Origin of the sequence: Mucilaginibacter flavidus, assembly GCF_024055575.1 — a bacterium.
GTDB classification, from domain to species: domain Bacteria; phylum Bacteroidota; class Bacteroidia; order Sphingobacteriales; family Sphingobacteriaceae; genus Mucilaginibacter; species Mucilaginibacter flavidus.
The window spans coordinates 1-56,955 of the sequence record NZ_JAMXOE010000029.1 but is presented as its reverse complement, the minus strand read 5'-3'; the positions used below and the strand labels follow the sequence as shown (position 1 = coordinate 56,955).

Genomic DNA, 56,955 nt, shown 5'->3' with positions numbered 1-56,955 from the left:
CTGCCACATTTTCAAGGTTTTCATCTTGGACAATTCATAAGCTTTCCTTCTCAACGGATGCGTAAAATGGAAATTAGCGATCTCGTAAGAAAAGCAAAATTTCCGGTGGCACTGCCGTAAAGTGGATAGCTTCGATATGTTCCAGTCCTGACTCATTAATTCATCTCATTGTATAACTCAGACAACCGGTTAGTATATTTTTCCAACGCTTCCTTATTCTGATATAAATAGCTTTCGTCCGCTTTTAAATGCAAAAGCTCCGTTCCCAGATCACCCCTTTTTACCCCTTTCCTGAAATACGGCTGTGCACTGACCGGCATGGCCAGGAACATTTTATTTTCTGAAATTAGCTTCTCAAATGTTTGGTCGATGGCTTTTTTCACTTCGGCCAGTGGAATGCTCAGGTACTTCAGCAGCTTCACTAGGGATTTAACCGGAATACTGTTGGTAAAGGCCAGGTCATCCTTGATCGCGTCCAGAACAGAGGTGGTCAATCCTGTTAGTTTATAGATTTCTTCAGGAGAAGTTTGTGCTTTCCCTAAAGAGGTGGTCACCAGGGCTCCCAAAGTTTCTTTTGATAAAGATTTCTGCAACGATGCTAAAAGACGGTCCACTTTATGATCGGACAGCGAAACAGTAACCGGGACTGAAAAAATATAACCCGATTCCTGCTCAATCGTTACATCCATTGACTGGCTATGATCATTGGTGATATAGGCACTCAAAAGATTTTCGAACGGTAGTATCTTTTCGTTAGTTTTCATTGCTTGATTCTTTTAAAATTTCTAAAGTTTTTTTCTGGACTTTAGCTTTGGCCCTGATGAATTTCACTTTAAGCTGTTTGTTCTGTATAGCCAGCATTTCAGCGATCTCATCATAACTATAATTGTTCATTCTTAGCAGTAGCAGTTCCTTTTCAGATTCACTGATACAGGCTAAGGCCTTTTGCATCGCAAAAAACAGTTGACTGTTCTGACCTTCATCATCGTGGGGGTTCTCTCCCTTAATCGTTTCGATAAATGGTTCATAGCCGCTGATGTCAAATGCCTCGTCATCATAGGTTTTAATTTCATTCACCCAGTCATTGAATTCGAACACCAACAATTCTTTTCCCTTCCTTGATCTGACGGACTGGAGAATATTGTTCTTATGAATTTTAAAAAGCCAGTTCTTGAAATGGCTCTCCGAGGAAAATTCATAACGCTCGATCACTTTTCCCACCGATTCCAGTGTCTTATATAGAATATCATAGCATTCATCTTCATCTAACCCCCAATTAGTTGCCGAAAACTGGTATAAAGGTTTTCCGTAGTTCTCATAAAGGATCGTCAATCCTTCCTTAAGCCCAGCTTTAAATCTTTCTATAACTTCTATATAAGTTCCTTTCATGTTTTTCTTACCACTATATATGCTTTGAGGTTACCATTATCCCGGCGATTATGAGAAAGTATAAAAATAATGAAATCGTTTGGGAATAAATTCCTCTTCAAAGACAAAGATGTCATAAAGATTTTCACACCGGTGTTAAACTGAAAATAAGGAATAATATATTTAAATTTACTATTCTCCTTATCGATCTAATATTTATGAACATAACCTTGTACTTTGAGGCGGCGAAATTATCGCCGGACAGATTTGAAATAAGAGTCAACGGAAACGCCCATCCGGAATTTCCTGCATTTGCGAATTATAACGGCGAGACGATGCGGCAACTCGTTTTCAATGATTACCAGGACGCAATACTGAGTATTCAGGTCGATCAAAAGGATAACCAACAATTAACGATATATCTTTTGGCTTCCGATGTTCAGGCAGGCAAGTCTATCGTGAGGACACCGTTCCAGGGATCTGGAGAGAGTGTTCAGGTCAGCATTGATACCGCCTCGCTCATGCAAGAAATAAGCTTCCGGCAACAGGAGATTAGCATTGACTTCAGAAAAGAAAGAAAAGGGCGATCTCCGTTCAAAAAGCCGGGACGGGGAATGAACACGTCCGCCGATTTCGAGTTAAGTGAGGATTTAGTATTTATCGACACGCCGGGCTTGGAAACGATAGATTACGATCATTATGACCAGACACCACCGGAGAAATTGGTGTCAAAAACCAATACCAAGCGGAAAAATACCGTGATTGATGTTTTCTATGCAACAGACCGAAAAAAAGATGCGTCTGCCACAGACAATTCTTATTCCGAGTTAAGAGGTACCATCAAATTAGGGATGTGTAAAGTGAATATTCCTAAAAGGAAAAAAATGGGGGAGGTTCCAAGGCCCCAATGGTATAAGCTGGAATTCCGGGAGAGCCCGGAAAAACACATGATGATTTTGGAAACGAAAGAATTGCGCCCTAATACATTTTTCAAGAACCTGTCAGGAAAAGTTCACTCCTCCCCGGAAGAGGATGCATTTGTTTTCGTACATGGGTATAATGTGAATTTTCAGGAAAGCATTCTTCGCGCTGCCCAGATTGCACAGGATATTAACTTTCTCGGAGCGCCGATTGTTTATAGCTGGCCGTCAAGAGCCGCAACATTGTTATATATGTCCGACGAAGATAATGTCCAAATGACCGTAAGCAATATCGTTCAGTTTCTGAAAGATGTACGGACAAGCACCAAAGCTAAAAGAATACATTTGATCGCGCACAGCATGGGAAATCGTGCCCTGACCAGGGCGCTGATCGAGCTGCAATACGATAATTTTTACGATGGATTTTTATTTAATCAGGTTATACTGGCTGCGCCGGATATAGATGCCCAGTATTTCATTAAGGAAATTGCGCCGAAGATCATACATTATTCAGGTCGGGTCACGCTATACACCTCCGGCAAAGACCAAGCACTTAAAGCCTCCAGAAAGATACATGGGGATATCTTACGTACAGGATTGTCCGCCGGAGAAATTGTGATTTGTGATGGTATCGATACGGTTGACGCGAGTAATGTCGACACGGATCGCCTGGGGCATGGTTATTTCGCAAGCACAGCTCCGTTGCTTAACGATATTTATCAAATCACAAGGAATGATCATTCGCCGGAAGAACGAAATTTACGTGCGGTATCGGTTGGGGAAAAGACCTACTGGGAGTTTGCCATCTCGTAAGTTCAATTCCTGGTGTGAATCCACGGGGAATAATTATAGAAGGTAACATCCGCATTGTGAACGTTCTACGTTCCCAATTCAAGGCTTCACATCGTTTGAACCATTGTCCTGAAGTAATTACGAACGCAGTGCGTTCGTAATTAAAATGAATTGTGCCCGCATCGCGGGCACAATTCGATTATCAATAAAAATCCGGAATTATTTTTTTACGGCTTCGTTATTTAATTGTTTCTGAACTGTGTACGCACAGCGTACACAGTTCAGAAACTCTGCCGATGCTTTAAGTTGTCAAGAAATCCTTGACAACTTATTTATCAAATATATAATACTCGGCGATGGTCGCCGTAAACAATCAATATGGTAAATTAGCATTGAACGCCATAACCGATAGCAATTGTGTCCGCAATGCGGACACAATTAAGATTCTGTTTGACATCACAGATTATGAAAACGATATGATCGAAATCAAGATTTGAATTGTGCACGCACTGCGTTCACAATTCAAACAATTTCGAGAAAGACCAATTGTGCCCACACTGTGGACACAATTCAAATCCAAGGAGCCAATAGACACCTTGGATTTATCTAAGTCAATCACCATACGACAAATTTGATCTTTCAAATTGGAAGATCAAGTGTCCTTATTATTTTGTTTTATCAGCTCGTTGGAAATTTCTTTAGAAAGCTGTTCGGCCGTAGGCAAGTACAATTGGTACTTTGATGCAAAAATATTACTCTTTTCAGGCAAGGTATATTTAACAACCGTATCATTTTTTTCCAGGCAAAGTAATATACCAACAGTCGGACTTTCATGCGAAAGTCTTTCAACCCGGTCATAATAATTAACGTACATCTGCAATTGGCCGAGGTCCCCATGCGTTATTTTGTGGGTTTTTAGTTCGATGATAACAAAACATTGCAGCAATCGGTTATAGAATACCAGGTCTACAAAAAAGTCATCACCGTCAAGATGAATTCTTTTTTGCCGCGCCACAAATGAAAAGCCGTTACCCAATTCCAGCATAAATTCCTGGAGATGGGTAATTAAGGCAGATTCCAGGTCCTTTTCAAAATAGGTGGCTTCTTGTTTTAAGCCTAAAAATTCCAGTACCATCGGGTCTTTAACGATGTCCCTCGGTTGATCCGGTTGTTGCTCGTTTCTCGCGACTGACAGAACCTTTTCTTTATCTGTACTCAGTAACAGCCTTTCATAAAGTTGACTTCCGATCTGTCGTTCCACTTGCCGAAAGGACCAATTATTTTTGATTGTTTCGATCTTATAAAATTCTCTTTTCTCTGCTTCCGGTATTGTTAGTAGTAAAGAATAATGAGACCAACTCAATTGTGCAGACACTGTCTGCACAATTGGAAAGCCTCTATAAAACTGACGAAAAAGGTTAAGATTCCGCGCAGAAAAACCTCGGCCAAATTGCGGCTGCAATTGCTCCGACAAATACGTTATCAGCCGTTCTCCGTAAACTGCTCGCTCTTTGCCATGTTGCTCCTCTTCAAAAATTCGTTTACCTATGTGCCAGTACATAACCACACGCGCATGATCTACAGCACGAACTGCCTTATCTCTTGCGTTATTTATAATTGATTGAATATCGGTTATAATTGATTCGTTTAAATTCATGCTAATTCCCTTCCATTTAATTCTGCTTCAACTAATTCTTCCTGTTCCCTTAACCTCGTTTTCAAGGCGTTCATATCCCGGTTAACTTTACGATCCTTTGTTTTGGCATAAAGTTGTGTTGTGGAGAACTTGGTGTGGCCCAACATTTTGCTGACTGTTTCCATCGGCACATCATTATCCAATGTTACAGTAGTAGCGAAAGTGTGGCGCGCAATGTGTGTGGTTAGGATTTTGGTAATACCGGCCAAATCACCGATCTCTTTGAGGTAAGCATTCATCTTTTGATTGCTTTTGACCGGCAACAATTTATTGAGCACGATCCCGCAATCGTGATTCCTGTATTTCTCAATGATCTCTTTGGCGCGGGGTATCAGCGGCACGTTGGATTCAATGCATGTTTTTGTCCTGGTAGTTTTCACCCAGGTTACTTTATCTATGCCGGTGACGATATGCTGAGGTGTCAGTTTTTCGACGTCTACAAAAGCATATCCCGTATAACAGCAAAAAAGAAAAATGTCCCGCACCTCTTCTAACCGTTTCACTTTGAAATGATGGTCAGCCAGGATATTGATCTCTTCCCATTCCAGCTCAGTCCGGTGTACTTTTTTATAGGTACACTTAAATAAATTAAAAGAATTGGTTTTCAGCCAACCGTTGTTAAATGCCAGGTTGATGACTTTTTTAAGGTTTTTAATATAGCGCATGGCTGTATTATGTTCTATGCCTTCATGGGTCTTCAGGTACATTTCGAGGCCTAACACAAATGCGTAGTCTATGGACTCCAGGTAGATATCCTGCTTTTTGTATTTATACAAAATATAGTCCGCTGTCTTGCTTCGTACCGTGTTGTATTTGGTCAGGGTAGCTTTTACATAATCTTTTCCGACAAGCGCTTCGAGATCCTTGTTGTGCTCGTCAAATACTTCCAGCAGCATCCGGTGAACAATTCCTTCTCCAGTGTACCGTTGCTTGATTACGTCCGCCGAAATGAACTCATCGGTCCTTTTAAGGTCGTCGTAGGCAAGCCGGATTTCGTTGGACGCTTCTGCAATAGCGGCGTTTACGTTCTTTACGTCCTGCCCCGGCCCCTTTAAGAACCCCGCCTGTGCATCCCATTTTTTAGGATCGATCTTTCTTTGTAAAGAAATCTCTACTCTTTTACCCAGGTAGGTGATCCTGGCGTATAAGGGCACATTACCATTTGCATCTGTTTTTCTTTTGTCAGCCCAGATGAGAACTGAGAACCTTTGTGTACTTTTCATACCACGTTTGATTTTAAATTGTTAACTGCATTAATTTTGAGTTTAAATGGCCTTTTTTGAGGTCATTTCATCATATTAAATGCTTTAAAATCAACTGTTTACCTTGTTATTCGGTGACTTAAATCCAAAGCTTCCAAAAAGGTCACCGATTAAGACACTTTTCGCCGAAAAATAAATCTCGTCCGAAAGGAACCCGAACCCGCGACACCATAACCATTGAGGTCAATTGAGGTGCTTTGATATCAACCGAAATTCAGGTGTTCAAAGAGCCAGAATTTTGGGTAGTTTTGAGCTGTTTTAAACCCAAATCATGCCGTACTAACTAATTGAATACCATTTAGTTAACGTTAATTTGTGGCTAAATTAGTGATTAGAAACAGGTCGCCGAATAGGTCACCTGGATGAGTCATAAAGCCTGAGTAGTTATGCGGTTTTTTGAGCAAAAAAAAACGCTTAAACCATTTTGATTTAAGCGTTTTAAGGTGTGTTTACTTCCTTTTAGCGGAATGGACGGGACTCGAACCCGCGACCCCATGCGTGACAGGCATGTATTCTAACCAGCTGAACTACCACTCCGGTTGTCCAAAGATAGCCTTTGGACGGGGTTGCAAATATACGCACCATTTTTTATTACACAAACAGTTTTTTAAAAAAGTTTATTTTATGTGGAAAAAGGGGCGCAGGGCGTTTTAAATGATGATTACCATATCGCGACACCCGCTGTTTTAAAGAAAGCCAAGGCGTTTCGGCAGGTATTTTACGTGCTGACCTGGCGGAACGGCGCGCGACGCCGTTTCGTTTTTGTGGGCAGCATGATGTTTTTAATTGAAAAAAGCGGATGGCATTAATCCGGAGGACGCTGGATTTAGACCTCGCGTTGCGGCTCAGGGCCTGTCATGGATGCTACCCAAAGCCTATTTTCATTTATTTTTCATTATTCGCGTTTCTATCGCCAATAATATTTGCTTTTTTGGGGTAAATAATTGTACATTTAGACCTTAGATTAAATAATCCTGGCTTCAGACTTTATAATTTGTTACCGGGGGATAATAAAATTTTAATTGTAGTTTTTTGGGGAAAGCTGTTCATGTAAAATGAACAGCTTTTTGCTTTTTACATGGTTTTTAACCATGGCACAACTGAGGTCGCAGAGGGTCAATATAATCGTTGGTCCATTAAGACGTCGGACTAACGACTTCAGACTCCCTTTAATGCGCATCCACCGGCAACTTCACTGCTTTTTTAAATGGCTGCAAGTAAAGCAGCGGTATCGAAAACAACATCACCAGGCCTGATATCCAGTAAGCATCGTCATAAGTTAATAACAACGTTTGCCTTGTAATAGCGCCCTCAATTGCCGCGTAAGCCATTTGAGTAGCATCGAGCACCGATTTGCCTTTTGCAATAAAGCTTTGGGTATAAAGGTTGAGTCGTTGTGTAAACGCGGGGTTATAAGGATTGACATGCTCAATAAGTACACTGCGGTGAAAGCCCGACCGTATATGAATAATGGTGGTTAATACTGCTATACCAAACGAACCGCCCAACTGACGCATCATGTTATTTAAACCGGTACCCTGGCCCAACTCAGGGCCCTTTAGGTCGGCAATGGCAAGGGTGGTAAGTGGTACAAACAATAGGGCCATACCAACACCACGTATCAGCAGTGGTACCAATACATCCGCCTGTCCGGTGGCAAGTGTTGAATTGCTGAGCATAGTGGTAAACACAAAGAACAAAAACATGCCCCCTGTGGCCATAAACTGCGCTGGTATACCCTTGTTAAGCATCTTACCGATAAAAGGCATCATCACAATGGTACACAAACCACCGGGGAAGAGCAGCTCACCGGTTTGCTGCGCGGTAAAGCCCAGCAAATTCTGACAAAACACCGGGAACACGAACACTGAGCCATAAAGCCCAAACCCCAGTATAAACGATGTAAACATCCCTACGGCGAAACTTCGATGTCTTAATATACCGAAATTCACTATCGGATATTCGATGCTCATTTCACGCCATATAAACAATATTACACCTAGTACGGCAGTAACTGTAAGCACCAGGATGTATGTCTTTGCAAACCAATCTTCCGATTCGCCTTTTTCAAGCACGGTTTGTAAGCTGCCCACCGCTATAGCCAGCAGGATAATTCCCCACCAGTCAACCGGCTTGCCCTTTGCATCTTTGGGTGTTTCCCTTATAAAAGTGAATGCACAAAATGCCGCAATAGCACCTACGGGTATGTTCACATAAAATATCCAGCGCCAGGTGGCATGGTCAGTAATGTAGCCACCTATGGTTGGCCCCACTGTTGGGCCTACCACAGCACCTAAACCAAACAGCGCTGTAGCGGTACCTATTTGCTCGCGCGGCCAGGTTTCAACCAGTATTGCCTGCGAGGTGGATATTAAACCACCACCAGCAACGCCTTGCAAAATCCTGAATATTACAAGCTCGTCAAGTCCGGTTGCATTACCACATAAAAACGAGGCAATGGTAAATACGATGATGGAGGTTATAAAATATTGTTTTCGCCCAAAGCGGCTGCCTAACCAGCCCGACATGGGGAGTACAATTACGTTTGCTACTGCATAGCCCGTTACTACCCAGGCAATATCCTCCAGGGTAGCGCCGAGGTTACCCTGTATTTGGGGCAAGGATACGTTTACTATCGTGGTATCTATCAGCTCCAGCAAGGAGGCAACGATAACCGTGATGGTAATGATCCACTTTTTAAAGCCGGTTTCAGCCATTTTTTCTAAGTCTTAAGTCTATAGTCGTTAGTCTTAAGTCAAACATCTCCACAGTCGGCCAACCGACTTCAGACTTCAGACTCAAGACTAATGACTTCCTAATTATTCCTTCACTCTCACAGACACATTTACGCTCATACCCGGGCGCAGTTTTGCAAGGTCTTCTTTGCTGCCGTTTATTTTAATTTTAACGGGCACACGCTGTACAACCTTTACATAGTTGCCAGTAGCATTGTCCGGAGGTAAAAGCGAGAATTTAGCGCCTGTTGCCGGAGAGAAATTGTAAACACTACCTTCAAATTTAATGTCTGGGTAGGCATCAACGTCAATCTCAACTTTTTGACCGTTCCGGATTTTATCAAGTTGGGTTTCCTTAAAGTTGGCGGTAATAAACAGGCTGTTATCGTTTACTACCGAAAACAGTGTTTGCCCGGCTTGCACCAATTGGCCAACCTGTACATTCTTTTTAGAAGTGATGCCGTCAGCCGGCGATTTTACCAGCGTGTATGACAATTGCAGCTTTGCATAATCAACGTCAACCTGCTTTTGGCTCACGCCGGTGTGGGTAACGTTTAACTGGCTTTTGGTGGTGCCAACTTGCTCCTGGGCAGCTTTGTATTTGTCCTGTGTGGCACGGTAAGTAGCTTGCGCAACCTCAAGGTCGGCTTTGGCCTGGTCAAATTGTTGCTGGGTTACCGAACCATCTTTTACAAGGTTTGCATAGCGGTCGTAGTCTTTTCTAACTTTTTCCAGCCTTGCTGCTGCGGATGCAACATCAGCCCTCGCGCTTGATGAATTCGCTGCTGTGGCGAAAATCTGGCTTTGGCCTACGTCAATGTTTGATTTTGCGCCGGTTTCGGCAGCTTGTGCCTGCTCCAGCTTCACTTTAAAGTCGCGGTCGTCAATTTTCACCAGTATCTGGTCTTTATTAACGTGCGTGTTTTCTTCAAAGTAAATACTGTCAACGTAGCCGCCAACGCGGGCTACAACGGGGCTTATATTACCGTCAACCTGTGCGTCGTCGGTATCAACGTGCTTGCCGTAGTATATATATTCTTTTATCCCGAAAATAATACCAATTACAAGTATGGTCCCCAATATTATCGGGAGCACCCTGTTCGGTTTTTTTTTCGGTTCGTTTTCCTGTGTTTCGTTTGCCTTTGCCATTGTATGTATTGTTTGGGTTTGTGTATTATTTATTAAGTTTTCCGGTCGATTTTAGTAGGGTATAGTATGCCAGCCCTGCATCGGCCTTGGCCAGCTCCAGGTTTATCTGTGCCTGGTAAAGTAAGGTTTCGGCATCTGCGCGGTCTGTGGCCGATGCGATATTGCTTTTATATTTCGATTCCAGTATTTTATTGTTTTCACCCGCCTGGTCGATCGAAGTTTGCAGCAGCTTAATTTTATCAAGTGCCTGTGTATATTGCTGGTAGCTCTGATTTACCTCTCGTTTTACATTATCAAGCTTAATATCTTTGTTGATGATCGTTTCTTCGCGCTGAATTTTAGCTTGCGATACCTTGTTTTTGTTGGTCCATAAAGCACCGAAGTTCCAGTTCAGGCTTAGGCCCAATGCTACGGGTGTAACGTATGAACCGCTTTTGGGTATCGGACTTGCAGCCACGTCAACATAATAAAGGCTGCCCGAAGCTGCCAATGTTGGTAATATATTGGCCTGTACGTTTTTAATTCCGGTTTCGGCATATTTGGTGCGCAAGTCAAGTTGTTTTAGCTCGATGCGGTTGCTCATGGCTGTATCAAGGTAGTTGGTCAGAGGGGCAACCTGCCTGTCTGCCTCGTTTATTTGAGCGATGGCCAATTGCGTTCCTTCCGGCAGGCCCAATAAAATATTTAAATTATAGTTTATGATTTTGCGGTTAGTTTCCAGGTCGATGCCGTTCAACTCGATGTTTGAACGCTGTAATTGAAAACGCAGCACGTCATTTTTGGTAACCAAACCCTGCTCAAAAAAACGCTGGGATTGTTTAATCTGCCGATCTATCGACGCCAGGTTTTGTTGTACCACTTTTTTGCTTTGCAAAACTTTATACAGCCCGTAATAAGAATTAATAATGTCGTAAGTTATCTCGTCCTTGTCGTTATCCGCATCCAAACGACTAACCTGGGTTAGTAAGTCTGTTGATTCCTTAGCGTACTTTAACTTATTACCACCGAAGATAACCTCTGATACTGAAACTGTGCCTAACCATGCGTCAGCACTTTTTGGTAGCGAGAGGCTCTGTGTGCCAAAAGCAAGCTTGTTGGCAGGTATTTCGGCACGGTTATAGCCAAAGCTGGCCTTGCCGGTCGGCTTGGCCTCATCGAGTGCCTGGTTGTAAACAGACACCGCCTCGTCAATTTTCGATTTCGACAACTTTAAAACCTTGCTGTTATCAAGGCCAAGCTTAATCGCTTCGTCGAGGGTAAGGGTACGGTCCTGCGCTTTTGCTGCAACGCCGAGCAGTAAGGTTAAGATAAGCGCAGGGATTAAAATACGCAGAAAGGTTTTCAGCGTATTTTTAAAAGGATCTGTTTGGTCGATGTTATTATTTTGTGTTGTCATTGTCGGTCATTAAGTAAGCTTTCAAAAGTCTCTTCATGTACGTTTTTATGCGGGGCTTAAGTTGTTCTTCCATGAATTTTTCGTCGCGGATATCATGTCCCAAAATCAGCGATGATAGGTGCGGGGTGTTGATGATATAATTTTTGGTGCCGAATATTGAGGCAATAACCAGTTGGATGTCTATATCCTTAAAAAAGCTGCCGTTTTTTATGCCCTCATCCAGTATTTTCCTTATTTCGATGACATTTACCATCAACATTTCGGTAATCTTATCGGTAAGGTCGCCGCGTTTATTCATGGTAATTTCGCGGTTAATCAACTTCTGGAAACAGTTGTTAACGATGATGCGGTCAACATATTTGTCTATACACTTGGCCAGCTTATCCCACGATGTCATGCTGTCATCGTTACCGATATTTTGTAGCAACGTTTGAAAGGATGATATCTTCCGCTCAAAAATTGCGAGGAACAAACCCTCTTTCGAGCCGAAATAATAATTAAGCATAGCCATATTTACCCCAGCTTCACCCGAAATCATGCGGGTTGAAGCGCCATCAAACCCGAAGTCTGAAAACACGCGTTCAGCAACATCAAGTATGTGGTCTTTCTTATCTATTTTCTCTTTTTCCATTGTTTTCCTCGAACAAAACTAATCAAACGATTGATTGATAAAATCATTTAATTGTCATGTTGTTTTAATGCACTGATTATCAGGCGTTAAAAATTAATCGATTGATTAACAAACAAAGAGTGTGGATTGTTTTTGAGGTGGATAAATATTATAATGAAATAAGATATTCTTAAATTGCACATACATGGAAACCGCGACCCTCCTAACTACCCTTAACAGCATTTCAATTTTATCCGAAGATTTGCAGGATAAAATAAAAGAATTTTTAATTGAGGAAGCGTTCCCACGCAAAAGCATCATTTTAAAGGCAGGGCAGGTATCCCAGCGTATCTACTTTGTAAAAAAGGGATTCATAAGAGCGTATTATAACAAAGGCAACAGCCAGTTTTCTACCTGGTTTATGGGCGATGGTGAGTTTATTATCTCTGTTTACAGTTTTTTCTCCCGCAGGCCATCATTTGAAAATATCGAGGTGCTCGAAGATTGCGTTTTGCAATCCATCAATTGGGACCAGTTGCAAACGCTATACAAACAGTTCCCCGAATTTAATCTCACAGGCAGGATTATTACCGAACAATACTATATCCGTAGTGAGGAACGCGCTATCAGCCTGCAAACGTTTACCGCCAAACAGCGTTATGAAAATCTGCTGGCTGCCTACCCGGGCATTCTTCAAAAAGCATCATTGGGTCAAATCGCCTCATTCTTAAGCATCAAACAGGAAACGTTAAGCAGGATAAGAGGCCGGAAGTAATGTTTCTTTTTTTGACTTTGGTCAAAACTTTCCTCCCCTGATGGCACCGAGATTTGATTAACTAAAAAAGAAAATTATGTTAATCATTATCTTATCATGCTTTGCCACCTGTTTTATTATAGAAAGGCTTTCCCCTGGCTGGAAACTACCACAAGTGCCTACCTGGACAATTCGAGTACTTGCCATAAATTTTGTCCAATTGCTGGTTGTCGTGGCTGCTGGCTATAGTTGGGAAAAATGGTTGTCGGCATGGTCTGTATTTCATGTATCGCAACATATTCCCAACTGGCTGGGGGGCATGTTTGCCTACTTTATTGCTACGTTTATATTTTACTGGTGGCACAGGTGGCGCCATACAAATGATTACCTATGGTGCCATTTTCATCAAATCCATCACAGCGCACAACGTATAGAAGTAATCACCTCGTTTTACAAGCATCCGCTGGAAATGACAGTAAATTCTATCATCGGTAGCTTGTTGGTCTACACATTGCTAGGCCTAAACCCCGAGGCCGGGGCCATTTACACTTTGTGTACTGCACTTGGCGAATTCTTTTATCATACCAATATAAAAACCCCGAAATGGATAGGCTACATTTTTCAGCGCCCCGAAATGCATCGGATACACCATGAATATGAAAAGCACGCGAGCAATTACGGTGATATTGTTTGGTGGGATATGCTTTTCGGCACCTACAGTAACCCCAAAGAGTTTACTACGTCATGCGGATTTGATATGGATAAGGAGCTTAAGCTCGCTGATATGCTGAAGTTTAAAGATGTGCACAAGGAATAGGCAATATCGGCAGTGAATTGAAGCGACGGTTATCTGCACATCCTGCTATAGGATTTCCCCGCCCCCTTCACTAACTTTAGGTCCGGCAAAATAATCAGCGAAATCAATGTAATCGTAAAAATCAGCGGGACAGGCGAAGGGATTGCGAATGATGAATATTTTGGGGTGCAGAAGAAGTTTAAGAAAATCTAAAGGGTTTTTGGTCTTCTCCTATTTGCTACCCTACCGGTATCTCAAAAAAGAATATCGACCCTTTGCCCGGCCCGCTTTCAACCCAAAGCCTGCCGTGGTGGCGGCTTATAATTTCTTTGCTGATAAAAAGACCAATGCCCAGGCCGGATATATGAGCCGCCATATCCTCAACCCGGTAAAAACGGGTAAAGATGCGTTCCTGCTGATCGCGCGTTATGCCTAAGCCAAAATCCTGCACAGCAACCAGCGCCTTGTTGTCGGCGACCGAAACTGTTACGTTAACCTGGTTAGCCCCCGGCGAATATTTAATAGCGTTTGACAGCAAGTTGATAATAACCTGCTCAATCCGCTGCCTGTCGGCAGTTACCAATAGCTTGTTAATGTTCGAATCGAACGTTAGCCGGTGTGTCTTGGTGGAATATTGCATCACCTCGATAACCTCTTTTGCGAGATGCAATAAATCAAACCCGGTGAATGAGAGGGGTAATTGCCCGGTTTCAATTTTTGAAACATCTAACAAATCAGATATCAGGCCCGAAAGTTTATTTATTTGTGCCAGGGCTTTTTCAATAAAAGGCTTGTTTCCGTCATCCGCCGGCAACCGGCGGTTTATTATTTGCAGATAACCGCTAAGACTGGTCACGGGCGTTTTTAACTCGTGACTGGCAAGTCCAATAAAATCATCCTTTTTTGAGTTTAGCTTTTGTATCTCTTCGTAAAGCCTCGCATTTTCAAGGGCTATAGCAGCCTGGGTGGCTACACTTTCAACCAGGCCCTCATGGTGTATGTTAAACCTGCCCGGTTCCGGGTGCCCGTAAAACAGTCCGCCTATTACCGCGCCCGATTTTGAAATTACCGGTACCGCCAAATAACTCACCACAGGTAAATGCCCCTTGGGCATGCCAAAGTGCGGGTGATTTTTTCCGTAACGGGGATCGTTGGTTATATCATCAACCCTTACGGTTCCTTCCCCACTAAATGTGGGATGAAAAACAGCGGTGTTGCGGGGCATCCCGAACTTTTCAAAGGCCTCGCGCGGCGCGCCTGACAGGGTAAACAATGTGTACGACTCGCCGTGCTCATCGAGCTTATTATAAAAAAAGGCGCCGAATGCGGCTCCGGTAACCTGGGTTGTAACATCCGTTACCTGTTGCAATATTTCCTGTACATCCAAACGCTCCGAAACCATTCTACCTACACTGTTAACTGTTTCCAGGTTATCAGCATAGCGTTGCAGGCTTTCTTCATTAGTTTTTTGTTTTGAAATATCACGCGCAATTTTTGATGCACCTATAACCTGTCCGGCTTGGTTTTTGATGGGTGATATAGTTAGTGAAACAGCTATTTCGGTGCCATCTTTTCTACGGCGGTATGTTTCATAATGTTCAACCTTTTTACCCTGGCGTATTTTCCCCAATATCAGGTCCTCTTCCTGCCTGCGGTTTTCCGGAATTACAATTATTATCGACTTTCCTACTATCTCGCCCTCACTATAGCCAAACATTTTAGCGGCCGATTTATTCCAGGAGGTTATTGTTCCATCGAGGGTTTTACTTACTATCGCATCTTCCGATGATTCGATAATTGCAGCGAGCATGGCTTGTTTGGTTTCGCCGCTACGCTGCTCGGTAACGTCAATTAAGGTGTTTACGGCGCCGACAAGTTCGCCTGCATCGTTAAAAGTGGGTACAGGGTATGGTTGTACATTAATTCTGGTGCCGTCCGGTCGTTCGATAATTATTTCTTCGCCCTCAATAGCAATACCTGCTTTCAGGGTACGGGCCATCGGACAGTTGTCCAGGTTTAAAGGCTCGCCGTTGGGATGGAATATTTTCCATGAACCACACCACAAATCTTTGCCAATTTCAGGTTTCCGGCCCCACAAATTTACAGCAGCCTGGTTAAATGATGTAATGTAGCCATTCCTGTCGCAAGCATAAACGGCAACGGGCAGGTTATCAAAAAGCTGCCCCGAAACTTGGCTATGCGTTATGGCCGGTTTTTTCGTTCGCAGCAGTTTATTTTCCTGAACACCCATTTTGTAATAATCTAATTATTAACCAAAAATATTCCGTAATGTTTTAAATGTTATCAAAGGGGGAGCTCAAATATCAACAGATAATTGGGTATTTGCAATAGAATAAAACGAGGGCGAACTAGCGGCGGCCGTTACCTGCAGCTATGTTTCTATAATGATTGTAAATGTATTGTCGATGCAGCAAGGCGAGGTGTTTGCAAAAAAGTGGCTGATGGAAATGTCAATCTAAAACACTTTTACACCCACATGGTAGTGAATAATGTAAAAGTGGGTTATAGTGTCGCGTTATAAGCCACGCAAAAAAGCCCCTCCGAATACCGGAAAGGCTTAAATATTTTATTGTTACCTCATGCCGGAGGCAGGAACAATTAAACTCTTTTTGATTTGATACGAGCTGCTTTACCGGTAAGGGCGCGCAGGTAGTACAATTTAGCACGGCGTACTTTACCGTGGCTGTTCACCTCGATTTTATCAATGTTTGGTGAGTTAATTGGGAATATACGCTCAACACCAATTCCGTTTGATACTTTACGTACGGTAAAGGTTTCGGTAGCGCCGGTACTGTTGCGTTGTATAACAACACCCTGGTAAACCTGGATACGTTCTTTATTACCTTCCCTGATTTTATAGTGAACACTTACCGTATCTCCTGATTTAAAAGACGGAAGTTGTCTTTTTTCTACTGATTGTTCTTCAACAAATTTTACTAAATCCATGATTTTTAGCTCTTAAAAGCGATTTTTAGCCCGTAAAAATCGGATTGCAATTATAGGGATTATTTTTTAATAAAAAAAGTCAATGTGAAAAATTTCCACAATTATTGTTTTGTTAACAAAATAGGGCGGTTTGCGGGAGTCCGAAAGTCAGTAAAGGCCGAAAAGACCGAAAAAAATACAGCTTCATGATAAAAAGGCGTTCTTAGGCAGCGCGTCATTAACCTTACAACTTTTAAACCTTACAACGTTCCAACAAAATTAATCAACCTTTTTAGCTGCTTCCGTAAAATAACCGACAATGGTATAAACCAAGCCGATCAGCAATAAATTGAAAACAAAATTAGTAAGCGTATCACTTATCGAGTGCGAGCGGCTGTCGATATCGATAAATGAGTATATGGCAAATGCGGTCGCTAAAACCAATATCGCCCAGCCCGCTATTGATGCAGGCCAATAAATAATCCCTTTGCGGGTAAACCAGTTCAGTTTCATGGTATTAATTTTTTATAACAATGTTTTCGGTAACTATATAAGCCAAAAATGTAAATACAATAGCCAGGCTAAGCAGTATTAATAAAATGTTCCATGGCTTTATTTTTATGGTGATGCCCAATTCACGTGCCCGGTCCTGGTCGGGGCCTGCTTTTTGGACACCTACGTGTACAATAGCAAGCGCGTTTATCACAATGCACACCATTGGCAGTATTACCAATAACACCGGCGATAGCAACCTGAGCCAGGGATTTTTATCAAGGCTTGCCATCAAATTAAACATCGATTCGAACCAGCTGAGCCTGAGGTGAAAAAAGTAATACATGCATACGCAAAACAGAAAATAGCATGGCGCAACAATAAGCCATACGCCGAGCGCCGCCGAGCGCTCCGTATTCATGATGGCCATTTTAACCATCTTCGGGTGCTCACCGGGGTTTATATCCGGTACCTGTAAGTTTTCCATTTTCTTTAAAAATTCGTCGTTATCTTTCATGTTGATTACCCTTATAATGCAGCGCCTGTATTTGGTTGCAGTGTTAAAGCATGTTTCTTAATTTTTCCAATCCGCGCGATAGCAGCGACTTGATTGTGCCTTCATTTTTATCTAATATGGCGCTTATCTCTGTGTTGGTTTTTTGTTCAAAATAGCGTAGCGCAATTACTTCCTGGTATTTAATGTCCAGCTTGAGCAGGTTGGTGCGGATCAGGTTAAAGTCGTTAAAACCTTGCATTTCTTTCTCCATCGCTTCGCGCTCGTCGGCATCCTGCTGGTGCAGCAGTTTTTCCATTTGCGGGTTCTCCAGTAGTTGCTGTAACGATTGGGGCTTGTATTTACTGCTACGGTAATATTGATTCAGTTCGTTAGTGGCAATGCGGTACAGCCACGCCGAAAGGCTGATTCCCCGCCATTGAAAAGTGTTTATCTTCAAAAAAGCTTTTAAAAAAGTTTCCGCAGCAATATCTTTCGACAGGTCATAATCGGCAGTACGGCGCAAAATGTAACCAAACACCGGCTTATACCAAATGTCAAACACCTGCCCAAACGCGGCCGGGCTGGCTCGACATTGTTGTATAAGTTCTTTTTCCTGTTCGGGGTTCATGGTTGCAACGCTATAATGCAAAGGGTGCATTTTGGTTGCAATCTAATTTACGATATAATATCAACCGTAGGTACATATTGAATACGCCCTAATGAATATGCGATGTACATTGGTTTATTAATAAGCAGACGAGGGCGTATGCGATACGTCCATACAAATTATTCATCCAGCAAATCCGGCCTTCTGGCCCTGGTGCGTTCTACGGCCTGCTCAAAGCGCCATTTTTCAATTTCGGGGGTATTGCCGCTTAATAATATATCGGGCACCTTGTGGCCGTTCCAGTCGGCTGGGCGGGTATATACAGGAGCATCCAGCAAGCCATCCTGGAAAGAATCAGAAAGAGCTGATGTTTCATCAGACAAAACACCGGGGATCAGCCTCACCACGGCATCAACCAAAACCGCTGCGGGCAATTCGCCGCCAGACAGCACGTAGTCGCCAATGGAGATCTCGCGGGTAACGTAAATATCGCGTATGCGCTGGTCAATGCCTTTGTAATGGCCGCAAAGTATAATAATGTTTTGTTTGCCGGATAGCTGGTTAGCTATGGCCTGGTTCAGTGTTTCACCATCGGGCGACATAAATATCACCTCATCATATTCCCGTTCGCTCTTCAGTTTTTCAATACATGCTGCAAAAGGAGGTATTGTCATCACCATGCCACTGCCGCCGCCATAAGGATAATCGTCAACGCTTTTTTGTTTACTGGTCGAATAATCGCGCAGGTTATGCACCACAATTTCGGCTATTCCCTTTTTTTGCGCACGCTGCAAAATAGAATGAGCAAAGGGGCTCTGCAGCAAATCGGGCAATACGGAAATAATATCAAAGCGCATAGGGCAAAGATAGGGTTTTGGAGAGAAGCAAGAAATCAAGAGCCAAGAATCAAGAAGTCAGGAATCAATATGAAAAAATCACTTCTGTTCAAGAAAACCGCCGGCAAAGCAATCGCTAACATTTTTCTTGACTCTTGCATCTTGACTTCTTGCCTCTCCTACAAAGGTCTGCAAATCTCCCAATGATGCCCGTAGGGGTCAATAATATGCCCTAAGCGGTAACCATAGTCCTGGTCGGCAACGGGATAAACTTCGGTTGCGCCTGCTGCAATGGCGCTGGCGGCGAAAGCATCGGGATTGGCCACTATCAATCCCATCCGGATGGGAATCGATGCAGCTTTCTCTGGCGTGGCATGCTCTGCCTCCGGCGAGCCATCGGCAACGAAAAAACGCGCACCATGAATAGATAGTTCAGCCACAATAGCGCCATCCGGGGCTTCAACCCGCATCAGTTCATCGGCGTTAAAGGCTTTTTTGTAAAACTCTACCGCAGCAATGCCATTGCTTACCGATAAGGTGGGCCTAATAGCCGTTTCGAAATCATTTGTAGTGTTATTCTCCATAGTTACCCGTCATTAAAATATCGTTGTTAATTATCTTTTCAATTGTCCAGTGATGGCCAAATGGGTCGACTATGCTGCCTTGGCGGTAGCCGTATTCATAATCTGTCACCGGCGAGGTGATCCGCGCGCCTGCGGCCTCCGCTTGCGCTACCACAGCGTGCACATCATCAACCATTAAGCCAACGGCTACTGTTGTACCGTTATGCACAGCCGGACTAAAGGCTGCGTCTGAAGTTTGCTCATGAATATGAAACAGCGCGTCGTCAATGGTAAACCCGGCGACATGCACCGAGCCGTCATCATTGTTTAATCGCCATAGCTCAACGGCATTAAATGCTTTAACGTAAAAGCTGATATCGGTTACCCCGTTTGGAATAACCAGCTCCGGGGCAAAAGTTGTTTTGGTTTTCATATGGGTTTATTTTATCCTTCTTTCTTGATTCTTGGTTCCTGACTCTTGGTTCTGCTCTCAATCCCCTTCTTCCAACATAAATATCTCTTCGAGCGGCTTGCCGAAAACTCTTGATATTTTTAATGCCAGTACGGTTGAAGGTACGTATTTATTACTTTCGATGGTGTTAATTGTTTGACGCGATACGCCTACGGCATCGGCAAGATCGGCCTGCGTTATATTTTTTATAGCGCGTTCAACGCGTATGTTGTTTTTCATGACAGCGCTGCGTCCTCTCCCGCCGCTCTGTTAAGCCAAAATATCACCCACCTGAAACGTATGATAAAAAACAGCAGAATACATGATGCTTCTTAATGAAAAGAAGTGCATTTCGTATGAAATACAGTTGTTGAAAACCGAATTGTCTAATCGAAAGGCGGATTTAGCCTTAGTTCGGGAGAAAATTAAAAACTGTACCAGGAGAAAATTTGTCCACGCTGTTGGGTAAACCCTGATAAGTTTGATGGTTTCACTCTATCGTCCATGGTCTATTCACTAATTCACCCATTCACCGAAACCCGCAACTCTTTATCAACCGACGCATGCGCCTGGGTTAAACCGTCTTCTTCAATGAACCTGAACTGCACGCCGTGGCTATGATCTGAGTAGCCAATAATGCGCAGCAACTCGTCGGCTATGCCCTGGGTTTGGCTGGCGTTTAGTTTGGCCTGTGTTGATACGTAAATGGTAGTTTGATTTAAATAGTTGCCCCCGGTTTCCATATTAATTCCAATTAATGCTGCCGCCTGAGAGGGCATGCTGCACAGGTAAAATTAGGCAGCCGCAGTCGGGCCCGCAATGGGGGAAGTACCCTATTTAGTAAGTAGAAATACGGTTATTGAGCGGGTAATAGTACGTGTTTGTACGTGTTATAAGTAAGCCGAAGAACTATTTCAGGGCTTTTAAGGTTACCAATTCGTTACCCTTAAAAATCAATTTTAGCATAGTTTTATGTTCCTGTGCACAGTGAAACCAAGGAACAGGGTGGAACAGCAAAAAGGTGAACCGAAGTGCCAAAAACCTTGTTTCTGGGCTAGTATGGCACTTTTTCTCGCATTGCCGCGCCAAAAAACGCGAAAAGTGCTGACAAAATAGTGTCAGTGCTTTTTTAAAAAAAATTGCTTATAGCGCTGTTATTTGGGCTTCTTCTTATTCAACTTTTTAGCGGTGGCCTCAAGCTGTTTTAAAAAGTCTTTTTCGACTGCTGAAAGGTCGTTTTTGGTTTGCTCTTTATATTTTTCGTATTCGGTGGTGGCTTTGTCGAGGGCCTGTTGGTGGCTGATGGTGCCGGCATTATCTAAAACGTCGTTACCGGTCATTTTTACAAAATCGTCCAGGCGCGCTATCCAGTCTTTCATATACATGGGCTTGCGGTTTAATGCCTGTAATTCGGCCAGTTCAAGGTAGGCGGTTACCATGCGGTTGAGTATATTCAGTTCGTCTTCGTCGAGGTAGTTTTTGGCTATTTCAATTTCCTGTCGGGTTGGCTTGCTGCCTTTTAAATGCGTAAGCCCGAGGTTGGCTTTGTTTGCATCAATGCGGTAGAAAATAATTTCGGCGGCGGTATGCCCGTGTGCCGCCCAATGCATTTTGTTTTGAACGGTTTGAAAAAACTGTACCGAAATTTGCAGCCTCGGGTCGTAGTCTATACTCGTGGCATAAATATCGAGCACTTTGCGCCAAAACACTTTTTCCGACGAACGTATATCCCTGATGCGCGCCAGCAATTCGTCGAAATAATTGCCCCCGCCGGCTTGCTTCAGCAATTCATCGTTCATGGTAAACCCCTTTACAATGTACTCCCTTAGCCGGGCCGTTGCCCATTGCCTGAACTTTGTTCCCTGGTGACTTTTTACGCGGTAGCCGACAGAGATAATTACATCTAAGTTATAGTAATTCGTGGGCTTGGTAGAAAAATCGGAATTTCCGATTTTTCTCATTGAAAGTTCGCGGTCCAGTTCACGCTCTTCATAAATGTTCAAAATATGTTCATTAACGGTCGAGCGCGATTTTTGGAACAGCTCTGCCATCTGATCTATGGTAAGCCACACCGTTTCGTCCTCCAAACGGGTTTCAATCCTGGTATTGCCGTCTTCAGTTTGGTATATAATTATTTTGCTTTCATCCATATTTTGCGGCTATTGCCTGTTGCAAGTGCAGGTTTTAAAGGTACGGAATTCGGTAATATTAAAATAAGACAGGTTGATTTTCGCCTTAACGCTGTCTCGGGTTGCTTCGAAATTTATTTTCGGGGATTAACCTTATATCCACCCCGCTCAATTGCCGCGGGGCTGTTACTTTTTGTCTTGATACAAAAAGTAACCAAAAAAATCAAGTCACCAGAAATGCTTCTTGCGCTTCAGGCCTTTCACGCACAAAGCCAAAACAACTGCGGGCTGGAATCTTTTTGCCGGATGACCCTTTCTCTCGCCGAACCTGTATGCAAAAATTTCCTATGCCCTGCCCTACGCACAGGCCTGCAGTTGTCTTGGCTTTTGCCCGAAGCTTATCTGGTGACGGACAACGAAAAATTATTGGATGCCCCCAAGTATTTCATGGTTAGTTAAGCAGTAGCATTGTGTTTACGGCGGGCAAAGGCACGACAGAAAAGCGGGCCAGGGAGTCTGGCCTGCAGCGCGGAAGCTTTTTTCTGTCTTGATTTTTTTGGTCCTTTTTGTATCAAGACAAAAAGGACTAGCCCCCGCGGCAATTGAGCGGGGACAACACTAAGTTAATCCAATACCCCCACATCAGCACCCCCCGCCTCCACAGTATACAATCCCGGTCGCCCCCGGTTTGCCAAAGGAAAGCATACGGACCAGGGCCATTCATGGTGAACCTTCTAACTCCCCAACTGATTAATCAACCACTCCCCACTCACTATTCACCACTCACCAATATGTAAATATTTTCCATACCATTAACCTTCACAAACCCATACCTTTCAAGTATTTGGATGGATCGCAGATTCCCGGGGTGGGTATCGGCCGTAATGGACTGCAAACCTAACCGGCCGAAACCATAGGCTAATACATGGGTTATAGCATCGGTGTGGATATGGTAATTCACCTTTGCCAGTGTGCGCTGCAGGTTCCAGTTTAATTTGAGGCGGTCGTTTTCGTCATCTTTAAGGCGTTGAAACTCCTTGATGATGTACAACTTAAACTCAATAGAAATCCACGAAGCAAATTCAAATGCGATATCTTTATGGGCAAATGTCCCGCCATATCTTCCCGACTTTGAAATAATACCTATGGCATTTGTATTTTCAATCCATTTTTTAGGTGTCATTACAAAACTATTTAGCCCGGCCTGCTTTTTAAACCCCTCGAATTCGAGGGGTTTAAAACCGGGGTTGTACATTAGCTCCCAAAAACCCAATAACTCAATCGTATTTCTATTTCGCAGCCAATTCTGAATAATAGAATCGGTATTGGCGCTGTCTTTATGGCGGGCTATGTCGGTAATTGAAACATAGTCTTCATCCCCGTTCTGGAACAAAACAATTTCAGTCCCTTTTACATTGATAGTTTTACTTTTTGCCATTTGCTATAATTTTATTGGCGTTTGATCATGGCAATTTACTAATTATATTAGCAAAAAGAAATTGTAGCAGGATTTTTTTATCGCTAACCGGTGACATACTACTATGGAGAATGCGGGCTACCCTAAACGCGCGGCAAGGGAGACCGCATCTCCCAGCATAGTCGTCCGTAGTTTCTAAACTACAAACAGCGGGTCAGTCTCGCACCAGAGGAGGTTATTTCATATTTTTTTCATTAAATATTTTTTTTAACTTGGATTTTTCAGAACCGCTTACGTTCCAATTTGTTCATACAGTTAAACTAATTACTATGTGTTATCATGTGCAGGTTTCAGGCAATCCGGATGCCTATGAAAAAAGGTTCGGGCGAAAATTTCATCCTCACTTTATTGATAAGATGAAAAAACTTTATCATGCAAACGGTTTTGCCCATCCCGACCTGCCAATAATAACCCAGGAGAACCCCGAAGAAATTGAGCTGGCCCAATGGGCGCTGGTACCGCATTTTGCCTTTAACGACACCGACGCTAAAAAATACCGCGTTGGCAACCTCAATTCAAAATGCGAAACCATATTTGAGCTAAAATCCTTTAAAAAACCAATTTTGGAGCGGCGCTGCCTGGTATTAGCCGACGGCTTTTTTGAATCGATGGATTATAACGACGTTGCTTACCCGTTTTTTATTTACCCCAAAGACAGGGAACCATTTGCCTTTGCCGGCATTTATTCTTATTGGAAAAGAGAAAACGGCGACGTGCTAAAAACCTTGTCTATTGTTACTACAACTGCTGCGCCAAACCACCTTATGACGAAAATCCACAATAAAAAATTACGGATGCCGGTTATATTGCCGCGGGAAATTGAAAACATGTGGTTAAAAAAAGATCTGTTACCGGAGGAATTAAAAGCCCTGATGTTACCCCTCGAAAACGGCATTTTAACCGCCCACCCTGTAAGTAATGATGTAAACAAATCAAAGGTGCACAGCAACCACGAGTACATTACCGACGTTTTTGAATACCCCGAACTTGCCGGTGAAGATTGGATTAAAAAATTATTGGCTGCCTGATTTTTGAGCGCGAAAGCATACTGGCCACCTGAACGCGGGGACGGAGCGCAAACGGTTAAAATATATTTGATGACTAAATTTAAGTTTAATGGGCACCAGGTTACGGTTGAAAATGGTAAAATTAAAACCGGGAACAAGGTCGCCTACGATGTTATTTCGCCGCTTATTAAATGTACGTCCAGCGGGCCGGAAGAGGGGGACGGGTTGATAATTCTCCTTATAAGTATATTTGGGAACGAAATCATTACTGACATTGATTGTAATGAAGACCCTGGCATAATTAACTAATAAATAATTAGCCGGGTAAAATATCTTTAACTCCCGTCCCAATTTCAATATCGTTATCCCGCAAAATAAATTTTAAGCTTCTTTTGCTACCGCAAGCGTCCCTGCTTGTGGTACGTTTACAGGTAACAAGGATACATTGACGATTGACTGCCTACCACCAGGCATTATGTCGAATGGATGTTGGGTGACCTAAACGCGGGCCACAAGCGAGGACGCTTGCGGCAGCGGGGGATTTTATAATTGATTGAAACGGCTAATCACTGCCAACTGCCCACTCAAAACTGCCAACTGATTACAATGGTTGTTTTATAATTGATTGAAGCGGTTAATAACTGCCAACTGCCCACTCCTAACTGCCAACTGATTAAAATGGTTATTTTATAATTGATTGAAACGGTTAACCACTGCCAACTCCTAAAGCCAACTGATTAGCCACTGCCTACTCACTACTCACCACTCACTATACCCCACTGCCCACTATTTAACATGGGGTTCCCCGCCGGTAGAAGCGGGGCGCGCTTTCTGTTCATACGCCTGCAGGCCTTAGGCGCGGCCTGCACTGAGGCCCCCGAAGGCCGGTATCCACGCCAATCGCTAACCCGGGTTTGTGGTTACATGGCATGCGGGTTACCTGAACGCGGGGCAAGAGAGACAGCGTCTCCGGGCATAGTCGTCCGTAGTTTGGAAACTACGGACAGCGTGCGCCGTATTTAAGGATGAATCCGGGCAATCTCGCCATCCAATATTTCGCATAACTTATTTTTTGCCGACCAACTGTGATAGTTAAAACAACCCATCATCAAAAGGTAGCCAAATAAAAACATCCACAAGGGAGCAAGCGTATCTGAAGTGAACGGCTTCTTTGTAAAACCCGTAAAAACCATCCATAGCCCGGCAATTCCCGCAATGCCTAACCAAAGGAACATAAACGCGAACACCAATGAACTCAGCCGCATTTTAACTTTTAAAAGGCTGCCTGTAAGTTGAGTTTCAATGGTTCCGCTTATTTCCGGTATAAATGAATCGCGGCCAACAAACGCAGGTTTAATTTCAAACCCACGGGCGTCCACATACCCGCTAAAGTAACGATCTAATGATTGCTGCCTGAATATCAATAGAAAAGTAAACCCTTTGGGACGTTCAACTTCCGCCCCAAGGCGCTGCTCTATTTCTCCTGATTTTAGCGGGCTCGAAATGTAAAAACTTTCAAAAGGAAGAAATAACATGGCTTGATTTGTAATGCGGACCTAATTTGTTACGACCTAAAACTAATCATTCTATATCATCTAAGCGTAGTAATTGTTATCTGTGAGATGTAGCCTTAATATGATTTGGGTAATTTTTCTCTTTCGCTACCGCCAGCGTCCTCGCTTGTGGTAGGTTGACAGGTAACAAATATACATTGACGTTTGATTGCCTACCACCAGGCATTATGTCGAATGGATGGTGGGCGACCTAAACGCGGGCCACAAGCGAGGACGCTTGCGGCAGCGGGGGGGGGGGTAAAAACGTTTAAAGATGGAACAAGGCGGCAAATAACGAAAAATATCGTTGAGATCTATAGAAAGCCAAAGTTTGAACTCGTTGACTTTGTTGTCGAGTATAATGATTCTGTAGATAGATTTACTGATTACGCAAAGGAGCACTATCCACCAGCCAACCTTTCAATATAAAGCTATTGCCAGCCTCACAGATGTATGGCATGAATCCATGTTCGGACAACTGTTTTATATTTACGCTAACTATAAGTGGAAAATCAACCATTCTCTCTCCGTTTGTTATCCCTCTCTTACGTCCCTAAAACAACATGGCATGTTAAAAGTTGAATTTGTGCCTTCGACTACCTGCCTAGACCGTGGCACTATAGAACGCATTCAAATATTCCAACTACTTCTAAGTCAGTTAATTCATCCGCAGTGAAAACTATGTTTTGATATGTCGAATCATATGATAGTGGCTTTAATATTATTTCTTCATGAAACCATTGTTCGTCACTGACATTTTTCTTACTTATATATTCCTTTACAGTATAGCCTGAACCAAAATCAGGGTCCTGGATATTGGAATGCCTAACAAGAACGATCTTGCCATTTCTGGAGCCTCCACCATCCCGACGGAATAGACAAAGAGAGCCGTTGGGGATAACCTTGTTCATCGATTCACCTATCACGGTACATGCAAATAATTCTTTTGAAGGCTTGTATCTTGGCGGCAAAGAAACCCAATCATACTTTTCGGTATCGACTTGTTGTAGGGCGCTAAAATTTCCGGCTGCGGCTTTTAAATCGAAGACTGGAATTGAATTAACGAATGGCACTACCTGATCTGAGTCTAAATAGTTGGTGGAAATAATTTTGCGATTGGCCTCAATGTGCTTTTCAAAATATTCTCTTAAGTTCTTATCACAGATATATAAATAAGTTCCTTTTATCCCCCGCAGCATTATAGTTTTATATATGTTTATAATAAATGCTTTTAGATCTAAAGGATCGTTAATCGATATTTTCCCATTTTTATCGTGGTAATTCTCTTTCAAAATTACAATCTCATTCTTCCCTTTATCATAGGTAATCTCATGTCCAAAAATGACACCTGCATAGTTCAAATCGTAACCTTGAGTCGTATGTATACATCCAACTTCATTTAATGCATTAGAGGAATTTATGAAATCATCAGAAACACTGTTCCACTGCAGCTTATAGCCATCAATGATTATATCATAGGCACTTTTGTCGTTCTTTGAAATCCATGGCCATGAATAGCCACCAATCAACCGAGCTAAGCCAGTCTCTGAATCTCTTAATTTAACCTCGTTAACCATGGCCTCGATTGAATCAAAAAGAACGAACTCATATTCCTTTGATGGAAAAAGCCTTTGCGATTCATCAAGTTTGCAATTCAGAAGATCGTGAACATATTTAACATAACCATTGCCGCCTTTCACTCTAAATTGAGACTTAAGAGATACGACCTTTGTAAGATTTGAGGATTTAAGCCTATCAAAATCATTTTTCTTTACGTCAGAAGGCTTAATCGATTGATTTTCATCATAAAGTAATACAGCCTTGTTCGACTGTTTAACGACCCAATCTAACTCGCTACAGTTATTTTTATCAATACCAAGTTTTCCGCATACTACATCGAACGCATGAAAGTAAGTGCCCAGGTTTACTCTTCTTCTTAGCCTGTGAGATTCATCAACGAGGACAATGTCAAAATTGTCTTTAATCAAATCTGCGGGCCCGATTACCATATTGGCACTTAAGCCTTTGATATTTTTGAATACCTTTTTTAAAGTATTTCTAAATGAAGCCATCGGTACAACGAGGGCCATTTTTGGATTGGGATACCTCCTTTTTAATTCGAAAACTGTTTGAATAAATTCCGCTTCATCGTCTCCAAATTCTTTATAATTGAATTCTTCATACTTCGAGTTGAGAAGCTTAAATAGAAATGTAGCAAGAATGGTCTTGCCTGTGCCCGCTCCGCCCTCAGCAATGATGTTTTTGACGTTGTTATCAAGGAGACCTTTCAGTATAATTAACAACCCCTCGCGCTGGTCGGTGGTAAGACTTTTATACGGCGAATATTTAAAAAGATCAGAGTTATTTATATGCTCAATTGAATGTTTAGTTATTCCTTCTGATCTTAAATTGTTCCAAATCAGGTTAAAAATATCCCAGTAGACTTCTTTTTTTTGATAGTAATTGTGATTGGCGAGGCCAATATTTCCGTTAATCAACTTATATTGACCGTCGCCGGCTATATATTTTATTAAATTCGATTCTATATCAAGTGTGGCAGACTTATTAAATTTCTCACTGCTGATCAAATGCACGGTTGAAAGAACATTTTTAGCTCCACTTTTTAAATGTGCGGACATTCTTGCGTAAGTGTCTGTCGTTTCGCCCACGTAAGCTTCTTTGATAGCGCCATCACTTAAAATATATACAATCGGCCAAAGATCTTTAGCAAAATGAAGATTTTGAAATTCATTGAACATAGTGGCATTAAACTCATATCTTTTTATTTCAAAGGACTTATTCAATGTCATAATTCATTGTATTTTTTCGCATTGCCTTTTGCTTTATCTACCGGATATTTTTCTGCATTTTTTTGAATTTTGCGCGTCATTATTTCTATAAGATCGAGATTGTATTTATCGGCCAATAATAAAACATACCCAAAAACGTCAGCCAGCTCGTCCTTGATTTTTTCAATATTGGCATCTTCTGGTTTTTTCCATAGAAACAGTTCATTTAATTCAGCGGCTTCTATTGATAAAGCTAAAGCAAGGTCCTTTGCATTATGAAATTGTGCCCAGTCTCTTTCATCACGAAAATCAAGCAATGCTTTTTGGAGGTTTTTTAAATCACTCATAAGCGTCATATAAGTTGTCGGAAAGGTAAGAAATATAATGGAGCTTACATTTAAAGTATGGACTGCGACTCCTTTTTAATTAACCTGCGGAGGTAATGCCCCTTACGCGCCAGTATGCAGCTCCGGCCCGCAGAGTTGGAATACTAGTGCGCCGCGTTTAGGTAGGCTATTAAATCAAATTTTAATATAGTATTTTTGATTCTACTTATTTTATATGCACTATCATATCCCTTTACTTCCACCTCAACAAGATTTAGAAACACGGGCGGTTTTAAAACAGCTTGCTGCTGCACACCGGCGATTGGCTGAATTAAAGGGGATAGCCGCAACCATTCCTAACGAAAGTATTTTAATTAATACCCTTTCATTGCAGGAAGCTAAAGATAGTTCCGCAATTGAAAATATCATCACAACGCATGATGAATTATACAAGGCGCAATTATTTGGAGAATTTATAACCAGTGCGTCGGCTAAAGAAGTAAATAATTATGCAGAGGCGTTGAAACATGGCTTTGATATTGTTAGAAAAAACAAGATAATAACCATTAATCATATCATAGATATCCAAAAGATTCTTGAGCAAAATGACGCGGGATTTAGAAGGCTGCCAGGAACTGAACTTATTAATCAATCTACATGTAAAAGTGTCTATAAACCGCCGCAGTTATACGATGAGATAATTAGCCTGATAGAGAATATGGTTAAGTTTATTAATAACTCCGATGACAGTGACCTGGATCCGTTGGTGAAAATGGCTCTAATTCATCATCAGTTTGAAAGTATACATCCTTTTTACGACGGAAATGGCAGGACTGGTCGCATATTGAATATATTGTATTTGGTAGTTCAGGATTTACTTGATTTGCCGATATTGTATTTAAGCAGATTCATTATCAACAATAAGTTTGATTACTACAGGCTTTTACAGAAAGTTAGAGATGAAGGAGAGTGGGAAGAATGGATAGTTTATATGCTAAAAGGAATTGAACAGGCAGCTAAAGAAACGATTGTACTTATTACCCGCATGCGGGTTTTGATGCAAGACTATAAAACGCGAATCAGGAAGGAGTTTCCTAAGATGTATAGTCAGGATTTATTGAACAATATTTTTAGGCACCCCTATACAAAAATTGAATTTTTAATGAATGAGCTTATGGTCTCCAGGCTTACGGCAACCAAATATGCTGATTTATTAGTATCAAAAGGATTTTTAACTAAGGAAAAGATTGGCAGGAGCAACTTTTATATTAACGTGCCATTATTTATGCTGTTCAAGAATGAGGCAGAAGCAAAGCAATTTGCACCAAGAATACAGACAATAAATCCGAATTTTAGTTAGTAACTATAGGTAAAGAAACCTCGAAAATTATACACCAAAAAGGATATGCATAGAAAAATGCCAAAAGATATACATGTTAGAAACGTTATGTATAGAAAAAGGCCAAAAGGTATACATATACAGAAGAAGCATAGCAATAAATAAGATTATTACAGGATTCTCCATGGCTCTTTTAGTACTTGCTTTTATACCTGGCTACAATGGTGGGCGGCATTTTGGTGGCAGAAGGGACGGCTTAAACATTTAGGTTATACTACAGCATCATAGCTGCGTCCCGGAACCCAGTGCAGCTTGCTATTGCTTTCCCCTAATGAAATTTCTCGCCCTTAGCCAGCATTTCCAGGATCATGTGCATTCGCTTTTCGCGTGTCTCCGGTTTTTTGGCGGTCTGCAGCCGCCAGTTGATTGCATATTTGTTGGTTTTGTTCAGCGAGTCGAAAAAAGCTTTTGCCTTTTTGTTTTTTTCAAGGAGTTTGAGAAAATCGGCAGGGGTTGTGGAATTGGAGGGTGAATCATAAGCGGCCGCCAGTCGCCCGTCGTTTTTTGCGTCTTCAAAGGCCTTCAGTCCGGCGGCTTTCATGCTATTTTCGTTGGTCAACCGTTCAATATGTTCGATGTTTCGTTTTGACCAGATACTACGTGCACGGCGCGGCGTGAATTTCTGGACCCAGGAACCAGGGTCAACTTTTTTCTTTTGTCCGTCAATCCAACCATAACAGAGTGCTTCGTCGAGTGCTTCTGCATAGGTAACGGTTTTTTCACCCGACTCTTTGTTGAAAATGCGCAGCCAGATACCGTCGGACGTTGCATGATTAGCAGCAAGCCATTCCCCCCACGCACTTGCCGACGCAAATGATTGGGTGGGCGCATCTTTCTTGTTTTCTATAGTACTCATTTAGCCGCTGTCCGTTTAAAGCACGACAGCCGATACTAACTTACGGAAATGTTTTTGAAATGAGATTCAGGAAGCGTCAAAAGCAATATTCGCCCGCTTCTCTCGCTAAATGTCATTAAGTTAAGGAAGAATTGCAGCTCACCCTCTTTGCGCAGCGAGGTCGGGGTGAGTCAACCCGCCAGTGCATTTGCGTTAACGCCGCTTCCAGAGGACTCACCCGTCCGCTAGCTAGCGGATGCGCTGGACCGCCCCCTCTTTTGCAGGAAAAAAGAGGGCAAAACAGTTTTATCCCCGCAGGGTATGCGCTGGATCATGCTCCATTCATGAATAGCTGCAAACCATCGCAGGGTCCACTGCGAGTTTAAGTTAACCCATAAAATCATGGGTCGAAAATAGCGGTCGAAACAGGGCCGTACACAGCGCCTTCAATAGCACGAAACGTTCCTATGGAACGTAAAACGGATATTTGATTGAATTTCTACCCACGAAGCGTTCCTACGGAACGCGAATGAAGCTTTTTTTCGTCCCATCGGGCAATGTCATTAAGTTAAGGGAATTAGCCCCACCTAAATCCTCCCCGGTAGGGAGGACTTGAAAAAAGTTAAACGCGGGCGAAGCTAAAGTCTCCCCAACCGGGGGAGATTTAGAGGGGGCTTTACGCTTTGGTTTCCTTAACTTAATGACATTGGCCGACGGCACTCTTTATTTTTTAATCAATTTACCATGGGTTGAAACCCGTGGCTACAATATGTCCCGGGCCGATGGCCCTTTAAATAGTTGAAGAACTTTATAGGTTAACTCAAATCTGCGGGAGGCCCTGCGGAGACAAAAATATAGAACGATTAATAATCAGCATGTTCCATAGCGTTCGGGGTGTTCCGCGCGGGAAAATGGAACGCTTGCCCTCAAATTATCTTCCGCTCATAAGCATACTTCAGCAAGCCCACTACGGTTTGGGTATTGGTTTTCCGCAGTATGTTTTTGCGGTGCGTTTCAACGGTGCGTTCGCTGATGAACAGCAGGTCGGCAATTTGCTTGTTGCTGAATTCCTTTTCAATCATGCGCACAATTTCAATTTCGCGGTCGGTAAGGTGGTTGCCTTCCTGGTTGTCTTTAAACGAGCGTACCAGGTGGCGGGTAATCTCGGCGGAGTAGTAGTCGCCCCCGGCGGCTATTTTGCGGAGGGCGTCTTCCAGTTCGGTGCGGCCGGTATTTTTCAGGATGAAGCCGCTCACGCCGGCGTCCATCATTTCGGTTACCACCTGGCTGTCGCCAAACATGGATAGGGCCAGCACCTTGATATGGGGTTTGGCGCGTTTAATATGCCGGGTAAGTTCAACGCCGCTCATGCCGGCCATGTTTACGTCGGTAAGCAGGATGTCGGGGTTCAGCGTATCGAGCATGCCCTCCACCTTTGCGGGGTTATTGCATTCGCCAATCACCTCAAAGTCGGGCATGTGGCCAATCAGCAGTTTCAGCCCGTCAACCACCATCTGGTGATCGTCGACAATAAATATTTTGTGTGTAGCAGCCATTTATGATATAGTTAGCGGAACGTAAATAGCCACCAGCGTGCCCTTGCCGGGCGCCGATGATATATCCACAGTTCCTTTAAGATAGGTTATACGTGTACTAATATTTTTAAGGCCGATGCCCTCAAACTTGTCGCGTTGCGCGCTGTCGAACCCTTTGCCGTTGTCCTCGATGGTTACTGATACCTCGTTGTCTTCGCGCGTGAGCTGGATATCGAGTCGCGTTGCCCCGGCATGTTTAATTACGTTGTTAACGCACTCCTGTATCACGCGGTAAAGCACGGCCTCGGTGTTGTTGTCGAGCCTTTCGCCCAGGCCGGTTGTTTCAACGGTGATTTTCAGCTTATGCGAATCAATCTTATTGATAAAATCCTTCACCGCCGATCCTAAGCCCGCCTTCAGCAGCGCATTAGGCATCATCTGGTGCGCAATAGACCGTACCTCCCGGCAGCTCTCGTCCACCATCAGCATGGTTTTTTCGGCCAGCTGGCTATAGGTGGGTTCCTTTATTTCCACATGCTCCAGCAAGCTCCCCAAATTCATTTTCACGGCAGAAAACAGCTGACCCACGCCGTCGTGCAGGTCGCCGGCAATGCGCTTGCGTTCGCGTTCCTCGGCGTCGATAATGCTTTTAGAGGCGATGTCCTGCTGTTTGATTACTTCGGCCTGTAAAATTGCCGCCTGCTTAAGCCGGTACCGGTTGTAAAATAAAAGCCCGAAGCAAACCGTAATGAGCAAAGCCGCCGCCACAACGCCAATGGTTACGTTGCGATTTTTAATCTGCAGTTTTTGGATGGTGCCCTGCTTGTTTAACAAAGCAATTTCCTGTGTTTTTTTCTCGGTTTTATACTTGGTTTCCAGCTCGGCAATCTGTTTGGACATGCCTTTGTTGTAGATGGTATCTTTCAGCTTAATCAGCTCGTTATCGTAGCGGTAGGCGGTTTTAAAGTCGCCCATTTTTTCGTAGGTATTGGAGATGCTGACCAGCGCATTCTCCATATTCTCCATGTCTTTTATTTTCGTCGCCAGCAAAAGCGCCTGGTTATACGCCTCCACCGACTTTTTATAATTGCCGGTCTCCTGCTCTATCTGCCCCGAATTGGTGTAACAGCTGGCAATGCCCTGGTTGTTTTTTAGCAGCACAAAAAGCTTGAGGGCCTTATCGTTATACAGCCGGCCTTTGTCGTAGTTTTTCAGCAGCACGTTTATGCCGCCCAAATTAAGATAGGAGTAAGCCAGCTGGTTATTATTATTCAAGTGCTCCCTAATTTTAGTCGACTCATTAAAATACGCCTCCGATTTTTTAAGCTGATTGTTTTCGCCATACAGAATGCCAAGGTTGTTATAAACCTGTGCAATAGCCTTTTGATTGTTTATCTCTTTAAATATTTTCAGCGCGCCATCGTAATATTCGTGCGCCTTCTCCACGTTCCCCATTTGCTGAAACAGGTAGCCGAAGTTTACCATCAAATTCCCTTTTGGCAGCGGATTTTTAATGGATTCGTAGAACTTCAGCGCAGTCAAATACTCTTTCTGCGCCAGGTCGAACTTGCGCGCCTGCAAATAGCTATTGCCGTTTAGATTATGGGCCCGTCCCAGGTTTTGATTGTCTTTAAGGGTGGTAGCAAGGTCGATAGCCTTTTTGGTATATTTAAGCAAAGAATCGGCAATGGCCTGGTCTTCAAATGCTTCAGCAATTTGAACGTAGGCATCAACCAGTAAATCTTTATGATTGGTTTTTGAGGCGAGCGCAACTGTTTGATACATTAACTGCATCCCCTTATCGGGCAGGGTGTCGCGGTAAACCTTTGCCAGTTTGAGCGAAAGCTCAATCCGCGTAGTGTCGTCGAGTTTGCCTTTCAGCCGGTTATTTAAACTATCGATAGTTTTTTTTTGCGCGGAAGCTGCCGCCGATATAAGCAGCAGCATATAAAATATTCTTTTCAATAGTCGGTTATAAAAGGTTTATCAGTCAATAATTTACCGACCAATATACTAAACCTCTGCGAAATATTTTATAGGCGATAATAATATGAACTAAATTATTTTACTAATATTAAATTATAGCGAATAATAATAGCGGGAAGGATGGGGATATGGATTTGATTACAAAAAATGATCAAACGTATCGCTGCGGATACCCAGGCGCAGTGTTTCCAGCGGGATAACGTCTGCCGGGGCTATATTGCCGAGGCTAACATTGGCGCCTATCAGCTTGATAAACCAAACCTGCTGGGCTTTTTGGGGGGCCTCCCAAATGATGGATTCTTCGGGTATTTGAGTTAGTATTTCGTCAACCAGGCCCTGGCGCACTTCGCCTGAATCGCGGTAGATGCCCACGTTTCCGCTTTCGCGGGCTTCGGCAATAACCTTCCACGATCCGGCCTCAATTTCGGCCCGCATCAGGTTGATCCACTTGTAAGGCGCAAATATTTTCTGCACATCTTTAGAACCCACTTCCGATATCACCGTGGTAATTTTAGACAGCTTCCGGATGTATTCGCACTTCACATCATGCTCCATCGTGATGGAACCGTCAGACACCTCGGCATAATCCATCTGGAATTTATCCAGCAAACGGCAATAATCGTCGAACTGGTTACGCACAATCATGGCTTCAAACAGCGTACCCCCAAAATATACGGGGATACCCGCATCGCGGTAAAGCTTTAGTTTTTCGGTAAGGTTTGGCGTTACGTATGAAGTTGCCCAACCCAGCTTCACCATATCTGTATACAGACCGCCAACTTCAATAAAATCTTCCGCCTGCCGCAGGCTGAGGCCTTTGTCCATCACCATGGTTATGCCGCTTTGGCGTGGTTTTGCAACCCGTTCCGGAAGGTTATTGATCTGGTAGTTCATATACAAACATGCAATTGGTTATAGACTATAACTAAAAGTACTAATGGCTGCAAAGGTCGTAAAAAAAGCCAAAATTTGTTTAAATTTTGGCTTTTTTTACTTTGGTTGAAAATGTTGTAAGAGTTGTAAATGTTATAAAAGTTAATTTCAACTACTACAACCCTTACAACTTATTTCGTGTACCTATTAATAATATCCACAATCACCTTATTCTTCTGCAACTGCGGGAGGTAATCAAACAGGATATAATGTTTATCCGGGTCTGATGTCAGGGCCATTTCAAGGTGGCTCAGGGCTTCGTTGTATTCGCCTTTGGCAAACAAGTAGGCTACCATGCGGTAATATAGTTCGGCGGCTTCCGGGTTGTTTTTTATGGCCTGGGCTATCACCTCAATGGCATCGCTAAGACGTTGCTGCTCATATAAAATGGACGAGTAATCCAGCCAGGCGTCAACGTCGATCGGGTTTAGCTCTACCACTTTTTCGTAAGCGTGTTCAGCTTCAGTAAGGTGGCCCAACTTGTATTCGGCATCTGCAATGGCAAACCAGTAGTCGGCATTGGCAATATCAAGATCGAGCGCTTTTTTGTAGAAGTGCAGGGCCTCAAAATAGCGTTCCTCAAAATCAAGGGTTACGCCAATCCCAAACCAGGCATCAGCCAGTTTAGGGTCCATCTTAACCGATTTTTTATAGAAAGCCCGCGCATCGTCCATTTGCTCCAGCTTTTCGTAGCATTCACCAATGGCACAATACGTATCGGCGTTGGGTTGCTCATACTCAAAAGTATGGCGGTAAACCTCAATCGCTTCGGCATATTTCTCCAGGTTAACCAGTGCATTGCCCTTATTAAAATAGGCCGATGCAAAGCTGTCTTTTATCAATATTGCATAATCGTACGCGTCGATAGCTTTTTCGAACAGGCTGAGCTTGGTAAACGCGTTGCCCAGGTTATACCATGCGGCATAGCTGTAGGGCTCGTTGTCAATATATTGCTGGTAAAATGTAACGCTTTCCTGCTGATTGTCCAACACGTCATAACAAAACGCCAGTTCGTACAAAGCATCCTGGTTCTCCATATTTTGCTTTAAGCAAAGTTTCAGGTAGGTTATGGATGTTTCGTAGTCGCCCATGTTTTGGTACACGTAGGCAATATGCAGCAGCACCTCGTCGGTTTCTTCGGCAAGGTCGAGCGCTTTTTCATAGTTTTCCAGGGCTTCGCCATAGCGCTCCATACTCTCGTACAGGTTGCCGCGGATCAAATAAATATCAGGGTCCGATGCTTCCAGCATTGCGGCTTTTTCAAGCGCCTCAAATGCTTCGGCAACCTGGTTGCTCACAACCAATAGCTGCGCCTGTTTTATCAGGAAAATTGCGGCAAATGGGTGCTGGTTGCGGGCATATTCGGCAACCTGCAGGGCTTTAGGCGGATCGTTCTTTTCGATGTAGTAGTCGATAATGTTCTCAAACGCCTGGGCATCAAAAAAGTACTGGTCATGATTACGAATCATCTCTTCGTACCGTTCTACCGAAAACTTTGGGTCTTCGGTAAAACCAAATTCAAATTCTTCTTCCATTCAATTTTGTTTCAGAACATATACTCTGTTACAGGCAATAAACTCGCTCCATTAGCCCACTCTAAATCTCCCCGGTTAGGGAAACTTTGACTTAAACTGAGATTAAATTACAAGTAATAAATATCCATAATACAATTTAGTTATCAACATTCAAACATTGTTAACAGCCCTAATTACAAAGTCCTGATAATTAATGCGAATCATTTTACCGGCAAAGGATGAGTTGATAATAAATTGCCTTAAAGATTTTTACCTTTGACAAAAGTAACAATTATGAGCCTTAATATTCCTGAAATTCTTACTCGTTTACACATAAACGACATAAATGACGCATTTAGTACAGGCAGCAACTGGACAAGCAGCCCCAACGCAGCTATAAAAGATATCGTGTCACCAACCGACGGTAAAGAAATTGCCTCGGTAAAATTTGCCACTGCCGACAACTACAACCAGGCAGTTGAAACAGCTCAAAAAGCCTTTATAACTTGGCGTACCATACCCGCCCCCAAGCGCGGCGAAATTGTGCGCGAAATCGGTAATGCGCTGCGCGAAAACAAGGAAAGCCTGGGTGCCCTGGTAAGCTACGAAATGGGCAAAAGCCTGCAGGAAGGCTATGGCGAGGTACAGGAAATGATTGACATCGCCGACTTTGCTGTTGGGCTTAGTCGCCAGCTTTACGGCCTCACCATGCACAGCGAGCGCCCGCAACACCGCATGTACGAGCAGTACCACCCGCTGGGCATTGTGGGCATTATATCGGCATTTAACTTCCCGGTTGCCGTATGGAGTTGGAACGCCATGCTGGCATGGGTTTGCGGCGATGTTTGCATCTGGAAGCCATCCGAGAAAACACCTTTAACTGCTATTGCCTGCCAGCATATTGCACAGGCAGTATTTAAAAAACATAATATAAATGAGGGCGTAAGTTGCCTGGTTATCGGAGATCGCGAGATTGGCGAACTGATGGCTAATGATACCCGCGTACCACTGGTGTCGGCAACAGGTTCAACCCGGATGGGCAAATCAATTGGCGCGGCAGTAGGCGCAAGGCTTGGCCGCAGCTTGTTGGAGCTTGGCGGAAACAACGCCATCATCATAACCGAGAATGCCGATTTGGATATGTCGCTGATTGGCGCAGTATTTGGCGCAGTAGGCACTGCCGGGCAGCGCTGCACCAGCACCCGCAGGCTGATCATCCATGAAAGCGTTTACGATGCCTTTAAAGAAAAACTGGTAAAAGCCTACAAACAAATCCGCATTGGCGACCCGCTGGATGAAAACAACCACATGGGCCCGCTAATTGACACTGATGCCGTAGCATTATACCTCGACTCGATAGAAAAATGCAAAGCCGAAGGCGGTAAATTTATTGTTGAAGGCGGCAAGCTGGAAGGCAGCCAGTATGCCTCTGGCTGTTATGTAAAGCCGTGCATCGCCGAAGTTGAAAACCACTACAAAATTGTGCAGCACGAAACCTTTGCGCCCATTCTTTACCTTATCAAACATAAAGACCTTGATGATGCCATCGCGATGCAAAACGGGGTACCTCAGGGACTGTCATCAGCTATAATGACACAAAATTTGCGAGATGCAGAACAATTTCTGTCTGCCGCTGGTTCTGACTGCGGCATAGCCAATGTAAACATAGGTACATCAGGCGCCGAGATAGGCGGCGCGTTTGGTGGCGAGAAAGAAACCGGCGGTGGCCGCGAGTCGGGCTCGGACGCCTGGAAAGTTTACATGAGGCGGCAAACAAATACTATAAACTATTCAAAAACGTTACCCCTTGCTCAGGGAATTAAATTTGATTTATAATTTTTTAGTGAGTGGTTGATTAAGTTGGATTAGGTTGATTAAGTTTTTCAACCATTCACCCAATCAACCACTCACCCAATCAACCAATATGAAATTAAGCACTTACATCTTTACCCCCTTCCTGCTTGGGGCTCTCTTCTTAACCTTAACCGCAACCGGGCAGCAAATGCCCAAACAACCTGCCGATCCGCCAAAAAACTGGCACGCCATGGATTTAAAAACCGACGGCTTTTATGGCATCAGCTTAAAGCAGGCTTACCTGTTTTTAAAGGGAAAGAAAAGCAAAACAGTTATTGTTACCACAATTGATAGTGGGATAGATACCGCACAGAAAGACTTGGCTTCTATTCTGTGGGTAAACCCCAAAGAAATACCAAACAACGGCAAGGATGATGATGGCGATGGCTATGTTGACGATGTGCACGGCTGGGATTTTTTAGGCGGAAAAGACCGCAAGGTTGATTTCACCGAAACCACCGAAGAAGTAAGGCAATATAACAAGCTTAAGAGCAAATACATTGCGGTTACCACTGCACCTGTAGGACAGGAAAAAGAGTTTGCCTACTGGGAAAAAGTAAAAATGACTTACGACAGCACCATGAGCAAAACCCTGCGCGAGGCAAAGGATGTGGGCTACGAGCTTAATATTTTGTCGGCTACCAACCACTATATTAAAAGGGAGCTGAAATTAAAATCGGACCAGACATTTACGATGGCCGACCTGGCTAAAATACATACCGCGAATGATACAGTAACGCAAAGCAAAACCGTTTGGGAATCGGTTTTCGGACAGATAGGCGGGGCATCCGATAACGCAAAGGTGCTAAAGGATATTACCGAATACAATGCCAAGCTAAACAATAACATTACGCCAGACCTTGACGCCCGCGCACGCATAGTTGGCGACGATCCGGACGTTAACGATGGCAAACCCTATGGCAACAATGTGCTTAAAAACGAAGATGCATCGCACGGCACTGGTGTAGCCGGCCTGATTGGTGCAATTCGCAATAATGGTTATGGTATTGATGGCGTGGCCGATAATGTGCGCATCATGTCGATAAAAGCAGTGCCTAATGGCGACGAATACGATAAAGATATTGCCAATGCCATACGTTTCGCTGTAGACCATGGCGCGCAGGTCATCAACATGAGCTTCGGTAAAAAACTATCGCCGCACAAAGATTGGGTTGATGCCGCCTTTAAGTACGCCGCATCGAAAGATGTGCTGCTGGTACAGGCCTCGGGTAACGACAATGAAGACATGGACGCCAAACCGGAGTTCCCGAATGATACTTACCTGGATGGCTCAACAACCGATAACGTAATCAGTGTAGGCGCATCTGGTCCCAAGCCCGATACCCTGCTGGCCGCCACCTTCAGCAACTATGGTAAAAACAGCGTTGACGTTTTCGCCCCCGGCGCCAAAGTAACATCGATTGATACCGATGCCGAATTTAATACCGCCGACGGAACCAGCTTTTCGGCCCCGATTGTTACCGGCATAGCGGCCCTGTGCCTCGAATACTACCCCGACTTGAGCGCCAAACAGCTCAAGCAAATTATTTTAGAATGCGCCACACCTGTAAAAGGCGTAATGGTAAACAAACCCGGCACCAATACCAAGGTTGATTTTGGTACGCTTAGCAAAACCGGTGGTATTGTGAATGCTTACCGGGCTTTGGAGATTGCGTCGAAGATGAAAGGGGAGCGGAAATAGAGTTTGCAGTTTTGAGTGGGCAGTTGGCAGATGTTAAGAAAGATTTACGAAGTTTTTAAAACTTCGTAAATCTAAATTCCCTATGTAACCTGTCTTAAAGAGCCATCGGCTCGATTCATATTGTAGCGCCGGGTTTCAACCCGGTGGCGAAATAACAAATCCATTTTCAAGAGCCATCGGCTCGGTCCATATTATAGCGACGGTGTTTAACCTTTCGGCGAGATAAATAGCCCGAAACCGGGCATTTTAAACCTCTAAAAGCCACATTCCATCTTAAATCTCAAATCTCACGTCTCATATCTCACATCTCAATTGCAAATCACAGTTCATTGCTTATATTTGCGTTCGCTAAAAAAGCATATTTTTTAAAACGATGAGAGAAATACAGTTCAGAGAAGCGCTGCGCGAGGCAATGTCCGAAGAAATGCGCAACGACGATAAGATATACCTGATGGGTGAAGAGGTTGCTGAATATAATGGCGCCTACAAAGTTAGCCAGGGCATGCTCGACGAATTTAGCGCCAAGCGCGTAATTGATACTCCTATCTCTGAATGCGGTTTCGCCGGTATAGGTATAGGCTCGGCAATGAATGGTTTAAAGCCAATTATCGAGTTCATGACGTTTAACTTCTCGCTGGTAGCAATCGACCAGATCATAAACGGCGCGGCAAAAATCATGTCGATGAGCGGTGGCCAGTTCTCGGTGCCTATCGTATTTCGCGGCCCAACCGGTAACGCGGGTATGCTAAGCTCGCAGCACAGCCAGTGCTTCGAAAGCTGGTATGCCAACTGTCCCGGCTTAAAGGTGGTTGTGCCATCAAACCCTTATGATGCAAAAGGCCTGCTGAAATCGTCAATAATCGACCCGGATCCGGTTATTTTTATGGAATCGGAATTGATGTATGGCGATAAAGGCGAAGTTCCGGAAGAAACATATTATATCCCGCTTGGCAAAGCAAACGTTACCAAAGAAGGCAGCGATGTTACTTTGGTTGGCTTTGGTAAAATAATGAAAGTTGTTAATGCCGCCGCTGCCGAGTTGGAAAAAGAAGGCATCCACGCCGAAGTGATTGATTTGCGCACCGTGCGCCCTATCGATTATGATACCGTTATTGCTTCTGTTAAAAAAACAAACCGTTTGGTTATAGTTGAAGAAAGCTGGCCATTAGGGTCAATAGCTACCGAGATTGCCTTTAAAGTACAAAAAGATGCATTTGATTATTTGGATGCACCGGTACTGCGCATTATGGGCGGCGACGTGCCATTGCCTTATGCACCAACGCTTATACAGGAATACCTGCCAAATGCCGACCGCGTAATTAAAGCCGTTAAGGAAGTAATGTACGTGGCTAAGTAGTGGAGCGGTTGATTGAGTTGATTATGTGAGTGGTTGATTAAGTTATCTAACCCCAATTTCATCAACTCAATCCAACCCAATCAACAAAAAAACAGGCCTGCTATTCAAAATAGCAGGCTTTTTTATTTACTTTGGGGCGTTAAAACACATACCATGAAACACTTGAACTTAAAATTAATCGCGAAATCCTTTTTATTAGCAGGGATATTTTGCTGCAGCATTGTGTATGCAAATGCGCAGGCTAAACCGGCCGCTGCCAAACCGGCGGCCAAACCTGTCGCTGCCAAGGCGGCCGTGGCACTACCCGCAGTAGGCAGAAGCGCCGTTAGCGTGGTTGATACTTTCTTTAAAAAATATAAAAACGACGGCACATCTGCGGCTATCGACTTCCTTTTCGGCACCAATAAATATTTCACCAACACAGCCGGCATCACCCAGCTAAAAGCCAAGCTCGATTCGTTACGGCAGGGGATAGGCATGTATTTGGGCAAGGATCTTATCTCCCAAAAAAATGCCTCAAACAGCCTTTATTTTTACAGCTACCTGGTTAAACACGAAGTGCAGCCCCTGCGGTTTACCTTTATTTTTTACAAGCCGCAAAGCGATTGGGTACTATACCGCTTTAAATACGACGACCAGATGGATATTGAGCTGGAGGACGCAGGAAAGATTAATAATAAACATCCGTAATTTTTTAGATAGGTATTGAACTCAAAAAGATCGTCCGTCAGAAAATCAATATGGTCTGATACCCGCGAGGCATCCTACAAGGAATATTGTGATGAAATACTTTTCGTCAAAAAGATGACATTGACTTTCGATGACGCGTTCGTTTACCTACGGTCGGCAGACGAAGAAAGGTTTCTTTTAGAAATCAGCAAGCCGAAAGCTACGTGGTATGAAATATGGCTTAAATTAAAATCAATTTAGGTACTTAAATCTTCCAACTGGTTATGATCAATCAGCTCATCGCTACCGGTGTAGCACCTAAAAGCGTTTGGGAGATTTTTTATTCCGTTCTTACTTATCTATATTAGCAACATGCAAAAAGGCATCGACAAAAAGCTGCTCATTCCCTTCATCACCTCCATAGGTTTTATCGCCATCAGCGTAAACAGCATTTTTAAGGGTATTGACCAACACCAAACCTGGCGCATTGTGCTGGCATCTGTTGGCGGGTTGTTTTTTGTGGTGATTGCAGCTATTATTATCAATGCCTTTATCAAAAACCGCAAAACAACTGCCGAAGGATAATACAACAGCGCCATGAATAAAAACAGCCGGGTAGTATTTTACTTTATATTTATTTGTACAGTAGTCATAAATATTACCACCTTGATAAATGGCGTGCAAAAGCATGAAACCTGGCGCATTGTTACTGGTGCCGCATCATTAGGCTTAATGCTTACCGCAGGCATAATTGTGCTTGTAAAAACATACCGTCAAAAAAGCAAGCAGGTATCTTAGCAACGACGACTTTTTCTGCGGGCTGAGAACGAAATCACCAATATAGAACTTTCACATCTTTCCTGTCTTTCCTATCTTTCGGACTTTTCCGACTTTCCGGTCTTTCCTGACTTTTCCGACTTCTCCCAAAAAATCCTATCTTAGCGTACCAACTAACCCTTGCAATGAAAACTATTAACTGTTTATGCACAGCTGTTTTATTTTGCAGCTTTGCCTTTGCTCAACAAATGAATACTAAAACACTCACCTACCCCGCTACCAAAAAAGTTGATACTGTAACTACCTATTTCGGCACCCAGGTGCCCGACCCATTCCGCTGGCTGGAAGATGATCGCGCCGCCGATACCAAAGCCTGGGTACTGGAAGAAAATAAGGTAACATACGACTATTTAAGCCAGATACCTTACCGCGATGCCATGCACGCCAGGCTTAAACAATTATGGAATTACGAAAAATACAGCGCACCTTTTAAAGAGGGCCAGTACACCTATTTTTATAAAAACGATGGCCTGCAAAGTCAATCTGTTTTATGGAGACAAATAGGGGACGGAGCGCCCGAAATATTCCTCGACCCTAATAAATTCTCGGCTGATGGCACCACTTCATTACAGGGGATCGATTTTACCAAAGATGGTAGCATGGCAGCCTACCAGCTATCAGAAGGCGGCAGCGACTGGCGCAAGGTTATCGTAATAAAAACTGCTGATAAAAGCATGATAGGCGATACCCTTATCGACGTAAAATTCAGCGGCATAGCCTGGAAGGGTAACGAGGGTTTTTATTACAGCAGCTATGATAAGCCGAAGGCTGGAAGCCAACTGGCGGGTATTACTCAATACCATAAACTGTTTTATCACAAACTGGGCACGGCACAAAGCAGCGATGTGTTGATTTTTGGCGGCGACACCACGCCACGCCGGTACATCGGCGCGCATTTAACCGAGGACGAGCGGTTCTTAATTATATCTGCCGCAAAAGAAACTACCGGCAACGAGCTTTATATACAGGATTTAAGCAACCCGAACAGCTTAATTATTAACGTTATCGATAATTTTGATAACCAGCATTCCGTACTGGATAACGCAGGCAGCAGGCTTTATATCGTTACCAACCTGTACTCGCCAAATTTTAAAATTGTTACCGTTGATGCCTCCGACCCAAAGCCAAAAAACTGGAAGGATTTGATACCCCAAACCACCAACGTGTTGAGCGCCACAACCGGCGGCGGTAAAATATTTGCCGAGTATTTAAAGGATGCCACCTCGTTTGTGCAGCAATATGATATGGAAGGCAAGCTAGAGCGTACTATTACCCTTCCATCAATTGGCACTGCCAGCGGCTTCGGCACAAAAAAGGAAGAGAAGGAAACCTATTTCACCTTTACCAACTATGTTTACCCGGGCACTATTTTTAAGCTGGATATAGCTACAGGCGTTTCAACCATCTACAAAAAGTCAGGTGTGCAATTCGACCCGGAACAGTACGAAAGCAAACAGGTTTTTTACCCATCGAAAGATGGCACCAAAATCCCGATGATCATTACCTACAAAAAGGGTACGGTAATGAATGGTAAAAACCCATTATTGCTTTATGCTTATGGCGGTTTCAGCATCAGTCTTACCCCGGCCTTTAGTACATCAAATATTATTTTGATGGAGCACGGCGGCATTTACGCAGTACCCAACCTGCGCGGCGGCGGCGAGTACGGCGAAAAATGGCACAAAGCAGGTATTAAAATGAAGAAGCAAAATGTGTTCGACGATTTTATTGCCGCAGCCGAATATCTCATCAAACATAAATACACTTCAAAAGACTACCTGGCTATTTCGGGCGGCTCAAACGGCGGCTTGCTGGTGGGTGCGGTAATGGCCCAACGGCCCGATTTGTGTAAGGTGGCGTTCCCGGCAGTTGGGGTAATGGATATGCTGCGTTATAACAAGTTTACCGCCGGCGCCGGCTGGAGCTATGACTACGGCACAGCAGAAGACAGCAAAGAAATGTTCGACTATTTGTACAAATATTCGCCTTATCATGCTTTGAAACCGGCCAGCTACCCTGCCACTATGGTTACCACTGCCGATCATGACGACCGTGTAGTGCCTGCACACTCATTTAAGTTTGCGGCGCGCCTGCAGGAATATCAGAAAGGCCCGGCGCCAACCTTCATCCGCATTGAAACCAAGGCGGGCCACGGCGCAGGCCAAAGCACCGAGCAGGTTATAAGCGGCCAGGTTGACAAATGGGCGTTTATGTTTTGGAATATGGGGGTGAAGTGGTGAGTGGAGAGTAGTGAATAAGAAAAGCCTTTTTTGTCATTCTGAGCGACAGCGAAGAATCTTATAAAACTGAGAAGTCGCCGATACTCCCTGTCCAGCGTTTAAATCGCGTGTAGAAGATTTTTCACTGCGCTCAAGAGATAGTTCTTCACTGCGTTCAGAATGACAAAAAGATTGATTTAAACCAGTTGTCGATATAATTATGATAAGATTTAAAACACCGCTACTAATAGCATTAATGCTATTTAGCGTAATCAACCTTTTTGCACAAGGCAAAAAAGATCTCAATATCGTATTCATCGGCAACAGTATAACGTACGGCGCCGGCCTTGCCGATCCCGCAGCAGAAGCCCCACCGGTTATTGCTGCAAATTACCTGAAACAGCAATCGAACATAGGCAAGGTCGAAATTGCAAACCAGGGGCATGGTGGTTATACCACTGTCGATTTTTTGCCAACCACAAATGGCGTTTTTAAAGATGTTGAAAAGGCAGCACAATCGTTTAACGATAAACAAGCCCTGCTGATATTTTCGATAAAGCTGGGTACTAATGACAGTGCAATTGAAGGCCCGCGCGGTGCACCTGTTTTTCCTGAAAACTACTACCAGAATTTAAAACTGATTGCTGATAGCCTGCTCAAGGAATTCCCGTCTTCCGTTGTTATTTTCCAGCACCCGGTTTGGTATAGCCCCAATACCTATAATGGCGCCAGGTACCTTGCCGAAGGGTTGGAACGCCTAACCAACTATCTCGCTGAAATTGACTTACTGGTACAGGACTACGCCGCCACCTACCCCAAACGTGTTTTTGTTGGCGACACCAAAGGCTTTGACTATTTCAAAAAACATTCAACTACCGATTTGCAGCCCGAGCAAGGTCACCAGGGAACGTTTTATCTTCACCCTAATAAACAGGGCGCAGCAGCCTTAGGGAACTTTTGGGGCGATGCAATAAATAAGGTGGTGAAGAAACTAGGTAAATAATTAAAACAAAAAAAAGCCCCGGCAAACGCCAGGGCAATTCTATTTAATTGTAGGTTATACGCGTAATTAGTCGCGATCGTGGCCGTGTCCGTGACCCTTGTCATGGCCTTCGCCTCTGTCATGGCCTTCGCCCCGGTCATGCCCGCGTCCCCTGTCGCCATGGTCCCGCTGGCCATTATGGTTGCCATTATCATGCCAGTGGTTGCGGTAACGTTCGTCGCGGCTGTCGCGGATTACTACCTGGTCCCTGCGGCCCCTGTAGTTTGCATACCTGGTACGGTAAACGTCGTGGCGTTCCCACGGATTACGCTCATTTACCACTACTTTGTAGCCATGGTAACGATCGTAATTGGCATACCTTGCAGGTAAATAAGTACGGTGCACCCAGACGTTGTTTTCGAGGTAAACATAACGATGCGTAGGTACGTCGTAATAAGTGTCAATATCCGGCATATAATAATAATCGGCATGATCGTAGCCTACCGGACCCCAATCAGGCTGACTGCCTATGTTTAATCCTAAGCTAACGCTAACTTGTGCATCGGCTGTTTTTATCGACAAGCAGCCAAATATTATTGCTGCTATTAAAATTAACTTTTTCATAATAATATCCTTGTTTGAAATGATAGACAATTATTATTGTCAATAGTTTATTTTATTTTTTGTATTTTCTAATATCGGACTGGTTATCAGTAGCTTTTCTTGTTACACGTATCGAAAAAAGCGGACTAAATGCTTGCATACGCTATTCATAAACAGGCTTCTCCAACAACTGTGAGCATAACGCCACTGCACTTGCAAAAGCATCTTCATGAAAGCCATATTTAAAATAACTGCCGCAAAAGTATATGGGGCCGTTTTGATTTAACGTTTGCAATTCTGCCTGGGCACTTATTGCCGGAACGTCAAACAGGGGGTGATCGTAATCCAGCTCTTTTATTATTTTGTTTTCGTCCAATCCTTCGTGTGGGTTTATCGATACGAAGTAATCCTTTTTATCAGATACGCCCTGCAACCTGTTCATCCAGTAAATGGTGGTTGGGCTTAGCTTGCCGTCCTGCATTTTTATACTGTAGTTCCAACTGCTCCAGGCCAGCTTTTTTTGGGGCATGATACTTTTATCGGTATGCAATACTGCTTTGTTGTATTGATATTTAAAATTGGATAGCAATCTCTGCTCTTCGTTGGTTGGGTTGCCCAGCATGGCCAAAGCCTGGTCGCCGTGACTGGCAATAATCACCCGGTCAAATATCTCCTGCGAACCATCCGAAGCGTGCACGGTAACCTTGCCATCTTCACGGGTTACCTTTATGGCTTTGCGATTAACGTGTATTTTATCTTTAAAGGGCTTTATCAAAATTTCGCGGTAAGCCTGGCTGCCTTTTTCTAAGGTATACCATTGGTGTTGGGTGTCCAACCCTAAAAAACCATGATTCAGAAAGAAGCGGATCAATGTCACCGCCGGGAAATCCAGCATCTGCTCCATCGGCGTCGACCAAACAGCAGAACTCATCGGCACCAAGTATCTCCACAGCATATCCTCGCCAAAATTAAACTCCTTAATATATTCACCTATCGAATAGTTGGCATATTTCGGGTCGTCCAGTATTTTAACGCTTTCTTTATTGAAGCGGCCAATCTGGTTCAGCATTTTGATATAGCGCAGGTTGAAAATGTTTTTACGCTGGGCAAAGAGGTGGTTAACACTCGACCCGCTGTACTCCAACCCGCTCGGCATATGCTGCACGCTGAAGGACATATCCGTTTTTTTAATGGGCGCCTTTATCTCATCAAACAGCCTGCACAGGTTGGGATAAGTTTCAAAATTAAATACCATAAACCCGGTATCAATATAAACCGGCTTGCCATCCTCATCAACGGTAACCGTGTTGGTATGCCCGCCCACATAATCGGCTTGCTCGTAAACGGTTAAGTCGGCGACTTCATGTAAAAAATGTGCACAGCCCATACCGGCAATACCGGTTCCTATTATAGCGACGCGGGGGCCCCCTAACTCCCTAAAGGGGGAACTAATATCTGGTTGGTTCATTTGTTATATTCAATTTTTTTGCCTACTAGCTTATTTTGTAGTGGCGATAACATATTGGTTAAATAAGAACTGTAGCTCACCCTCTTTGCGCTTGCGCAGAGAGGGTCGACCAGCGAAGCGAGGTCGGGGTGAGTCAACGCCGCCGTGCATTGGCGCTAATGTATTTGCGTTAACGCCGCCTCAAGAGGACTCACCCGGTCGTTGCTTCGCTCGACCTGCCCTCTCTTTGCAAGCAAAAAGAGGGCGAAAAAATTATTTATTTAGGGCTTCGCCCATTACCGTTTTCAAAAATGTCTCCACCGCATAAGTAGACAATTGCCCGCCCGGCCCGTTCAAATTATAATCAAACCCATGAGTTGCCCACGGCAGTTTCAGCCAGTAATGTTTGATGCCATTTTGTGTCAGTTTTAAATCGAGGCGGCGGCTATGCTCGGGCGAAACCAGCACATCATTATTACCATGAATAATAAGGGTCGGAACGGACTGCCTGTTTACAAATTCCAAAGGCGAGCAGGCCACATATTTCTGCGGAACTTTGCTGTAAGGCCCGCCAATATATTGCTCCATGACTTTCCGCGAATCCATAATTAACGGGTTGGACGGTATAGAATACCCCCAAACCATATCTGCCGGGCCATAAAAATCAACCACACCTTTTAAAGCGGGTTCGTGCATGGTATAAGCTGCCAGCAAAGCAATCTGCGCTCCTGCCGAGCGGCCTATTAATATGAAGTTATCAGTGTCGATATGTAACTCATCCGCATGCTGGCGACAGTAGGCTATGGTTGCCTTTATATCCTCAACAGGTGCGGGCGTTTGCCATTTGGGTGCCATGCGGTAGTTTATAGAGGCCACATTGTAACCCCTTAACGCCAAATAACTGTTGAGTTCCGGCAATTGTTGACTGTCGCCACCAGCCCACGAACCGCCGTGAACCACAATGACACACGGTCGTTTCATTTTCTCATATTCTGCTTCGTCCATATTGGGGATAAGCCGTGAACCTCCGGGCAACTGCGCCGGGTAGAAATCCATAGCCATTGATGTGTCGCTATATTTTACATAGGCGATGGTTTTGTATTTGACACCTTCAGCGGATTTAAACATCCTGAAAAAACTGAAGGCAGTTTCGCCATTTTCTTTGGTGCCGAACGCTTGCGCCATATCCTGTTTTATGTCTTTTGATACCCAGTAAGCGCGCACAATAGGGGAAAGGAAAATCGCCAGCGTAATCAGCCCTAAAACCGTCCCTGCCATTTGATAACGCTGTATCCAGATACCAATAGCCAGCATAAATATGGTAATACTTGCAAATAGCATAGGGAATTCGGTAACGTTTATGGCCAGCAGCCACAAATGATATTCGGGCGCCTTAAATATGCAAAGCAGTGAAATGAGGAAGAGAATAATTAAAATGTAAAATCTAATCATATGTTATTTTTATGTAGAGACACAATACTTGTGTCTCTACGATTGGCGCGTTTTATGAAACAAATAATGGCTTACAATCCATTCGTTGCCATTGTTATAATTCCACAGTTCGGCACAGGCCATATAAAATATCCGCCAGTAAACCCACCATTTCACTGCCTGATCTTTTCCGTAGGTATCTTCAAACAATGGCATAATTTCGGCTTTGTGTCTGTCCATGTTTTTCAGCCAGTCCTCGGCTGTTTTGCCGTAATGTGTGCCGTTTACATGCCAGTGCTGCTCAGCTACCAAATCATCGTTAAAATAAAATAAAAGGTCGTCGCTGGGCATAATGCCGCCGGTAAAAAAATATTTGCTCATCCAGTCGGTATCGTCAATTACCTCAAACAGGTAGGCGTATTCTTTATGGGTAAAAATATGAATAAACAGCTTGCCATCCGGTTTCAGGCACGACGCTACCTTTTTCATTAACAAAGTATAATTACGCATGTGCTCAAACATCTCTACCGATACCACCCGGTCAAACTGGTCGTCAATTTTAAAGGTGTTCATGTCCGCAGTTATCACCATTAAATTGGTAATGCCCCGCAGCGCAGCCTGTTCGTCGATATGCATTTTTTGTGTACGCGAATTCGATACCACCTTAAAAGTACTGTCGGGGTATTTCGCCGCCATGTAAAGCGATAGCGAACCCCAGCCGCAGCCAAGTTCCAATACCTGCTGCCCGTTTTTAAGCTCTGCCCTTTCACAAGTAAGCGCCAGCATATCGTCCTCAGCCAGGTCGAGGCTAGTTACACCGGGTTTATAATAACAGCTTGAATATTTTAGGTTTTTGCCCAGGCAGTACTGGTAAAATTTAGTGGGCACTTCGTAATGCTGATGGTTGGCATCAACGGTATTAACCGCAATAGGCGATGCTTTTAGTTTGTCAATCAAAGTCATCAGGTGTGCCTGCTGCGCTTCAACATCGCCTTTATTCTCGTCGGCTAGCCGTTGCTTTAATAATTTGCGGATGCCCTGCCTCAGCAAAAAATCAGGGACTTTATTTTGTTCAATCAGTTTATCGTACCACATGTAATAGGGTTGGCAAAAGCCGGCTCGTTTGTTGTTTTTGTTTGTTTAAGCAGTTTACGTTTTTTTATTGGAGATGGATTGTGAATAGTGATTTTTTTAGAGCCATGGGGAATAGAGGTATGAGAACCAAGAGTCAAGAATCAAGAGCCAAGTTTGGAAACGCTTCGTAAGTGATGATGTCAAAGCGTTTTTTTCTTGGTTCTTGACTCTTCTTCAAACTTTTCTAAACCACGGCACAAACACACTCACTTTTTCCTGGTACCTTTTAAACGCTTCCCCTTTCGACCGTAAAGACTGCTGCTCGGTAGCCGGAATGCCGGTAACCTTCGTAAGCAGGTATAAAATAATAGCCGGACTAATTATAGCTAAATATCCATAAGGCGACCCCAGCGCGAATACAAAATATGACACCCACATCAGCCACTCAAAAAAGTAGTTTGGGTGCCGTGAGTAACCCCATAGGCCGGTGTCGCAAACTTTGCCTTTGTTTGCCGGATTCTTTTTAAAATTGGCCAGTTGCTGGTCTGCAGTTGCCTCGCCAATTACGCTTATCAGCCATAAAATAGCACCGGCATATTCAAATAGCGACAGTTCAGTGTTGGTATTCATCGCGACGATAAAAAATGGTATGGCCAGCAACACATTACTTGCTGCCTGCATTTGGAAAAAGCCGGCCATTTTTACCTCGGCGCTTGCTCCCCACTCTTTACGGATTTGAGCATATCGCGGTTCTTCTTCGTGCAGGTGTTTTAAAACCCGCACCGCTAAATGAGTGCCCAATCGTACCCCGGCAATAATCACCATGCTACAAAGCAAAATCTTGCGCATTTCAAATCCCGGCGCCAGTAATAACAATATGATGGCGATAACAGGGAAGTTATATGACCAGAAAATATCAACCACGCCTGCATTTTTTATTTTGTACGACCACAGCCATACAAAAAACATGATTACGCAGCAGGCTATTAAACTATAAAGCGCCAGCGCCCATACTGAATGATTATCCATTTTGTTTGCTAAAAAATTCTTTCAATCCTTCGTTCGGTTTAAGCTTAAACAGTTGTATCAGCACATAACCGCAGGTAGCAATGCTGCCTAAAGCTACCAATAATATAAGCCAGATGATCATCAGCACCACGCTTTTTTCTTTGCAGCAAACCCATAAAAAAATAGCAGCTACATTGGCATAAAAATCCCAAAGGGTAGCCCGCATCCAGGGTATGCCGCCTAAAAAGTTCCATTGTTCAAATAGGTTGCTGTGAATGCTGGTATTTATTACCTGGTAGCACATCCAGATAAAGAGCAGGCTGAAGAAGATTTTGAGAGATGTTATCATGATTAGTTCATAGTTGATAGTTCATAGCCGAAAAAGTAGTGTATAGTAAGTTAACAGTTAATGGCCGCAAAATGTTATCAATAGCATTTAGATATAGGCGATGGAACCCATTGCGCTATGAACATCTGTTGCTACAGGGGCCATTAGCCATGGGCTTGCCGCTACCATGAACTATCCCGCACGTGCGGGATCAACTATAAACTACCTCACTTATGTCCTTTCACAAACGCCAGTGCATCGTCCGCGTGTTTTTTGCCCTGCATCATTGCTGTGTAAGTAAATGCTATTTTACCTTCTTTATCAACCACAAACGTTTGGCGGCCGGTCATAAACATTTTATTTTTTACCCCGAATTTATGATAAACTACGTTATCCGGGTCGCTTAATAAAATAAAAGGCAGCTTGTAATGGTCGGTGAAGCTCTTATGGCTTTCAACCGTACCGGCATTTATGCCGATTACTTTGGCGCCGGCTTTGGTGAAATCATTAAAGCTGTCCCTAAACTGGCAGGCTTCTTTGGTGCAAACCATGCTTTCATCCTTTGGGTAAAAATAAATTACCAGAAAATTTTTACCTACATAATCAGCACTGCTAAAGCGTTTTCCGTTTTGATCGGTAAGCGCAAATGCCGGCATTTTATCGCCAACTGCCAGCTCTTTTTGTTCAGCCTGGGCGTGCGCTTTTCCAAATGTTGCAACCGAAAAAACAGCAGCTAACAATAAACCACAACTTATTTTGATTTTCATATGGTAACATACGAAGAATTAGGGAGAAGCCGATTTATTAAACCATAATTAAATCCTATTTTTAAAGAAACCAATTATCATGAAGAAATTCACCGCCGGTATGATTGTCCTTACTGTGTTTACCTTTAGCCTGTTTGCACAGGATAACACAAAAACAACTTCGGGGGGCTGGGAAATAATTGCCGCACAGGATGCACCTGTTAAGCGCGAAGACTGCGGCTTCGTTGAAGTTAACAACCACTTTTACCTGCTTGGCGGCCGTGGCATTAAAACGGTTGATGTGTTCGACCCGGCGGCAAACGTTTGGGCACATAAGGGCAACACCCCATTTGAGATGCACCATTTCCAGGCGGTGGCCTATAAAAATAAGATATATGTAGTTGGCGGCATGACCGGCGGCTATCCGCATGAAAAGCCGCTGGAGAATATCTACATATACGATACCCAAACAAACCAATGGCAAAAAGGCCCTGCCATGCCCGCCGGGAGACTGCGTGGTAGCGGCGGCACCGTTGTTTACAAGGGAAAGATTTACCTGGTCGGCGGCATACAGGATGGGCATTTTGAAGGCACGGCAACATGGATGGACGAGTTTGACCCCGAAGCAGGCACCTGGCGTACGATGCCCGACGCTCCGCGTGGCCGCGACCATGCCCATGCAGCAGTAATTGGCAGCAAATTATATTTTGCGGCGGGCCGGCGCACATCAGGCAAAACAAACGAAGTTATACAACTTACCATCCCCGATGTGGATGTATTTGATTTTAAAACCAAGCGGTGGACAACCCTGCCATCAACCCAAAACCTGCCCACGCTCAGGGCCGGTGGTACGGCTGTGGCTTTTAAACAAATGCTGGTTGTGATGGGCGGCGAAAGCAGCACGCAGGTGCCATCGCACAATGAAGTGGACGCTTTTGACACAAAATCCGGTACATGGATAAAACTACCCCACCTGGTAACCGGCCGGCACGATACGCAGGCTATAGTTTACAAAAGCAAAATATACATTGCGGCTGGCGCCCCAAAACGCGGTGGCGGCGATGACCAAAACACCATCGAAGTTTTCACACAATAAAAAAGCCGGGCGTAATTAAACTACCCGGCCTGAGTTGATTGATTGTAAAGATTGTTAAACTAAGTTGCTCTTAATGTAGTTGATGCTGGTGGTGATGCTGTCGTAAGGGTTGCCTGGGCAAACGTCCTGCTCAACAAAGAAGTATTTTAAACCGGCCTTCTTAGCGTGCTTGAATATGTTTTTAAAGTCGATAACGCCGTTACCTACTTCCGTAAAATTGCGTTTTTCGGTTTTATCCATATCCTTAACATGCCATAGCGGGAACCGGCCCGGATGCTCATTGATCAGCTTAATAGGGTCCTGGTTGGCTTTGGTTACCCAATAAAGGTCCATCTCCATTTTTACCAGGTCTTTATCAGTTGCAGCCAATAACGCTTCGTATGGATATTTTCCGTCTTCCTGTATAAATTCAAAATCGTGGTTATGGTAGCAAAGCTGCATACCTGCTTTTTTGCAGATCTCGCCTGCGGTATTTAAATCACCTGCTATTTTTTTGTAGTGGTCAATTTTGCCACGTTCAACCGGCGACAACCATGCGCAAACCATGTATTTTACCCCAACAGTGGCGGCGTCGTCAACAGCTTTTTGCCAATCGTTTAATATGGTGCCTTTCATGTCCTTGCTGTCCTCGCCTAAACGGTAGTGACTGCTGGGCATTATTAAACCATTTGATTTTAAAAGCGCAGCAAATTTAGCCGAATCCATTCCGTAGAATTTTTCGCTGCCCGTGTAGGTAGCGCCTTCAACAGATGTGTAGCCTATTTGTGCAACCTTGGTTAAAGCAGCAACAGGGTCGGCGCCCATAGCATCCCTAACAGTGTATAATTGCAGGCCGATATACTTTTTGTCGTAGGCAAACAGTTGTGGGGCTACTAATAACCCGGCAGATAGCACGGCCGAAGTTTTAAGAAACGATCTCCTGGTACTCATTGGTTTAATAATTGGTGATGGTAAATATAGTGTAAGTTTGACACAATCAAAATTTTTTTAATTATTCCCGGTCGGAGGTTAGAGCTTAGGTTTGGTAAAAGGTTTAATTTTTGAAGTCCGAAAGACCGAAAGTAAAAAAATAGGAATGTCACTAAGCGCCAATTGCAGCGTCTTTTGGACTTACGGTCTTTTCCGACTTTCCGGACTAGAACACTAATCTCTAAATTTACAAACCAACAACAATATTTTATATAAACTTGTAATTTCAAATATACTATTAGGTCTATAGTTTTAGGGAAAGATTAAATTACCTTTAAAGCCATTCACAGTAAAATTTGAATGCAACCAATTATTAATAAATAAATGACCAATGAAGATTTTTACCGGCAGTTGTTTGATAAACACGACAAAACCGAGGCAGTAGCATCAAACAGGGAAATAGCTGCCTGGGCCCTGCAGGTGATCCGGCTATTATTCCCGGAGCAATCCAAACAGGAGTTTCACACCATAGCCGAATTAAAGGACGAGTTCAAAAAGTTGCGGAACGAGCTTTGCCTGGTGATGAGTGCCACCAAAGCCTGTGAAAACTGTGATAGCGACCAACTGTCAAAATCGGTTTTTGAACAGCTGCCCGAGGTTTACCGCCTGCTGAATACCGATATACAGGAAATTTTTGAAGGCGACCCGGCTGCGCGCACTGAGTTTGAAGTGATTCGCACTTATCCCGGCTTTTTTGCCATATCATTTTACCGGCTGGCGCATGTATTATATCAGCATGATGTACCATTGTTGCCACGTATATTAACCGAGTACGCTCACTCAAAAACAGGCATCGACATTCACCCTGCGGCGCAGATTGATGAATATTTTCACATTGATCATGGCACCGGCATTGTAATTGGCGAAAGCTGCGTTATTGGCAAGCACGTTAAGTTGTACCAGGGCGTTACCCTTGGCGCCTTAAGCGTATCCAAAAATATGGCTTTTACAAAGCGCCACCCAACGGTTGAAGACTACGTGGTGATATACTCCGGTGCTACCATACTGGGAGGCGAAACCACAATAGGGCACCACAGCACTATTGGCGGCAATGTTTGGCTGACTAAAAGTGTAGAGCCAAACTCGACAGTTTATCATAAGCCAGCTCTTGTTGTGCTGAATAAAAATAAAGATTAAGAACTGCAGCTCACCCTCTTTGCGCTTGTGGCCGTTGCGCAACTAAGCTAGCCAATAAGGGCTTGCAAATAAAGTTCTTTGAAATATTGATTAAAACATTGATTATTAGTATATTAGCGCATGCAAGGAAAGAAAACACATCAA

Annotated in this window: 57 protein-coding genes and 1 tRNA gene (1 of these 58 only partly in view); 20 read left to right on the top strand and 38 right to left on the bottom strand. The window is 43.7% G+C overall.

Annotated features, from left to right (window positions below; translation table 11 throughout):
• The 3 genes in view from NAF19_RS26955 to NAF19_RS26945 are tightly spaced (each overlapping or abutting the next) and all read right to left on the bottom strand, a layout consistent with a single transcriptional unit that may run on beyond the window.
• On the bottom strand, positions 1-156 hold the start of the coding sequence (locus NAF19_RS26955) for a PD-(D/E)XK nuclease family protein (protein ID WP_252793477.1). Its footprint begins 867 nt before the window's first position; only the first 156 of its 1,023 coding nucleotides appear in the window; it begins with the start codon at positions 154-156; the stop codon falls past the left edge of the window.
• Positions 156-764, bottom strand: a complete 609-nt coding sequence (locus NAF19_RS26950; protein ID WP_252793476.1) for a hypothetical protein — start codon at positions 762-764, stop codon at positions 156-158. Before NAF19_RS26950 ends, NAF19_RS26955 begins: the two co-directional genes overlap by 1 nt.
• Positions 754-1,389, bottom strand: a complete 636-nt coding sequence (locus NAF19_RS26945; RefSeq protein WP_252793475.1) for an RNA polymerase sigma factor — start codon at positions 1,387-1,389, stop codon at positions 754-756. The genes NAF19_RS26950 and NAF19_RS26945 overlap by 11 nt, the downstream gene beginning before the upstream one ends.
• 197 nt (positions 1,390-1,586) lie before the next feature.
• On the opposite strand from NAF19_RS26945, the gene NAF19_RS26940 reads away from it, so the two are divergent.
• Complete coding sequence (locus NAF19_RS26940; RefSeq protein WP_252793474.1) at positions 1,587-3,101, top strand: alpha/beta hydrolase; 1,515 nt, start codon at positions 1,587-1,589, stop codon at positions 3,099-3,101.
• Between the two features lie 631 nt (positions 3,102-3,732).
• Here the strand turns inward: NAF19_RS26940 and NAF19_RS26935 are convergent.
• From NAF19_RS26935 to NAF19_RS26925, 3 genes are all read right to left on the bottom strand, one after another.
• A complete protein-coding gene (locus tag NAF19_RS26935; protein ID WP_252793473.1) occupies positions 3,733-4,737 on the bottom strand; it encodes a PDDEXK nuclease domain-containing protein in 1,005 nt (334 codons plus the stop codon).
• Positions 4,734-5,999: a site-specific integrase gene (locus NAF19_RS26930; RefSeq protein ID WP_252793472.1), complete on the bottom strand. Its 1,266-nt coding sequence runs from the start codon at positions 5,997-5,999 to the stop codon at positions 4,734-4,736. The genes NAF19_RS26935 and NAF19_RS26930 overlap by 4 nt, the downstream gene beginning before the upstream one ends.
• 502 nt (positions 6,000-6,501) lie before the next feature.
• Positions 6,502-6,575, bottom strand: a tRNA-Asp gene (locus tag NAF19_RS26925).
• A gap of 89 nt (positions 6,576-6,664) precedes the next feature.
• On the opposite strand from NAF19_RS26925, the gene NAF19_RS26920 reads away from it, so the two are divergent.
• Entirely contained in the window at positions 6,665-6,847 is a 183-nt protein-coding gene (locus NAF19_RS26920; protein WP_252793471.1) for a hypothetical protein, read from the top strand.
• 360 nt (positions 6,848-7,207) lie between these two features.
• On the opposite strand, the gene NAF19_RS26915 is transcribed toward NAF19_RS26920, so the two are convergent.
• The 4 genes from NAF19_RS26915 to NAF19_RS26900 all read right to left on the bottom strand — a co-directional run bounded on the left by NAF19_RS26915 (position 7,208) and on the right by NAF19_RS26900 (position 11,949).
• The gene (locus tag NAF19_RS26915) at positions 7,208-8,755 is read right to left on the bottom strand and encodes a DHA2 family efflux MFS transporter permease subunit (RefSeq protein ID WP_252793470.1); all 1,548 of its coding nucleotides are present in this window, start codon (positions 8,753-8,755) and stop codon (positions 7,208-7,210) included.
• A gap of 102 nt (positions 8,756-8,857) precedes the next feature.
• Positions 8,858-9,922 (bottom strand): HlyD family secretion protein, encoded by a 1,065-nt coding sequence (locus NAF19_RS26910; protein WP_252793469.1) that lies wholly within the window; start codon positions 9,920-9,922, stop codon positions 8,858-8,860.
• Positions 9,923-9,947: 25 nt separating this feature from the next.
• Complete coding sequence (locus NAF19_RS26905) at positions 9,948-11,318, bottom strand: TolC family protein (RefSeq protein WP_252793468.1); 1,371 nt, start codon at positions 11,316-11,318, stop codon at positions 9,948-9,950.
• The gene (locus NAF19_RS26900; protein WP_252793467.1) at positions 11,302-11,949 is read right to left on the bottom strand and encodes a TetR/AcrR family transcriptional regulator; all 648 of its coding nucleotides are present in this window, start codon (positions 11,947-11,949) and stop codon (positions 11,302-11,304) included. Before NAF19_RS26900 ends, NAF19_RS26905 begins: the two co-directional genes overlap by 17 nt.
• Before the next feature lie 184 nt (positions 11,950-12,133).
• On the opposite strand from NAF19_RS26900, the gene NAF19_RS26895 reads away from it, so the two are divergent.
• On the top strand, positions 12,134-12,703 hold the full coding sequence (locus NAF19_RS26895; protein ID WP_252793466.1) for a Crp/Fnr family transcriptional regulator: 570 nt from the start codon (positions 12,134-12,136) through the stop codon (positions 12,701-12,703).
• Between the two features lie 76 nt (positions 12,704-12,779).
• The gene (locus NAF19_RS26890; protein ID WP_252793465.1) at positions 12,780-13,499 is read left to right on the top strand and encodes a sterol desaturase family protein; all 720 of its coding nucleotides are present in this window, start codon (positions 12,780-12,782) and stop codon (positions 13,497-13,499) included.
• A gap of 217 nt (positions 13,500-13,716) precedes the next feature.
• Here NAF19_RS26890 and NAF19_RS26885 read toward each other — a convergent pair whose 3' ends face one another.
• The 11 genes from NAF19_RS26885 to NAF19_RS26835 form a co-directional block, all read right to left on the bottom strand.
• The gene (locus NAF19_RS26885; protein ID WP_252793464.1) at positions 13,717-15,729 is read right to left on the bottom strand and encodes a PAS domain S-box protein; all 2,013 of its coding nucleotides are present in this window, start codon (positions 15,727-15,729) and stop codon (positions 13,717-13,719) included.
• Positions 15,730-16,097: 368 nt separating this feature from the next.
• Positions 16,098-16,445: a 50S ribosomal protein L19 gene (rplS, locus tag NAF19_RS26880; RefSeq protein WP_256484507.1), complete on the bottom strand. Its 348-nt coding sequence runs from the start codon at positions 16,443-16,445 to the stop codon at positions 16,098-16,100.
• A 258-nt stretch (positions 16,446-16,703) separates the two neighbouring features.
• Complete coding sequence (locus NAF19_RS26875) at positions 16,704-16,937, bottom strand: hypothetical protein (RefSeq protein WP_252793463.1); 234 nt, start codon at positions 16,935-16,937, stop codon at positions 16,704-16,706.
• Positions 16,938-16,941: 4 nt separating this feature from the next.
• A complete protein-coding gene (locus NAF19_RS26870; RefSeq protein WP_252793462.1) occupies positions 16,942-17,433 on the bottom strand; it encodes a hypothetical protein in 492 nt (163 codons plus the stop codon).
• 43 nt (positions 17,434-17,476) lie between these two features.
• Positions 17,477-18,070, bottom strand: coding sequence for an RNA polymerase sigma factor (locus NAF19_RS26865; RefSeq protein ID WP_252793461.1), 594 nt, complete (start codon positions 18,068-18,070; stop codon positions 17,477-17,479).
• A 128-nt stretch (positions 18,071-18,198) separates the two neighbouring features.
• Positions 18,199-18,876 (bottom strand): tRNA (guanosine(37)-N1)-methyltransferase TrmD, encoded by a 678-nt coding sequence (gene trmD, locus NAF19_RS26860; protein ID WP_252793460.1) that lies wholly within the window; start codon positions 18,874-18,876, stop codon positions 18,199-18,201.
• A gap of 158 nt (positions 18,877-19,034) precedes the next feature.
• Positions 19,035-19,439, bottom strand: coding sequence for a VOC family protein (locus NAF19_RS26855; protein WP_252793459.1), 405 nt, complete (start codon positions 19,437-19,439; stop codon positions 19,035-19,037).
• Positions 19,429-19,851, bottom strand: a complete 423-nt coding sequence (locus tag NAF19_RS26850; protein WP_252793458.1) for a VOC family protein — start codon at positions 19,849-19,851, stop codon at positions 19,429-19,431. The genes NAF19_RS26855 and NAF19_RS26850 overlap by 11 nt, the downstream gene beginning before the upstream one ends.
• Before the next feature lie 57 nt (positions 19,852-19,908).
• Positions 19,909-20,109, bottom strand: coding sequence for a helix-turn-helix transcriptional regulator (locus NAF19_RS26845; RefSeq protein ID WP_252793457.1), 201 nt, complete (start codon positions 20,107-20,109; stop codon positions 19,909-19,911).
• Positions 20,110-20,390: 281 nt separating this feature from the next.
• Positions 20,391-20,648, bottom strand: coding sequence for a hypothetical protein (locus tag NAF19_RS26840; protein WP_252793456.1), 258 nt, complete (start codon positions 20,646-20,648; stop codon positions 20,391-20,393).
• A 375-nt stretch (positions 20,649-21,023) separates the two neighbouring features.
• Positions 21,024-22,019 carry a virulence RhuM family protein gene (locus NAF19_RS26835; RefSeq protein WP_252793455.1) on the bottom strand — a complete coding sequence of 332 codons (996 nt, stop codon included), beginning with the start codon at positions 22,017-22,019 and terminating at the stop codon, positions 21,024-21,026.
• 12 nt (positions 22,020-22,031) lie between these two features.
• Between NAF19_RS26835 and NAF19_RS26830 the strand changes: the two genes are divergently transcribed.
• Positions 22,032-22,457 carry a hypothetical protein gene (locus NAF19_RS26830; protein ID WP_252793454.1) on the top strand — a complete coding sequence of 142 codons (426 nt, stop codon included), beginning with the start codon at positions 22,032-22,034 and terminating at the stop codon, positions 22,455-22,457.
• Positions 22,458-22,770: 313 nt separating this feature from the next.
• Here the strand turns inward: NAF19_RS26830 and NAF19_RS26825 are convergent, their stop codons facing one another.
• Entirely contained in the window at positions 22,771-23,436 is a 666-nt protein-coding gene (locus tag NAF19_RS26825) for a GNAT family N-acetyltransferase (RefSeq protein ID WP_252793453.1), read from the bottom strand.
• Between the two features lie 308 nt (positions 23,437-23,744).
• Between NAF19_RS26825 and NAF19_RS26820 the strand changes: the two genes are divergently transcribed.
• The 3 genes from NAF19_RS26820 (at position 23,745) to NAF19_RS26810 (ending at position 25,505) form a co-directional block, all read left to right on the top strand.
• Positions 23,745-24,503: an SOS response-associated peptidase gene (locus tag NAF19_RS26820; protein ID WP_252793452.1), complete on the top strand. Its 759-nt coding sequence runs from the start codon at positions 23,745-23,747 to the stop codon at positions 24,501-24,503.
• Between the two features lie 69 nt (positions 24,504-24,572).
• A complete protein-coding gene (locus NAF19_RS26815; protein WP_252793451.1) occupies positions 24,573-24,791 on the top strand; it encodes a hypothetical protein in 219 nt (72 codons plus the stop codon).
• Positions 24,792-25,277: 486 nt separating this feature from the next.
• Positions 25,278-25,505: a hypothetical protein gene (locus NAF19_RS26810; protein ID WP_252793450.1), complete on the top strand. Its 228-nt coding sequence runs from the start codon at positions 25,278-25,280 to the stop codon at positions 25,503-25,505.
• Here NAF19_RS26810 and NAF19_RS26805 read toward each other — a convergent pair.
• The 3 genes from NAF19_RS26805 to NAF19_RS26795 all read right to left on the bottom strand — a co-directional run bounded on the left by NAF19_RS26805 (position 25,502) and on the right by NAF19_RS26795 (position 29,171).
• Complete coding sequence (locus tag NAF19_RS26805) at positions 25,502-26,017, bottom strand: hypothetical protein (RefSeq protein ID WP_252793449.1); 516 nt, start codon at positions 26,015-26,017, stop codon at positions 25,502-25,504. The genes NAF19_RS26810 and NAF19_RS26805 overlap by 4 nt on opposite strands.
• Positions 26,018-26,652: 635 nt before the next feature.
• The gene (locus NAF19_RS26800) at positions 26,653-28,845 is read right to left on the bottom strand and encodes a DNA/RNA helicase domain-containing protein (RefSeq protein WP_252793448.1); all 2,193 of its coding nucleotides are present in this window, start codon (positions 28,843-28,845) and stop codon (positions 26,653-26,655) included.
• Entirely contained in the window at positions 28,842-29,171 is a 330-nt protein-coding gene (locus NAF19_RS26795) for a nucleotide pyrophosphohydrolase (RefSeq protein WP_252793447.1), read from the bottom strand. The genes NAF19_RS26800 and NAF19_RS26795 overlap by 4 nt, the downstream gene beginning before the upstream one ends.
• Positions 29,172-29,385: 214 nt before the next feature.
• Between NAF19_RS26795 and NAF19_RS26790 the strand changes: the two genes are divergently transcribed.
• Positions 29,386-30,510, top strand: a complete 1,125-nt coding sequence (locus NAF19_RS26790; protein WP_252793446.1) for a Fic family protein — start codon at positions 29,386-29,388, stop codon at positions 30,508-30,510.
• A gap of 307 nt (positions 30,511-30,817) precedes the next feature.
• Here the strand turns inward: NAF19_RS26790 and NAF19_RS26785 are convergent, their stop codons facing one another.
• From NAF19_RS26785 to NAF19_RS26765, 5 genes are all read right to left on the bottom strand, one after another.
• Positions 30,818-31,405 carry a YdeI/OmpD-associated family protein gene (locus NAF19_RS26785; protein WP_252793445.1) on the bottom strand — a complete coding sequence of 196 codons (588 nt, stop codon included), beginning with the start codon at positions 31,403-31,405 and terminating at the stop codon, positions 30,818-30,820.
• A gap of 905 nt (positions 31,406-32,310) precedes the next feature.
• Positions 32,311-32,940 (bottom strand): response regulator transcription factor, encoded by a 630-nt coding sequence (locus NAF19_RS26780; RefSeq protein WP_252793444.1) that lies wholly within the window; start codon positions 32,938-32,940, stop codon positions 32,311-32,313.
• Complete coding sequence (locus NAF19_RS26775) at positions 32,941-34,884, bottom strand: tetratricopeptide repeat-containing sensor histidine kinase (RefSeq protein WP_252793443.1); 1,944 nt, start codon at positions 34,882-34,884, stop codon at positions 32,941-32,943.
• Positions 34,885-35,043: 159 nt separating this feature from the next.
• Positions 35,044-35,799: a phosphosulfolactate synthase gene (locus NAF19_RS26770; protein WP_252793442.1), complete on the bottom strand. Its 756-nt coding sequence runs from the start codon at positions 35,797-35,799 to the stop codon at positions 35,044-35,046.
• Positions 35,800-35,969: 170 nt separating this feature from the next.
• Entirely contained in the window at positions 35,970-37,373 is a 1,404-nt protein-coding gene (locus NAF19_RS26765) for a tetratricopeptide repeat protein (RefSeq protein WP_252793441.1), read from the bottom strand.
• Positions 37,374-37,646: 273 nt separating this feature from the next.
• Between NAF19_RS26765 and amaB the strand changes: the two genes are divergently transcribed.
• From amaB to NAF19_RS26720, 9 genes are all read left to right on the top strand, one after another.
• A complete protein-coding gene (gene amaB, locus NAF19_RS26760; protein WP_252793440.1) occupies positions 37,647-39,188 on the top strand; it encodes an L-piperidine-6-carboxylate dehydrogenase in 1,542 nt (513 codons plus the stop codon).
• 88 nt (positions 39,189-39,276) lie between these two features.
• The gene (locus NAF19_RS26755; RefSeq protein WP_252793439.1) at positions 39,277-40,908 is read left to right on the top strand and encodes a S8 family serine peptidase; all 1,632 of its coding nucleotides are present in this window, start codon (positions 39,277-39,279) and stop codon (positions 40,906-40,908) included.
• Positions 40,909-41,281: 373 nt separating this feature from the next.
• The gene (locus tag NAF19_RS26750) at positions 41,282-42,265 is read left to right on the top strand and encodes a pyruvate dehydrogenase complex E1 component subunit beta (RefSeq protein ID WP_252793438.1); all 984 of its coding nucleotides are present in this window, start codon (positions 41,282-41,284) and stop codon (positions 42,263-42,265) included.
• Between the two features lie 153 nt (positions 42,266-42,418).
• Positions 42,419-42,955: a hypothetical protein gene (locus tag NAF19_RS26745; protein WP_252793437.1), complete on the top strand. Its 537-nt coding sequence runs from the start codon at positions 42,419-42,421 to the stop codon at positions 42,953-42,955.
• A 15-nt stretch (positions 42,956-42,970) separates the two neighbouring features.
• Positions 42,971-43,195: a hypothetical protein gene (locus NAF19_RS26740; RefSeq protein ID WP_252793436.1), complete on the top strand. Its 225-nt coding sequence runs from the start codon at positions 42,971-42,973 to the stop codon at positions 43,193-43,195.
• Between the two features lie 111 nt (positions 43,196-43,306).
• On the top strand, positions 43,307-43,519 hold the full coding sequence (locus NAF19_RS26735) for a hypothetical protein (protein ID WP_252793435.1): 213 nt from the start codon (positions 43,307-43,309) through the stop codon (positions 43,517-43,519).
• A 12-nt stretch (positions 43,520-43,531) separates the two neighbouring features.
• On the top strand, positions 43,532-43,732 hold the full coding sequence (locus tag NAF19_RS26730; RefSeq protein ID WP_252793434.1) for a hypothetical protein: 201 nt from the start codon (positions 43,532-43,534) through the stop codon (positions 43,730-43,732).
• A gap of 227 nt (positions 43,733-43,959) precedes the next feature.
• Entirely contained in the window at positions 43,960-46,011 is a 2,052-nt protein-coding gene (locus NAF19_RS26725) for a prolyl oligopeptidase family serine peptidase (protein ID WP_252793433.1), read from the top strand.
• Positions 46,012-46,210: 199 nt separating this feature from the next.
• Complete coding sequence (locus NAF19_RS26720) at positions 46,211-46,993, top strand: SGNH/GDSL hydrolase family protein (protein ID WP_252793432.1); 783 nt, start codon at positions 46,211-46,213, stop codon at positions 46,991-46,993.
• Between the two features lie 66 nt (positions 46,994-47,059).
• Here the strand turns inward: NAF19_RS26720 and NAF19_RS26715 are convergent, their stop codons facing one another.
• The 7 genes from NAF19_RS26715 to NAF19_RS26685 all read right to left on the bottom strand — a co-directional run bounded on the left by NAF19_RS26715 (position 47,060) and on the right by NAF19_RS26685 (position 53,630).
• Positions 47,060-47,596 (bottom strand): hypothetical protein, encoded by a 537-nt coding sequence (locus NAF19_RS26715; protein WP_252793431.1) that lies wholly within the window; start codon positions 47,594-47,596, stop codon positions 47,060-47,062.
• Positions 47,597-47,738: 142 nt separating this feature from the next.
• Positions 47,739-49,043, bottom strand: coding sequence for an NAD(P)/FAD-dependent oxidoreductase (locus NAF19_RS26710; protein WP_252793430.1), 1,305 nt, complete (start codon positions 49,041-49,043; stop codon positions 47,739-47,741).
• A 252-nt stretch (positions 49,044-49,295) separates the two neighbouring features.
• Positions 49,296-50,474, bottom strand: a complete 1,179-nt coding sequence (locus NAF19_RS26705) for an alpha/beta hydrolase (protein WP_252793429.1) — start codon at positions 50,472-50,474, stop codon at positions 49,296-49,298.
• A gap of 36 nt (positions 50,475-50,510) precedes the next feature.
• Positions 50,511-51,548, bottom strand: a complete 1,038-nt coding sequence (locus NAF19_RS26700) for an SAM-dependent methyltransferase (protein ID WP_252793428.1) — start codon at positions 51,546-51,548, stop codon at positions 50,511-50,513.
• A 213-nt stretch (positions 51,549-51,761) separates the two neighbouring features.
• Positions 51,762-52,556 (bottom strand): DUF1295 domain-containing protein, encoded by a 795-nt coding sequence (locus tag NAF19_RS26695; protein WP_252793427.1) that lies wholly within the window; start codon positions 52,554-52,556, stop codon positions 51,762-51,764.
• Positions 52,549-52,884, bottom strand: a complete 336-nt coding sequence (locus tag NAF19_RS26690) for a DUF1475 family protein (RefSeq protein WP_252793426.1) — start codon at positions 52,882-52,884, stop codon at positions 52,549-52,551. The genes NAF19_RS26695 and NAF19_RS26690 overlap by 8 nt, the downstream gene beginning before the upstream one ends.
• A 206-nt stretch (positions 52,885-53,090) precedes the next feature.
• Positions 53,091-53,630: a peroxiredoxin gene (locus tag NAF19_RS26685; protein WP_252793425.1), complete on the bottom strand. Its 540-nt coding sequence runs from the start codon at positions 53,628-53,630 to the stop codon at positions 53,091-53,093.
• A 79-nt stretch (positions 53,631-53,709) separates the two neighbouring features.
• Here NAF19_RS26685 and NAF19_RS26680 point away from each other — a divergent pair, with 79 nt between their 5' ends.
• Positions 53,710-54,705, top strand: coding sequence for a Kelch repeat-containing protein (locus NAF19_RS26680; protein ID WP_252793424.1), 996 nt, complete (start codon positions 53,710-53,712; stop codon positions 54,703-54,705).
• Positions 54,706-54,759: 54 nt separating this feature from the next.
• Here NAF19_RS26680 and NAF19_RS26675 read toward each other — a convergent pair whose 3' ends face one another.
• A complete protein-coding gene (locus NAF19_RS26675; protein WP_252793423.1) occupies positions 54,760-55,635 on the bottom strand; it encodes a TIM barrel protein in 876 nt (291 codons plus the stop codon).
• Positions 55,636-55,998: 363 nt separating this feature from the next.
• Between NAF19_RS26675 and epsC the strand changes: the two genes are divergently transcribed.
• Positions 55,999-56,811, top strand: coding sequence for a serine O-acetyltransferase EpsC (epsC, locus tag NAF19_RS26670; protein ID WP_252793422.1), 813 nt, complete (start codon positions 55,999-56,001; stop codon positions 56,809-56,811).
• Positions 56,812-56,955: the final 144 nt, after the last annotated feature.

Excerpts from the sequence above, each read along its gene's own strand:
- NAF19_RS26755 (WP_252793439.1), top strand. The coding sequence starts at position 39,277 with ATGAAATTAAGCACTTACATCTTTACCCCCTTCCTGCTTGGGGCTCTC.
- NAF19_RS26890 (WP_252793465.1), top strand. The coding sequence starts at position 12,780 with ATGTTAATCATTATCTTATCATGCTTTGCCACCTGTTTTATTATAGAA.
- NAF19_RS26765 (WP_252793441.1), bottom strand. The coding sequence starts at position 37,373 with ATGGAAGAAGAATTTGAATTTGGTTTTACCGAAGACCCAAAGTTTTCG.
- NAF19_RS26840 (WP_252793456.1), bottom strand. The coding sequence starts at position 20,648 with ATGCCCTCTCAGGCGGCAGCATTAATTGGAATTAATATGGAAACCGGG.
- NAF19_RS26690 (WP_252793426.1), bottom strand. The coding sequence starts at position 52,884 with ATGATAACATCTCTCAAAATCTTCTTCAGCCTGCTCTTTATCTGGATG.
- NAF19_RS26950 (WP_252793476.1), bottom strand. The coding sequence starts at position 764 with ATGAAAACTAACGAAAAGATACTACCGTTCGAAAATCTTTTGAGTGCC.
- NAF19_RS26935 (WP_252793473.1), bottom strand. The coding sequence starts at position 4,737 with ATGAATTTAAACGAATCAATTATAACCGATATTCAATCAATTATAAAT.
- NAF19_RS26715 (WP_252793431.1), bottom strand. The coding sequence starts at position 47,596 with ATGAAAAAGTTAATTTTAATAGCAGCAATAATATTTGGCTGCTTGTCG.
- NAF19_RS26885 (WP_252793464.1), bottom strand. The coding sequence starts at position 15,729 with ATGGGTGTTCAGGAAAATAAACTGCTGCGAACGAAAAAACCGGCCATA.
- NAF19_RS26780 (WP_252793444.1), bottom strand. The coding sequence starts at position 32,940 with ATGGCTGCTACACACAAAATATTTATTGTCGACGATCACCAGATGGTG.
- NAF19_RS26910 (WP_252793469.1), bottom strand. The coding sequence starts at position 9,922 with ATGGCAAAGGCAAACGAAACACAGGAAAACGAACCGAAAAAAAAACCG.
- NAF19_RS26905 (WP_252793468.1), bottom strand. The coding sequence starts at position 11,318 with ATGACAACACAAAATAATAACATCGACCAAACAGATCCTTTTAAAAAT.
- NAF19_RS26945 (WP_252793475.1), bottom strand. The coding sequence starts at position 1,389 with ATGAAAGGAACTTATATAGAAGTTATAGAAAGATTTAAAGCTGGGCTT.
- NAF19_RS26805 (WP_252793449.1), bottom strand. The coding sequence starts at position 26,017 with ATGTTATTTCTTCCTTTTGAAAGTTTTTACATTTCGAGCCCGCTAAAA.
- NAF19_RS26870 (WP_252793462.1), bottom strand. The coding sequence starts at position 17,433 with ATGAAAGATAACGACGAATTTTTAAAGAAAATGGAAAACTTACAGGTA.
- NAF19_RS26785 (WP_252793445.1), bottom strand. The coding sequence starts at position 31,405 with ATGAGTACTATAGAAAACAAGAAAGATGCGCCCACCCAATCATTTGCG.
- NAF19_RS26815 (WP_252793451.1), top strand. The coding sequence starts at position 24,573 with ATGACTAAATTTAAGTTTAATGGGCACCAGGTTACGGTTGAAAATGGT.
- NAF19_RS26835 (WP_252793455.1), bottom strand. The coding sequence starts at position 22,019 with ATGGATGAAAGCAAAATAATTATATACCAAACTGAAGACGGCAATACC.
- NAF19_RS26795 (WP_252793447.1), bottom strand. The coding sequence starts at position 29,171 with ATGAGTGATTTAAAAAACCTCCAAAAAGCATTGCTTGATTTTCGTGAT.
- NAF19_RS26685 (WP_252793425.1), bottom strand. The coding sequence starts at position 53,630 with ATGAAAATCAAAATAAGTTGTGGTTTATTGTTAGCTGCTGTTTTTTCG.
- epsC (WP_252793422.1), top strand. The coding sequence starts at position 55,999 with ATGACCAATGAAGATTTTTACCGGCAGTTGTTTGATAAACACGACAAA.
- NAF19_RS26940 (WP_252793474.1), top strand. The coding sequence starts at position 1,587 with ATGAACATAACCTTGTACTTTGAGGCGGCGAAATTATCGCCGGACAGA.
- NAF19_RS26865 (WP_252793461.1), bottom strand. The coding sequence starts at position 18,070 with ATGCACCCTTTGCATTATAGCGTTGCAACCATGAACCCCGAACAGGAA.
- NAF19_RS26705 (WP_252793429.1), bottom strand. The coding sequence starts at position 50,474 with ATGATTAGATTTTACATTTTAATTATTCTCTTCCTCATTTCACTGCTT.
- NAF19_RS26675 (WP_252793423.1), bottom strand. The coding sequence starts at position 55,635 with ATGAGTACCAGGAGATCGTTTCTTAAAACTTCGGCCGTGCTATCTGCC.
- NAF19_RS26725 (WP_252793433.1), top strand. The coding sequence starts at position 43,960 with ATGAATACTAAAACACTCACCTACCCCGCTACCAAAAAAGTTGATACT.
- NAF19_RS26820 (WP_252793452.1), top strand. The coding sequence starts at position 23,745 with ATGTGTTATCATGTGCAGGTTTCAGGCAATCCGGATGCCTATGAAAAA.
- NAF19_RS26695 (WP_252793427.1), bottom strand. The coding sequence starts at position 52,556 with ATGGATAATCATTCAGTATGGGCGCTGGCGCTTTATAGTTTAATAGCC.
- NAF19_RS26810 (WP_252793450.1), top strand. The coding sequence starts at position 25,278 with ATGGGGTTCCCCGCCGGTAGAAGCGGGGCGCGCTTTCTGTTCATACGC.
- NAF19_RS26825 (WP_252793453.1), bottom strand. The coding sequence starts at position 23,436 with ATGGCAAAAAGTAAAACTATCAATGTAAAAGGGACTGAAATTGTTTTG.
- NAF19_RS26800 (WP_252793448.1), bottom strand. The coding sequence starts at position 28,845 with ATGACATTGAATAAGTCCTTTGAAATAAAAAGATATGAGTTTAATGCC.
- NAF19_RS26730 (WP_252793434.1), top strand. The coding sequence starts at position 43,532 with ATGAATAAAAACAGCCGGGTAGTATTTTACTTTATATTTATTTGTACA.
- NAF19_RS26875 (WP_252793463.1), bottom strand. The coding sequence starts at position 16,937 with ATGAAACTGAACTGGTTTACCCGCAAAGGGATTATTTATTGGCCTGCA.
- NAF19_RS26735 (WP_252793435.1), top strand. The coding sequence starts at position 43,307 with ATGCAAAAAGGCATCGACAAAAAGCTGCTCATTCCCTTCATCACCTCC.
- NAF19_RS26845 (WP_252793457.1), bottom strand. The coding sequence starts at position 20,109 with ATGAAAAACAACATACGCGTTGAACGCGCTATAAAAAATATAACGCAG.
- NAF19_RS26900 (WP_252793467.1), bottom strand. The coding sequence starts at position 11,949 with ATGGAAAAAGAGAAAATAGATAAGAAAGACCACATACTTGATGTTGCT.
- NAF19_RS26855 (WP_252793459.1), bottom strand. The coding sequence starts at position 19,439 with ATGGAGAATAACACTACAAATGATTTCGAAACGGCTATTAGGCCCACC.
- NAF19_RS26745 (WP_252793437.1), top strand. The coding sequence starts at position 42,419 with ATGAAACACTTGAACTTAAAATTAATCGCGAAATCCTTTTTATTAGCA.
- NAF19_RS26930 (WP_252793472.1), bottom strand. The coding sequence starts at position 5,999 with ATGAAAAGTACACAAAGGTTCTCAGTTCTCATCTGGGCTGACAAAAGA.
- NAF19_RS26895 (WP_252793466.1), top strand. The coding sequence starts at position 12,134 with ATGGAAACCGCGACCCTCCTAACTACCCTTAACAGCATTTCAATTTTA.
- NAF19_RS26750 (WP_252793438.1), top strand. The coding sequence starts at position 41,282 with ATGAGAGAAATACAGTTCAGAGAAGCGCTGCGCGAGGCAATGTCCGAA.
- NAF19_RS26720 (WP_252793432.1), top strand. The coding sequence starts at position 46,211 with ATGATAAGATTTAAAACACCGCTACTAATAGCATTAATGCTATTTAGC.
- NAF19_RS26850 (WP_252793458.1), bottom strand. The coding sequence starts at position 19,851 with ATGAAAACCAAAACAACTTTTGCCCCGGAGCTGGTTATTCCAAACGGG.
- NAF19_RS26770 (WP_252793442.1), bottom strand. The coding sequence starts at position 35,799 with ATGAACTACCAGATCAATAACCTTCCGGAACGGGTTGCAAAACCACGC.
- NAF19_RS26700 (WP_252793428.1), bottom strand. The coding sequence starts at position 51,548 with ATGTGGTACGATAAACTGATTGAACAAAATAAAGTCCCTGATTTTTTG.
- NAF19_RS26915 (WP_252793470.1), bottom strand. The coding sequence starts at position 8,755 with ATGGCTGAAACCGGCTTTAAAAAGTGGATCATTACCATCACGGTTATC.
- NAF19_RS26680 (WP_252793424.1), top strand. The coding sequence starts at position 53,710 with ATGAAGAAATTCACCGCCGGTATGATTGTCCTTACTGTGTTTACCTTT.
- amaB (WP_252793440.1), top strand. The coding sequence starts at position 37,647 with ATGAGCCTTAATATTCCTGAAATTCTTACTCGTTTACACATAAACGAC.
- NAF19_RS26710 (WP_252793430.1), bottom strand. The coding sequence starts at position 49,043 with ATGAACCAACCAGATATTAGTTCCCCCTTTAGGGAGTTAGGGGGCCCC.
- NAF19_RS26790 (WP_252793446.1), top strand. The coding sequence starts at position 29,386 with ATGCACTATCATATCCCTTTACTTCCACCTCAACAAGATTTAGAAACA.
- rplS (WP_256484507.1), bottom strand. The coding sequence starts at position 16,445 with ATGGATTTAGTAAAATTTGTTGAAGAACAATCAGTAGAAAAAAGACAA.
- trmD (WP_252793460.1), bottom strand. The coding sequence starts at position 18,876 with ATGCGCTTTGATATTATTTCCGTATTGCCCGATTTGCTGCAGAGCCCC.